Below are 56474 nucleotides of genomic sequence, written 5' to 3' on the forward strand. Positions count from 1 at the left end.
GGGCGGGCACCCGTCTGTCACAGGCGCGCCGCGACCCACTTCCAGCTCGCCGCGGCCGACGCCTCGGGGGCCATGGTCGCCCGGTCGACCTCGACGATGACCCACCCGTCCCATCCCTCGGGGAGCGCGGCGAGCGCGCCGTCGATGTCCATGTCGCCGAGGCCCGGCTCGCGGAAGACGCCGCGGGCGGTCGCTGTGCGGTACGGCGTCGGCGTGCGGCGCGTGTCGGCGGCGATCCCGAGGTCGAGGTCCTTCACGTGGAGGTCGAGCACACGGTCGGCGTGGCGCGCGATGAGCACCGCGGGGTCGATGCCCGCCCACGCCAGATGGCCGATGTCGAACGAGGCGCCGAGGAGCGATGGCGGGATGGCCGCCAGCGTGCGCTCGATCTCCTCCTCCGTCTCGATCCACGTCCCGACGTGGTTGTGCAGGCCCGCGCGCACGCCCTCGGCGGCGAGCACCTCGGCGGCGCGGCCCAGCCCGTCGATCACCCGGTCGAGGCGGCCGGCGTGGAAGCCCGCGCCGACCGCCGCGGCGTCGCGCGTGCGGAGCGCGGCGGGCGCCCACGACACCTCCGGCGCGAGGAAGACCGTGTCGAGGCCGAAGAAGAGCGACTCCTCGGCCTTGCGCCGCACGCCGTCGAACCAGCGCACGCCCTCGGCCGACGCCGGGTCGAAGAGCACGCCGTGGTCCTCGGGGAGCGCGACGCTCGCATAGCCCGGGGCGAGCGCGAGACCCGCGTCCTCGACCATCCGCCGGTAGTCGAAGAGGGTCTGCGTGTCGAGGACCTCCATCATGGTCGCGGTGAACCCCGACTCGCGGATGGCCCGCAGCACGCGCGGGTAGTCGGCGCGGAAGGCGGGGTCGGCGAACAGCCAGAGGTCCTCGCTGTCCGGGTCGTCCGGGTCGGCCTTGACGTTGATCCACGGGATGGGGTTGAGGGCGACGCGGTCGGCGCGCAGCAGGGGGCGGGAGGTCATGCGGGCTCCTTCTGATCGAGGCGGGTGGCGTGAGGGGCGGCGACGCGCGCGGCGATGGCCCGGGCGGCGCGGACGGCCGTGACGGCGCCCGTGAGCGTGGCGTTGGCGACGACGGGGGTCGGGACGACGCCGGTTCCGGCGAGGTAGAGGCCCTCGACCCCCCAGACGCCGCCGTCGGGTGCGCACACGCTCGTTCCGTCGTCGACGGGGCCGGAGCGGACGGTGCCGGTGAGGTGGAGCGACGAGCCGGGCACGAGGTGCGCGCGCTCCGTGGCGGGGTCGAAGTCGCCGAACGCGCGCGCGGTCTCCTCCGCGACGGCGAGCGCGCGCTCGATGAGGGCGAGGTCGGCGTCGGAGTACGAGAACTCGATGCGCATGCGCGGCATCCCCGCGAGATCGCGCTCGTCGTCCGAGAAGGCGACGCGGTTCTCCGGCCGCGACTCGACGGGCGTGTAGAGGGAGACGCCCACGGAGTGCGCGAGCGGCCGGCCGTCGTCGTCGAGGTAGGTGGAGTTCATCACCTGCCCGTGGAACGGCTGGGCGCGGCCGTTCTGCGGGATCCACAGCGAGTCGGTGCAGAACTCCCCCTCCCTCGCGCGCGGGAGGTCGTCGGGAGCGATCCCGAACCGGTCGAGGTCGAGGAGCGCCCGCGAGGCGATGAAGGCGTGCTCGTTGAGGTAGCGGCCGAGCGCATCGGGGCGGATGCCCGAGGCGAAGAGCAGCTGCGGGGTGCGGAGGGCGTCGGCGCACACGAGCACCGTGGCGGCGCGCACCTCGCTCTCCGAGCCGTCGCGCATGTCGCGCACGCGGGCTCCCGCGACGCGGCCGTCCTCGACGATGAGCGACGTCGCGAGCGCGCCCGTCGCGAGCGCGAACGCGGGATCGGAGCCGTCGGCGAGGGGAGGGAAGACCGTCGCGGGGCTCGTGCGCCGCAGCACGCCGTCGGGGCCGGGGCGGACCGCCATCGGCATGGGCTGCGGTCGGCGGTCGGCGGGTGCGCCGTCGCCGAAGCGCGCGTCGAGCACCTCGAGGACGCGGCGGCCGAGCGGGGTGGGGCCGATCGCGACGGGACGCACGTCGAGCGCGCGCCGCGCAGCCTCGAGGTCGTCGGCCCAACGCCCGTCGTCGGCGAACACCTCGGTGCCCGCCGGCCACGGCGTCGCCGCCGTCCAGTGCACGCCCATCCCGCCGGCGTTCCACGCGATCGCCGTCGCGGGCATCTGCTCCGCGTCCTCCCCGAAGGCGAGGGTGTGGAACATGCCGGGCGGCACATCGCGGATGTCGGCCGGCACGTCGCGCACGACCTCCGCGCCCGTGTACATGCCCTGGATGCCCGAGCTCACGCGGGCGTTGTACTGCGCCCACAGCGCGGGATCGGCGATGTCGTGGAGGTGGACGCCCGGAACGTCGCCGATGGGCGCCCCCGCGTCGAGCATCGCGATGCGCGCCGTCGGATCGGCCTCGCGCAGCAGCCGTGCGGCGACGGCGCCCATGAGCCCGCCCCCCACGATGAGGACGTCGGACGGCGGCAGATGGATCACGGCAGCTCCTTGGCGAGGGCGGGGAGGGGAGGGGAGGCGGCGCCGAGGGAGACGACGGGGCCGAAGAGGGCGACGTCCATGCGGTCGAGCACGAACCGGAGGGCGCCGATGAGCGGGGCGTCGGCTCCCACGGAGGTCGCCTCGACCGCGATGCCCGCCGGCGTGCGCGCGCGGTCGAGAGCCGCCCGCACGCGCGGGAGCAGCAGGTCGGCGGCGTCCTCGGCGCCCCCGCCCAGGACGAAGAGCGAGGGCGCGACGGTCCACGACAGGATCACGAGCACGGCCGCGATGTACTCGGCGTACTCGTCGACGAGGCGGAGGGCTTCGGCGTCGCCGAGCCGCGCTCGCGCGACGAGCTCGAGCGCCTGCTCGCGGTCGGCGGGCGAGGGCGAGGTGAGCGCGCCGACCGGGGTGCCGTGGAGGGCGTCGGAGGGCAGCGGTCCCGCTTCGATGAGCTCTCCGGCGCCGCCCTGGAACCCGCGGTGCACGGTCCCGCGGATGAGCGTCCCGATTCCGGTGCGAGCGCCCAGGATGGCCCACACGACGTCGTCGTGGTCGCGTGCGACGCCGCGCCAGCGCTCGGCGAGCGCGCCGAGGTTGGCGTCGTTGTCGGCGAACCACGGCACGTCGATGCGCGCACCGAGCTCCGCCGGCAGGTCGACGCCCTGCCAGCGGTCGGTGTTGACGAGGCGGCGGAGCACGCCGTCGTCGTCGATCGCGCCGCCCGAGGCGACCGCTCCCGCCCGCAGCCGGTCGAACGGCGCGCCCGCCGCGTCCGCCGCCTCGACGACGAGGTCCGCGACGATGTCGAGCGTGCGGGGCGGGTCGTCCGCGTCGGGCAGCTCGCGACGCGCGCGGCCGAGGATGCGCCCGCGCGCGTCGGCGACGACGGCCGACGCCTCGCGCGTGGTCACGCGCGCCGCCGCGAGCAGCGCGTGCTCGGCGCGCAGCTCGAACCGACGCGGCGGGCGTCCCGCCGATCCCGTCGTGGGGATGCGCTCGAGCTCGTCGACCCATCCCGCCTCGACGAGCTCGTCGAGGATGAGCTCGACCGTGCGCCGCGAGAGCCCCGCCGTCCCGGCGATCGCCGTCATGCTGACGGGCTCGGTGGCCACCGCGAGCGTGCGCAGCGTGACCGACGTGTTGACGCGCCGCAGCGCCCGCGGATCGAGACCGGCGATCATCCTGCTCCTCCTGTCATTTGAGCCCCGCCGCCGCGATGCCCTGGACGAAGTATCGCTGCAGCAGGAGGAACAGGATGAGCACGGGCAGCATGATGACGAGGGCGCCCGCGAGCACGAGCCCGTAGTCGAGCACGTGCGCCGAGGCCTGGCTCGTCGCGGCGAGAGCGACGGGCAGCGTGTAGGTCCCCGACGACTGCGCGACGACGAGCGGCCAGATGAAGTTGTTCCACGAGGTGAGGAACGACATGATCGTGACGGTCGCGACGGCGGGGCCGGCGAGGGGCAGGAAGATGCGGAAGAAGATGCGGAACTCGCCCGCTCCATCGAGGCGGGCCGCCTCGATCAGCTCGTCGGGGACGGAGGAGGCGTACTGCCGCATGATGAAGATCGAGATCGGCAGCGCGACGCTCGGCAGCGCGATGCCCGCGAGCGTGTCGACGAGCCCGAGGTTGACGGTGATGACGAACTGCGGGACGAAGACGGCCGTGTACGGGATCATGAGCGCGGCGAGCACGGCCCCGAACGCGAGCCGCTTGCCGGGGAAGTCGAACTTCGTCAGCGCGTAGCCTGCCGCGGTGGCGGCGATGACGTTGCCGACGACGACGATCGCCGCGACGACCACGCTGTTCACGAGGTATGTGCCGAAGCCGACCTCCGTGAACAGGCGCGCGAAGTTGTCGAGCGTCGGCGCTGCGGGGAACCACGCCCCCGGCTCCTGGCGGATCTCCTGGAGGCTTCGCAGCGATCCGGACACGACCCAGTAGAAGGGGAGGAGGGTGATGAGCGCCGTGGCGACGACGGCCGCGTAGAGGAGCGGGCGGCCGACGCGGGGCCGGCGGGCGACGGTGGATGCGGTCATGTGCGTGGCCTCAGGATGCGGAACTGGACGGCGCTCACGACGACGACGAGCGCGAGCATGACGAAGGACGCGGCCGACGACAGCCCGTATTCGCCGAACCCGAACTGACGGTAGGTGTAGAGCGCGACCGACTCGGTCGATCCGAGCGGTCCGCCGTCGGTGAGGAGGTACGGCTCGTCGAACACCTGGAGGTAGAAGGTGGAGAGCAGCACGGACACGAGGAGGACGGTGGGGAGGAGGAGGGGCAGCGTCACGTGCACCAGGCGGCTCCACGCCCCTGCTCCGTCGAGCGCTGCCGCTTCGTAGACCTCCTCGGGGATGGCCTGCAGCCCGGCGAGGAAGAGCACCATGGCCGTCCCGAAGTTGCGCCATACGCCCAGGAGGATGACCACGGGCATCGCGAGGTCGGTGTCGGTGAGCCAGTTCGGGCCGGCGAACCCGAACCATCCGAGCGCCTCGTTGACGGTGCCGTCGGCGTTGAACGCGTACTGCCAGATGAGGGCGATGGCGACGATGTTCGTCACGACGGGCGCGTAGAAGACGGTGCGGAAGACGCCGCGGAGGCGCCGGATGCCCGTGTTGAGGGCGACGGCGAGGGCGAAGCCCGTGAGCATCGTGAGCGGAACGCCGACGACGACGAAGACGGCCGTGTTGCCGAGGTCGGTGAGGAAGCGCGCGTCGCCGAACAGCCGGACGTAGTTCTCGACGCCGACGAAGTCGACGGCGAACGGGTTCCTCAGGTCGCTTCCGCGCAGGTCGGAGAGGCTCATCGCGAGCGCGGCGATCGCGGGGACGGCCGTGTAGACGACGAAGACGACGACGAAGGGGGCGAGGAAGAGCCACGCGACGAGCGAGCGCCGGGCCGCGGGGCGGGGACGCCGCGCGCGCGCACGCGGCGTCCCCGGGGTGAAGGCGGTCATGAGCGGGAGGTCACTCCGCACCCGTGCCGAGCCCGTCGGCGAACGACTGGATGTCGGCGGCCGCCTGCTCGGCGGTCTTCTGGCCCTTCGCGACCTGCTCGAGCTCGGTTCCGAGCTGGGCCGCGATCTGCGGCCACGTCGTCGACGCGGGGTAGGTCTGTGCCGTCTGGAGCTGGTCGTAGAAGGCGTCCAGCAGCGGCTGGTCGGCGATGGCCGGGTCGTCCCAGGCGGCGGCGACGGCGGGCATCGAGCCGTAGGCGGCGTACTGCGCGAGCTGCGTCTCGCTGTCCGCCATGTGGCGGATCAGCTTCCACGCGGCGTCGGCGGCGTCGCTGTCGGCGAGCACGCCCCAGTTGCCGCCCGCGAGCGCGCCGATGGAGCCGCCGTCGCCCGAGGGGAGCGGCGCCGTCGCGACGTGCTCCGCCGTCCAGCCGTCCTCGCCCGCCACCTCGTCGAGCTGGCCGATGACCCACGGGCCGGTGATGCTCGCGGCCGTCTTCGCGTCGACGAAGTAGGGCTGCGCGTCGAGGAACTGCGGGCCGTCGAGGTCGGCGACGTCGGAGGTGAAGAAGGAGGCGTTGTACTCGATCGCCGCGACCGTCTCCGGGGTGTCGAGCGTCCACGCCGTCCCGTCGTCGGAGAGCAGCGAGCCGCCCGCCTGCCAGATGAACTGCGCGAGGGTCTGACCCGTGTACTTGTCCCAGCCGATGTCGGCGCCGAGGCCGCGCTCGGCGCCGGCCGACTGGAGCGCTTCGAAGAACGGGACGGTCTCGTCCCACGTCGCGGGAGCGTCGACGCCCGCCGCCTCGGCGAGGTCGGCGCGGTAGACCAGGGTGTAGGTGTACGAGTACCACGGCACCGAGTACGCGGCGCCGTCGAGGACGCCGGAATCCCAGGCGCCGGCGAAGAACGACTCGGCGTCCACGAGTCCGTCGGGGACCGCGGCGAACGCGCCCGTCTCGAGGAACTGCGTCTCGGTCTCGGGGTAGAGCTGCGCGAGGTCGGGGCCGGTCCCCGCGGCGATGGCGGAGCGCAGCTTCGTCTCGTATTCGGCTTCCGGCACGAGGGTGATCTCGAGGTCGAGGTCGGGGTTGTCGGCGAGGAACGGCGCGAGCACCTCGTCGAGGACCTTGGCGTCGCCGTCGGGGGCCCAGAGCGACACGGTGCCCGTGGCGGCCGAGTCGTCGACGACGGTGTCGGCCGCGGCGGGGGCCGCTGCGTCGTCGGCGCGGCCGCAGCCGGCGAGGGCGAGGACGCCGACGAGGCCGAGGCCGGCGACGACGCGGAGCGTACGGGTGGAGGAGGGCATGCGGTGCTCGATTCTCGAGGAGGGGAGTGGAGCATTAGGTGCGGATGTAGCGAAATCGGGGGCGCCGCATCCGCCGACGACGTTAGGAAGGCCGTGTTTCGGTGCCGTGTCCCGACCGTCACGAATAATTTCGGCGGTTGTAGCGAAATTGCGGAGACCATCCGACCTCAGCGACACGCCCGGATGTGCTAGGATCGTTGTTTGTCTGCGCACGCTCCTGTGTGCAGTTCGTGCGCTCCCACCTGAACACAGCCCGTCCGCGGGCGGGTGACGGGCGTGCAGACAAGAGATCTTGGGTGGGGCCGTCGGTCCCACGGTAATGAAGGAGTGAACCATGGCTGCTGTGTGCCAGGTGACCGGTGCCGTTCCCGGCTTCGGTCACAACGTCTCGCACTCGCACCGCCGGACGAAGCGCCGCTTCGACCCGAACGTGCAGAAGAAGACGTACTACGTCCCGTCGCTCGGTCGGAAGATCACGCTGAACGTGTCCGCCAAGGGCATCAAGGTGATCGACGCGCGCGGCATCGAGTCGGTCGTGAAGGACCTCATCGCGAAGGGTGTGAAGCTCTAATGGCGAAGAAGGCACAGGACGTCCGTCCCATCATCAAGCTGCGTTCGACCGCGGGCACGGGGTACACCTACGTGACCAAGAAGAACCGCCGCAACAACCCCGACCGCCTCGTGCTCAAGAAGTACGACCCGGTCGTGCGCAAGCACGTCGACTTCCGCGAGGAGCGTTAATCATGGCCAAGAAGAGCAAGATCGCTCGCAACGAGCAGCGCAAGGTCGTCGTCGAGCGCTACGCGGCGAAGCGCGCCGAGCTGAAGAAGCAGCTCATCGACCCGAACGCGACCGACGAGCAGCGCGAGGCCGCTCGCGTGGGCCTGCAGAAGCTGCCCCGCAACGCGTCGCCCGTGCGCGTCCGCTCGCGCGACGTCATCGACGGTCGTCCCCGCGGCGTCCTGACGAAGTTCGGCATCTCGCGTGTCCGCTTCCGCGACATGGCGCACCGCGGCGAGCTGCCCGGCGTGACCAAGTCGAGCTGGTAAGCATCCGCTTCACGCGAAGGGCGGGACTCCTCACGGAGTCCCGCCCTTCGTCGTCTCCCCCGGGTCATCGGGCCGGCGCGCTCTCGTGCTCCTCCGCCCAGGTGAGCGCGAAGTCGGCGATCTCCTCCCACCCGTCCTGGCTCACGAGGCGGTGCGTGCGCCCCGCGTACTCGCGGTACTCGACCGTCGCGGGACCGGCCGACGTGTACTTCCGCACGATCGCACGACCGATGGCGGGCGGCACGACGTTGTCCTTCTCGCCCGTGATGACGAGGAACGGCGCGCGGTCGGCGCGCGCGTAGTCGACGCGCGTGACGCCGCCCTTCTCGTTCAGCACGGAGGTGACGCCCTCGAAGAAGACCCGGTTGTAGGAGGGGACGGCGTACTCCTCCCACAGGGCGTCGGATGCGGAGCGGTCGAGGTCGTTGCCGAACGTGAAGTGGAAGTGGCGCTTCGACAGCGGCTTCGCGCCGTTGCGGCCGAAGGGGTTGGAGAGGATGGGGGTGCCCGTCCACAGCGTCGACGGCGGCAGCGCCGTGACGCCGGCGGTCTGCCCGGGTGCCACGCCGACGTAGGCGACGCCCAGCCCACGGTCGGCGAGCATCTGCGTGATGACGCCTCCGAACGAGTGGCCCATGATGATCGGGGTGCGGGGGAGCGCCCGGATGATGCGCTCGTAGTGGTCGGCGATCTGCGCGAGGCCGATGCCCTTCAGCGCCTCGGGATCCGAGCGGATGTCGGCGACCTCGCGGTCGTCGATTCCGGGCCATCCGGGGACGATCACCTCGTGGCCGCGGGCGCGGAACCGCTCTGCCCACGTGTCCCAGCTCTTCGGGGTCATCCACAGTCCGTGGATGAGGACGATCGGCGCCTTCTCGGTCGTGCTCATGTTCCTTCTCCTTCGTCTCGGGCCGGGGATCCGGCGTATGCTCGATGGTAGACCGAACGTTCTATCTATACAAGTATTCCCTCGACGATGGCACGATGGGATCCGAGGAGGCCAACGCATGAGCACCACCGGCGCGTCAGCCCGCCCGTCGCCCGCTCGTGAGCGGCTGCTCGAGACGGCGAACCGCCTCTTCTACGAAGAGGGCATCCATGCCGTCGGGATCGACCGCGTGATCTCGGAGGCCGGCGTCACGCGCGCGACCATGTACAAGCAGTTCGGCGGCAAGGAGAACCTCGTGCTCGCCTATCTGCGACGCGAGGACGATGGCCTGCGCGCGCTCTTCGCCCGCGCGACGTCGGCGTCCGACGACCCCGACGTGCTGCTCGAGCTCGTCATCGAGGGCATCGCGGAGGACGTGCGCGAGCGGCATACGCGCGGCTGCCCGTTCATCAACGCCGCCGCCGAGTACCCGGACGGCGAGGGCCCCGTGCGCCTGCTCATCGCCGAGCACCGCGACTGGTTCCGGCAGACCCTCCGCGCCCTCGCCGAGGCGGCGGGCCTCTCCGCGCCCGACGAGGTCGCGGGGGTGCTCGTGCTGCTGCGCGACGCCGCTCTCGTGGGCGGCTACCTCGACGGCTCCGAGCGCATCGAGACCGCGTTCGCCCGCACGGCGCGCGCCGTCGTGGCCTCCCACCGGCCCTGATCAGACGTCGACATCCGCCCCATCCGTCACACGCGAACCGCGACACGCCGCCCCAATCCGACGCAAACCCGCCAGAATCCGCGGAATTCCGGGGGGCGTTGATACATTCGTCACGGTCGCTAGACCACCGGAGGCAAACGCCGCCGGTCCGAATGAACTTGCGGCGTCCTCACGCCGCTGGAGGATGACATGGCCGACAAGACCATCACCAAGACCGAGCTCGTCGCGAGCATCGCGAGCGCGACCGGTCAGAGCCAGGCCGCCGTCTCGGGCGTCCTCGACGCCCTCTTCACCTCGGTCTCCGAGTCCGTCGCGAAGGGCGCGAAGGTCTCGATCCCCGGTTGGATCGCCTTCGAGCAGGTCGACACCGCCGCCCGCACGGGCCGCAACCCCCAGACCGGCGAGGAGATCGCGATCCCTGCGGGCAAGCGCGTCAAGGTGACCGCCGGCTCGAAGCTCAAGGCCGCCGTCAAGTAAGACCGCTGCCGCACGGTTGTTGCGAAGGGTTCTCGTCCAACGGATATCCGTTGGACGAGAACCCTTCCGTTTGCGCGGAATCGGGTGTGCGCTCGACAAACGGATACCCGTTGGGCAAGAGAGGCGAGGGCACGAGCAGGGGCGGCGGGGCTGCGAGCGAGTGTCCAGGGGGCGCGAATAGGGTTGAGGGGTGAATCCGCGCGTCCTGCGGGCCGCAGGGCCCGCCATCCTCGTCGTGGTCGCGATCGCGGCGGTCGTCGCGGGGCTCCTCATCGGCGGCGGAGCGGCTCCCCGCTTCACGAGCGACCCCGGCGCGGTCGTCCGGTGGGGGCTCCCGGTCGCGAAGCTCCTCGTCAACCTCTCCGCCGCGACCATGGTGGGCTCGCTCGTCCTCGCCCTGTTCGCACTGAGGTCCGGCGAGCGCGAGTTCGACGTCGCGCTCGACACCGCGTCGGTGGGCGCCGCCGTGTTCACCGTGTCGGCGGGAGCCGTCGGGTTCCTCACCTTCCTCTCGGCCCTCGGGGCGCAGTTCAGCCTGGGATCGGAGTTCGGCGCCCAGCTCGGGCAGTTCCTCGTCGGCACCGAGCTCGGTCGGGCCTGGCTCCTCACGACCGTGCTCGCCGCGATCGTCACGGTGCTCGCGTTCGCCATCCGCTCGTGGACGCCGACGCTGCTCACCGCGGTGCTCGCGCTCGTCAGCCTCGTGCCGATGGCGACGCAGGGCCACTCCGGCGACCTCGCGAACCACACCGCCACGGTGATGGCGCTCACGCTGCACGTGATCGGCGCCGCCGTGTGGCTCGGCGGTCTCGTGCTGCTCGTCATCGTGCGCCCCGCCGTGGATGCCGCGCGCCTCGGGCCGCTGCTGCTGCGCTACTCGTCGCTCGCGCTCGTCGCGTTCGTCGTCGTCGCGGTGTCGGGGTACGCCCGCACGCTCACCTCGATCGGGCGATGGGACGAGCTGCTCACGCCCTACGGCGCCATCCTCATCGCGAAGATCGTCGCGCTGCTCGTCATGGGCGGTCTCGGCGCGCTCTACCGTCGTCGGCTCATCGCCAGGGCGTCGGATGGCCGCGGCCCGTTCTGGGGGCTCGTCGCGCTCGAGCTCGCCTTCATGGGCATCGCCTCGGGCGCTGCGGCGGCGCTCGCGCGCACGGCCCCGCCGTCGGGCGAGGCGACCGTGCCCCAGACGACGCCGGCCGAGATCCTCACGGAGGCGCCGCTGCCGCCCGAGCTCACGATCGAGCGCTGGTTCACGGCATGGGACGTCGACCTGCTCTGGGTCTTCGTCGCGGCCTTCGGCATCTTCTTCTACCTCGCCGGGGTCTGGCGCCTGCGCCGTCGCGGCGACCGCTGGCCCGTGTACCGGACGGTGCTCTGGGTCCTCGGCATGCTCCTGCTCGTCTGGGTGACGTGCGGGCCTCTCACGGCGTACGGCGACTACCTCTTCAGCATGCACATGCTGGGCCACATGCTGCTCAGCATGGCCATCCCGCTCCTCCTCGTGCCGGGGGCGCCCGTGACCCTCGCGGCCCGCGCCATCCGCAAGCGCGAGGACGGCACCCGCGGCGGCCGGGAGTGGATCCTCTGGGCCGTGCACACGCCGTTCGCCCGCGTCATCACGCATCCGATCGTCGCGGCGGGCATCTTCATCGGGTCGCTGTGGGCGTTCTACTACACCGACCTCTTCCGATGGTCGCTCTACGACCACCTGGGGCACGAGTGGATGATCGTCCACTTCCTGCTGTCGGGCTACCTCTTCGTCATGTCGCTCATCGGCATCGACCCCGTGCCCTACCGGCTGCCGTACGCCGGCCGCCTCGTGACGCTCATCGTGACGATGGCGATGCACGCCTTCTTCGGCATCTCGATCATGAGCCAGTCGGGCCTCATGGTCGCCGAGTGGTTCGGCGCGATGGGCCGCACCTGGGGTGCGACGCCCTTGGAGGACCAGTACGCGGGCGGCGGCGTGGCGTGGTCGATCGGCGAGATCCCCACGCTCATCACGGCCGTGGTGGTGGCCATCCAGTGGAGCCGCAGCGACGAGCGCCTCCAGCGACGCGCCGATCGGCAGGCCGACCGTACGGGCGACGCCGAGCTCGAGGAGTACAACGCGCGCCTCGCGAGGCTCGCCGAGCGCGACGCGAAGCGCGGACTCTGACGTCATAGCCGGGTCATAGGCGCACCATCGGGCGTGCCAGGATGCACCGGGCACAGTGGTCTCATCTTCGATCGAGAGGAAGAGAGGCCGATCATGGCACGCATCCCGGAACCCGAGCAGACCCCCGAGGGCCCCTCCTACGAGGGACGCCTTCTCGACAGGCCGGATGAGGAGGTCGTCGACCAGGGCGCCGGCTTCGACATCAAGACGCTCGTCAGCCGCCGCGGGGTGCTGAGCCTCGTCGGCGTCGGCGTCGGAGCGGCGACGCTCGCCGCGTGCGCCCCGGCGGCGACGTCGAGCACGTCGAGCACGTCGAGCACGTCGAGCACGTCGACCCCGACGGCGACGTCGACGCCCACGGAGTCCGCGACCGCCACCCCGACGCCGACCGAGACGGCCGAGTCGATCACGCTGCCGAGCGGCGAGATCCCCGATGAGACCGCAGGCCCGTATCCGGGCGACGGGTCGAACGGACCCGACGTGCTGGAGGAATCCGGCATCGTCCGCAGCGACATCACGACGAGCATCGACGGCTCCGCCACGGCGGAGGGAGTCCCCCTCACCTTCTCGATCACCGTGACCGACACAGCGGGCGGCGACGCGCCCTTCGAAGGGGTCGCGGTCTACGCCTGGCACTGCGACGCGCAGGGTCGGTACTCGATGTACTCGAGCGGCGTGGAGGACGTCACGTACCTGCGCGGTGTGCAGGTCGCCGACGCGGACGGCAGGGTGACCTTCACGTCGATCTTCCCCGCGTGCTACTCGGGACGCTGGCCGCACATCCACTTCGAGGTCTACCCGGATGAGTCCTCCATCAGCGACTCGGCGAACGCGATCGCGACCTCGCAGATCGCGATGCCCGAGGAGACGCTGGCGGACGTGTACGCGCTCGCCGCCTACGAGGGATCGACTGCGAACCTGTCGCAGGTCTCGCTCGCCTCCGACAACGTCTTCGGAGACGACAGCGGCGCGCTCCAGACGCCCACATGGTCGGGCGACGCGGAGAACGGCTACGTGATCTCGCTCGTCGCCCGAGTCGACACCACCACCGAGCCCACGGCCGGCGCCGCCCCTGAGGGCGGCGGCGGCCAGCCGCCGGCCTGAGCCGGGAAGAACAGGAGAACACCATGCTGCAGAACCTCACGGGATGGCACGCGCTCGTCATCCTCGCCGTCGTCGTCCTCGTCTTCGGGGCGACCAAGCTGCCGGCGCTCGCGAAGAGCGTCGGCCAGTCGGTGCGCATCCTCAAGAAGGAGGTCGCCGAGCCGTCCGCACAGGACGGGCCGTCGGCGGCGGCGCCGCAGACCACGGCCGTGCCCGTCGCGCTCGTGCCGGACGACTCCCCCCGGACGCGTCCGCTCGAGACGACGACGCTCGCGGACCGCTCGACGTCATGACCGCCGTCACCGCCGCGCGGGGGCGCATGCCGCTCTCCCAGCATCTGAGCGAGGCGCGCACGCGTGCCGTCCGCACGGCGGTGGCGCTCGTCGTGGGCGCCGTGATCGGCTACCTGCTGTCGGACCAGATCCTGGACGTCCTGCGGGAGCCGATCGACGCGCTCGCCGCGTCTCGCGACGCGAGTCTCAACTACGACAGCGTCACAGGGGCGTTCGACCTCCGGCTGAAGATCGCGCTCTTCGCGGGGGTCGTGCTGTCCAGCCCGGTATGGCTGTTCGAGCTGTTCGCGTTCCTCGCCCCGGGTCTCACCCGCAGGGAGAGGGCGTACACGTTCGGCTTCCTGGGGGCCGCCCTCCCGCTCTTCGCCGCGGGCTGCGTCATGGGGTTCTCGCTCTTCCCCCACATGGTCGAGCTGCTGGCGGGCTTCGCGTCGGAGGAGGACAGCACGATCCTCGTCGCGTCGTACTACGTCGACTTCGTGATGAAGATCATCGTCGCGACCGGGATCGCGTTCGTGCTGCCCGTCTTCATCGTCATGCTGAACCTCCTCGGCGTCCTCTCGGCGAGGACGATCGCGAGGTCCTGGCGCATCTGCGTCGTGGCGATCGTCGCGTTCAGCGCGATGGTCACGCCGTCGGCCGACGTGCTGTCGATGTTCCTCATCGCGATCCCGATGTGCGGGCTGTTCGCCGCCGCGTTCCTCATCGCGCACCTCCACGATCGCGCCGCCGCCCGCAGGGCGGAACGGCCGGAGGCCGCGCCCGCCGCTCTCCAGGAGGACCCGTCATGTTCGGCCTGACCTTCGAGAAGCTCCTCGTCCTCGCGCTCATCGCCGCCGTGATCGTCGGCCCGTCGCGTCTCCCGCAGTACGCGCATCGGCTGGCCGAGCTCATCCGCTCGGTGCGCTCGTTCCTCGACGCCGCGCGAGAGCGCACCGAGGCCGAGACCGGCGTCTCGCTCGAGGAGTGGAAGCAGATGGACCCCCGTCGGTACGATCCGCGGCGGATCGTCCGCGAGGCCCTCGTCGCTCCCACGGAGGCGCAGGGAGGGCAGGCGGCGTCCACGGATGTCGTGCGCACCGCCGATGCCGGCGTGCGCCCCGATGCCGCGGATGCAGCACCTGGGGCGGAGCCGCCGTCCGTGCGCACGATCCCTCCCGAGCGCGCGCGGGAGGCGGATGGCGCCGCCCCGGCGACGGAGATCGAGCAGGACGTCGCGGACCTCGCACCCGACGTCTCGGGGCACGACGACGTGACGGCTCCCGAGAGGCGCCGGAAGTGGGTCGTCGTGGGCGGCAGCTCCGGTCATCCCCGGCGGATGCTCGTGGACGTCCCGGAGGACCCCGCGCAGGACGGGGAGGAGAGCGCCGAGCCCGACAGGGCGGCCGTCGAGGCCGCGTAGGCGGCCCGTCCACCGTTCAGAGGTCGGGGGATCCGATGCTGATGGCGGCCGAGCCGTCGGCGAGGATGTCGATGGAGCCGTCGAGCGTGAACGTCACGTCCTGGCTGATGTGGAAGTAGGAGCCGTCGTAGATCGACTGCACGTCCATCTCGATGTGCGCGATGCCGCCCGCGGGCGCGATCGCCCAGTACGCCCCGTCGGGGACGACCGCGATGGTCGGCTGCGTGACGATCGACCACTCCGGCGTCGACACGACCCGCTCGAAGGTCTCGTAGCCGAACGGGCAGCCGGTCGGCTTGAGCACGCCCTGCGTCGTGCACTGATCGAGGAAGTCGTGCACCTGCTCCGACACGATGCCCGTGAACTCCTCGGTCGGCTGGGCCTGCACGGCGATGTCGACCTCGCTCAGCGGATCTTCCGCGAGTGCGGCCACGGGCGCCGACTCCGCCGCAGCGGTGTCGACCGAGACGGCGTACGAGCCCGGCGTGAAGACGAGCATCGAGACGGGCTCGAGGGGCTCGGCGTCGACCCCGTCGGGCGACACCTGCCGCTTGTCGAGCTCGAACCCGTTCACGGCGAACCGCATCGATCCGCGCACGACGACGTCGACGACCGCGAGCGGGGTGGTCTCGAACCTCCAGGCGGGGACGAGCCCCGACCATCCGCTCTGCTCGACGCGGAACGTCGAGCGGCCGTCCTGCCCTCCCGCGCGGTACGCGATCGTGACCGACACGACTCCGTCGACCATCTCCGAGCCGATCACCTCGACGTCGTCGACGTCGGCGGCGAGGGCGGAGGAGCGCAGCAGGGCGTCGCTCACGGTCGGCGCGACGCCCGCGCCCTCGAGCACGGTCGAGTCCACAGCCACGCCGGGCACCGTCAGGGCGTCGGCCGCGCGGCCCTCGGCGATGAGCGACACGTAGCGCTCGACGAACGCCTCGGGCCCCCAGAACACGCGGTAGAGCGTCGCGAACCCCGCCGCGATCGCGCCGACGAGCAGGGCGCCGACCACGACCATCCCGACGATCTCGCCCGCCCGCGGCCGCGCGCGAGTCGGCGCGGGGTCGGCGGCGGCGGGTTCCATGCCGCCAGTCTAGGAACGCCCGGCCGCGCGGAGCCTGCGAACGGCGGCGCTTCCCTACGATGGACGGGTGACCGAGCCCGCCCTGTCGGCGGAGCAGGAGGCCCTGTTCCGTCTCATCGAGGACACGCGCGAGCATGTCTTCATCACGGGCCGCGCGGGCACCGGCAAGTCCACCCTGCTGCGCCATCTCACGTGGAACACGGACAAGCAGATCGCGATCTGCGCGCCCACGGGCGTCGCCGCGCTCAATGTCGAGGGTCAGACCATCCACTCGCTGTTCAAGCTGCCGATCGGGCTCATCGCCGATCAGGACATCGAGCAGACCGACGCCACGCGCAAGCTCCTCAACGCCATCGACACGCTCGTGATCGACGAGATCTCCATGGTCAACGCCGACCTCATGGACGCGATCGACAGGTCCCTGCGGCAGGCGCGTGGGCGCCGCAGGGAGCCGTTCGGAGGCGTGCAGGTCGTCATGTTCGGCGATCCGTACCAGCTCGCGCCCGTACCGCCGCGCGGCGACGAGGCCCACTACGTGCGAGACCACTACCGGTCGTTCTGGTTCTTCGACGCGCACGTGTGGGCGGGTGCCGAGCCGGGGGGCGACGGGCTCATCGACCTGGGCCGGCACGGCGCCGACCTCCACATCCGCGAGCTCACGCACATCCACCGGCAGTCGGACGACGGGTTCAAGGCGATGCTCAACGCCGTGCGGTACGGACGTGTGACCGCCGACATCGCGCAGCGCCTCAATGCGGCGGGAGCCCGGACGCCGCCGTCCGACCCGTCCGACCCCGTCATCACCCTCGCGACCCGCAACGACCGCGTCAACGCCATCAACGCGCGCCACCTGGCCGCCCTCGGAGGTCGGGAGCAGACCGCCGTCGCGGAGATCAGCGGCGATTTCGGCCGCGGCGACGTGTACCCCGCGGACGAGCAGCTGAAGCTCAAGGTCGGGGCTCAGGTGATGTTCCTCCGCAACGACGTCGCGGGGCCGGACGGGCCGCGCTGGGTGAACGGGACGATCGGCACCGTGCGGCGCATCCTCGGCGACTCCGTGCGCGTCGACGTCGACGGCGAGGAGGTCGACGTCGAGCCCGCCGTCTGGGAGAAGCACCGCTACTCGTACGACGCGGCCACGAAGAAGCTCAGTCGCGACGTCGTCGCGGAGTTCACGCAGTTCCCGCTGCGGCTCGCGTGGGCCGTGACCATCCACAAGTCGCAGGGCAAGACGTACGACAGGGCCGTCGTCGACCTCGGCTCCGGGGCCTTCGCGCCAGGGCAGACGTACGTCGCGCTCAGCCGCCTCACGTCGCTCGACGGGCTCTACCTCACGCGGCCCCTGCGCCCGTCGGACATCCGCGTGGACGAGGACGTGCGCCGCTTCATGCGCGCGGCGTGGGAGCGCGACGCGGCGGGGATGCGCTCGGCAGCGCGCTCCTGAACGTCACGGTTCGGCATCCTCCCGGTGAGCCGCCGATCCGCTCGCCTAGGATCGGAAGCGGAGCAACTGGGGGGTTGTGGAAATGCGTCAGTCCACGGTGCGTCTGTCGACGACGCGCGCGCGTCTGGGCCGAGCGTCGGCCGTCGTCGCGGGCGTCGTCGCGATGGCGGTCGCGATGTCCGGATGCACGGCGTCGACCGCGGCGAGTGCGTCGCAGTCGGAGGTGCCCATCCCGTCGGCGGAGCTCGCCGACGACACCGTCGCGCAGCTGCAGGACGCCGTCGACCACGCCATGCAGGCGTCGGGTTCGACCGGTGCGCTCGTCGCCGTGTGGATCCCGTGGGCGGGTGCATGGGTCGAGGGCGTCGGCACGACGGGGCCCGACAGCGACGACGCCGTGACCACCGACATGCACTTCCGCATCGGCGAGGTCACGCGCGCCCTGACGTGCAGCGCGCTGTACGCGGTCGCCGACGAGGGGACCGTCGCTCTCGACGACCCCGTGACCGACTGGGTGTCGAGCGTGCCGAACCTCGGCGACGTCACGCTGCAGCAGCTGTGCGACGGCACATCGGGGCTCGGAGACGGGCGGGAGCGTCTCGCGCCGCAGCTGCACTCCACTCCCGAGCGCACCTGGAGCCCGCGCGAGCTCGCGTCACCCGGCATCGCGGAGCGGACGGCCCCCGGCTCGCAGGTCGTCGACTCGGACGCCGCGTACATCCTCCTCGGGATGGCGCTCGAGAAGGCCACGGGGCTCAGCGCGAGCGGCGTCATCGCCGAGTACGTGACCGAGCCGCTCGACCTCGCCGGGACGCAGCTGCCGCGTGCCGCCGCGGCCGAGCCAGGTGATCCCGCGCTCCCCGGCTGGGTGTCGTGGAGCGCTGACCGCGAGAACGGCTGCGTCGCGCCGACCGACTACACGGTCGCGTCGTCGAGCAGCGGGTACACCGACTCCGGTGCCACGAGCACGATCACCGACCTCGCGCGCTTCGGGCAGGCGCTCGCGCTCGACGCCGTGGACGACGACGGGGCGCTGACCGGCCGCTGGGCGAAGGCGCTGCCGTTCGAGGGCGCCGACTACGCGGGCGGCGCGTTCATCGCCGGGTCGATGATCGGCCAGAAGGGCGAGGCTCTGGGGTACCTCACGAGCGTGTACGCCGACACCGAGACGGGGATGACCGTCGCGGTCGTGCTCAACAACTCGGCCGCAGGCTCATCGCTCGTGAGCGCACTCGCGAAGGAGCTCGCCGCGATCGCGTCGAAGGCGCCGGCCGCCGACGGACAGGAGCAGCCGGAGTTCGGCCTGCCCTGGACGGCGGAGGAGTACCGCGCCGTCGTCGCCGAGCGCGCCGTCTGCCCCATCGGCTGAGCCGCCGGCTGAGGTCGGCCGGCGTCAGTCGGCGTCGCCGCGCTGACGGCGCTCGCGTGTGACGAGGGTGATGCCGAGCGCGACCGCCACGCCGAGAACCGTCTCGAGCGCGCGGTCGCCGACGAGCTGCGCGACGGGCAGCGGATGGCCGAGCTGCACCATGCACAGCGCCAGCGGCGTGATGAACAGCATGGCGACGCCGTAGTTGCGGCCGACGAACAGCTCGGCGCCGATCTGCATGACGGTGACGATCGCGATGAGCGCGAGCGGCGACGGGTCGACGGCGAGCACGGCGCCCGTCACGAGCACGCCGAGCAGGGTGCCGACGACCCGCTGGACGCCGCGGATCGTGCGCCCGGCGGCGGTGGCCGCGGCCATCGGCACGACGGCCGACACGATCGCCCAGTACGGATGGCCGATGCCGCTGAGCGTGGCGAGGCCGCCGGCGAGCAGGACGCCGATGCCGTAGCGCACGAGGTAGTGCCGCAGCGGCCACTCCGGGCCCTCGCCCGGAAGCGTGCCCGGAGCGGCGGGCCGGCGCGGCCACGTGTGCGAGACGCGCGCGACATGGCGGCGCCAGAGGTGCCGGGCGAGCGAGGTGAGGTACGTCAGGGCGAGGCAGAACGCGAGGGTGCACGCGGAGACGAGCAGTGCCGGCACGAGATCGCCGGCGGCGTGCGGGGTCGACGCGCAGCCGCCGAGCGCGAACACCTGGAACACGACCCCCGGCGGATGCCAGTTGCGCCGATGCGCGAGCACGGCCATCCCGGTCGCGTACACGGCCGCCGCAGGGATGAGGATCCACGACCGCTCGGCGGGGATCGAGATCGCGACGCCGAGCAGGATCGCCGCGATGATGGACGCGCCCGCCTCCGTCTGCGCGCGCAGGCGCTGCGGAAGCGGGACGGTGCGCCCGAAGATCGAGGCGAGCGCGCCGAATGATGCGTACATGGCCCACTCGAGCCGTCCCGTGGCGAAGAGCACCAGCAGCGGGACGAGCACGGACAGCGCTGCCCTGACGGCGACCGTCCACTCCCCGCGCGAGGGCTGGATGCGGACGAGATCGCGGAGGAAGGGGGAGCGGGGCATCCCCTCCATTCTCCTCCTGCCCGGCGTTCCCCGCGAGGATCCGCCCGCTGAACGGGAGCGGGCGGATCGCGTCGAGCGGGTCAGGCGGGCGCGGTCGCCGCGGCCGGAGCGGGGCGTCGGGCGGCCGCCGCCGCGGCGACGAGCACGACGAGCGCGGCGGCCGTCATGATCGCGCCGACCCAGATCGGCGCGGTGTACCCGAGCCCGGCGGAGATGGCGACGCCGCCCGCCCAGGCGCCGAGGGCGTTCCCGACGTTGAAGGCGCCGATGTTCGCCCCCGAGGCGAGCGTGGGCGCGCCGCCCGCGTAGCCCATGATGCGGGTCTGTAGGCCGGGAACCGTGCCGAAGCCGAACCCGCCCATGAGGACGAGGGCCGCCATCGTCGCCGGCTGCGATGCGGCGGAGAGCGCGAACAGCACGAGCACGACGACGAGCGCACCCGTGAACCCGATGAGCGTGCGGTCGACGTCGCGGTCGGCGAGCCGTCCGCCGACCGCGTTGCCGACGACGAGCCCGCCGCCGAAGAGCACGAGCAGCCACGGCACGGCACCCGCCGCGAAGCCGCTCACCTCGGTGAGCGTGTAGGCGATGTAGGTGAAGGCGCCGAACATGCCCCCGAACGCGAGCACGGTCGCCAGGAGGGACAGCTGCACCTGGCCGGAGCGGAAGGCGCCGAGCTCGCGGCGCAGGCTCACGCGCTCCGCGGGTGCCGCCAGCCGCGGGACGAGCAGCACGACCCCCGCGAGAGCGATGACGCCGATCGCGGCGATGGCCCAGAACGTGGCGCGCCATCCGAGCTGCTGCCCGAGGAACGTCCCGAACGGGACGCCCAGCACGTTCGCGGCGGTGAGTCCCGTGAACATGACGGCGATCGCACCCGCCTTGCGCGCCGGGGCGACGAGGCTTGCGGCGACCACCGACCCGATGCCGAAGAAGGCGCCGTGGCAGAGCGCGGCGAGCACCCGGCCCAGCAGGGCGACGGCGTAGTCGTCGGCGAGCGCCGTGACCACGCTGCCCGCGATGAAGAGCACCATGAGCGCGACGAGCACGGTCTTGCGCGGCAGGCGGATGGTCGCGGCTGTCAGCCCCAGCGCGCCGACGACGACGCTGAGCGCGTATCCCGAGATGAGCCATCCTGCTGCGGCCTCGCTCACTCCGAAGTCGGCGGCGACCTCGGGCAGCAGGCCCATGATGACGAACTCGGTGAGCCCGATCCCGAAGGCGCCGACGGCGAGGGCGATCAATCCCAATGGCATGTGAGGGGTCTCCTGGTATGCTCGATTTACTTGCACGCGCGGGTTATTGCAACGGCGTCGAAAATACTGCCACACGCCGATAGCAAGCGCAAGCAACTATCTCGGAAGGGGACGACATGGGCATCGCCGACGACGCCGTCGAGGTGCGTGCACGGGGATGGCGCACGCTCGCGGCCCTGCACGCGCTGATCGAGACGGAGCTCGAACGCGCGCTCGGCGCCTCCGCCGATCTCTCCGTCGTGGAGTACACCGTGCTCGATGCGCTCAGTCGGCAGGACGGCTGGCACATGCGCATGCAGCAGCTCGCGGGCGCCGCCGCGCTCAGCCCGAGCGCCACCACGCGTCTCGTCAACCGGCTCGAGGACCGCGGACTGCTGACGCGCATCGTCTGCGTCGATGACCGCCGCGGCATCTATACCGAGCTCACGCCGCAGGGGCGTGCGCTCTTCGACGAGGTCCGGCCCGTGCACGACGCGGCACTCGAGCGCGTGCTCGCCGAGGCCGAGACGCGCCCGGAGCTCTCCTCCGTCGCGCACGCCGTGCAGGGGGCATCGGCGCGCGCCTAGCCGATCGACCGCGGCGCTGGCAACCTCCTGCGCAGGCGGGGCGCGGCGCCGCACACTCGGTGCATGCGGACTTTCGGTGTGGAGGAGGAGCTGCTCCTCCTGGACGCGACGACGGGGGAGCCGCGCCCGCTGGCTCCCGAGATCCTCGCTGGCTCGACGCAGGGCGACGGATTCGAGCTGACGTCGGAGATGGAGCAGGAGATGATCGAGGTCGTCTCCGCGCCGAGCGCCGACGTCGACGAGCTGCGCGCGCGGATCCTCGCCGGCCGCCGCGCGGCCGACGACCGCGCGCGCGACCTCGGCGCGCGCGCCGTCGCCCTCGCCACATCGCCCGTGCCGGCGCGGCCCCACCCCAGCGTGAGCCCGCGCTACGGCGCGATCCTCGAGCGCTTCCGGGTGCTCGCCGAGGCGACCCTCGAGTGCGGCCTGCACGTGCACGTCTCGATCGAGAGCGCAGACGAGGGCGTCGCCATCCTCAACCGCATCCGCTCCTGGGTCCCCGTCATCCTCGCTCTCAGCGCGAACTCCCCGTTCCGCGGCGGAGAGGACACCGGGTACGCGAGCTTCCGGCACATCCTGTGGCACCAGTGGCCGACCGCCGGCCCGCTCGAGCTCTTCGACACGGCGGCAGACTACGAGGCGGTCATCGACGGGCTGCTCGGCGCGGGCGGCATCCTCGACGACGCGCAGATCTACTTCGACGCGCGGCTCTCGCGCCACCATCCGACGGTCGAGGTGCGCGTCGCCGACGTCTGCCTCGACCCGGAGGACACCGTCACGATCGCGGCGCTCATCCGCGGTCTCGTCGACTCCGCCGCCGCCGACTGGCGTGCCGGCGAGCCGCCGAGCCGGCTGCCATCACCCGTCATCCGGCTCGGCTCGTGGATGGCCGCCCGCTGGGGCGTGCGCGGCGACCTGTCGCACCCCGAGACGGGGCGTGCCGTGCCGGCGGCGGACGCCGTGAACGCGCTCGTCGAGCGCTCCCGGCCTGGCCTGCGCCGTCACGGAGACCTCGAGACGGTGCGCGACGGGGTGCGGGCCATCCTCGAGCGGGGAACGGGCGCGGAGCGCCAGCGCGCCCGCTACGAGCTCACGGGCGCGCTCGCCGGCGCGGCGCTCGGCGCGAGCACCGACTGACGTGCCCCAGGTCACGCCGATCTGTCAACCCCGTTCAGATCGCGACGTGGGTCGCCTTGACTGATATCGCGCGAAGAGGACCGCGTCGGGGCAGACGGCGGAGACCCTCGCGGACGCACGACTCGCACCATCGAGGAGGAGCATCATGACCGGCACCGCGAACCAGGGCGGGGAGCCCCGCAGACCGGATGGCGGGGCGTCCTCGAAGGGGACGGCACGCCACCCCTCGCAGCGGCCCGTCCCCATCCCGCACTTCCCGCCGCTCGACGCCGGCGTGCGCCGCACCGGGCGGTGACGGGCCGTGCTCAGGCAGATCGGGGGGCGCCGCGGCTACGCGGGGCGGACGATCCTCGAGGGATGCTGCGGTGAGGGCGACGCATGGGCTCTCGTGGCCTGGGATGGCTGGGCCGACGACCGCTGGTGGGAGCTCCCCGACGGCCGAGCCGTCGACGAGGTGCTCGCGGCGGGCGACCTCGACGCGCTCCCCGCACTGCGCCTCGCGCTCGAGCAGACGGGGAGGATGGGCGACATCCTGTGGTCGAGCACTCCCGTCGGGCCCATCGTGTCGGGGCGGTTCGCCGAGGTGCTGGAGCGCTCGGGGGCGACGGGCTACGTGCTCGTCCCCCTCTCCACCCCGGACGGCGTGGGGCCCTATGCGCTGCTCGTCCTCGACGACAACGACTTCGACGACGTCCGCGCCTTCCCCCAGGGCGCGCTGCCGGTGGAACGGCTGGACGTGTCGGCCCGCCTGCTCGCGGAGCTGCGCGCGGCCGGCGTCGACGGCTTCTGCGCCGAGCACGGCGAGGCCGCATCTCAGCGCGAGCGTGCGCGTCAGCTCGCGCGCGCCATCCCGTCCTGAGGCGCGAGCGGCTTCGCGAACAGGGCCGCGGGGTAGCGGCCGTCGCCGGGCGGGAACTCCCGGACGCCCTGCAGCACATAGCCGCGCGCCTCGTAGTAGGCGCGCAGCCCCGCATTCGCGGCCATGCAGTCGAGGCGGGCCGTCGACCATCCGCGTCGGGCGATGAGGTCCTCGGCGAACGCGAGCACGCGCGCGCCGAGACCCGCCCCCGCTACCTCGCGCGCCACCATGAGGCCGTGGACATAGCCGGCATCGGCGGTGTCGGAGTCGACCCAGAACGCGGGGTCGTCGTCGAGCACGCGCACGGCGGCCGCGAGGCCGTCCGAGCCGTCCTGCACATGCCACTCGCCGTCGGCGATCTGCCGCCCGAACACCGCGAGCGGGATCTGCCCCGCGCGCCACTGGGATATTCCCCGAGCGGCATGCCAGCGGGCGAGCGAATCCCGGAGGGAGAGGATGGCCGGGGCGTCGGCCGGCGCAGCGGGACGGAGCATCCGGCCATCCTCTCCCATCAGACGATCTCGGGGACGATGCGCACGGCGCCCTTGTCGGCCGACTGGGCGAACGCGGCGTAGGCGCGGAGCGCGGGAGACACCTCGCGCACGCGGTCCTTCGGGCGGTAGCCGCCCGCGGCCTCCAACGCTGCGCGGCGGCGCTCGAGCTCCTCCGGAGCGACGTCGAGGGAGATCGCGCGCGTCGGGATGTCGATCGAGACGATGTCGCCGTCCTCGACGAGCGCGATGAGCCCGCCGGCGGCGGCCTCGGGCGAGACGTGGCCGATGGAGAGCCCCGAGGTGCCGCCGGAGAAGCGGCCGTCGGTGATGAGCGCGCACTTCTTGCCGAGCCCGCGTCCCTTGAGGAAGGACGTCGGGTAGAGCATCTCCTGCATGCCGGGGCCGCCCTTGGGGCCCTCGTAGCGGATGACGACCACGTCGCCCTCGCCGACGCGCTTGTTGAGGATCTTCTCGACGGCCTCGTCCTGCGACTCGCACACGACGGCGGGACCCGAGAACGTCCAGATCGACGGGTCGACCCCCGCCGTCTTCACGACGGCGCCGTCCACGGCGATGTTGCCGCGGAGCACCGCGAGGCCGCCGTCCTTCGAGTACGCGTTCGCCACATCGCGGATGCATCCGCCCGCGGCGTCGAGGTCGAGCTCGGTCCACTCCGCCGACTGCGAGAACGCCGTCGACGACCGCACGCCCCCCGGGGCGGCGTGCCACAGCGCGAACGCCTCATCGGACGCCTTGCCGCCGCGGACATCCCACTCGTCGAGCCACTCGCCGAGCGTCGCGGCGTGGACGGTGTGCACGGCGTCGTCGAGGAGGCCGCCGCGGCGCAGCTCGCCGAGGAGCGCGGGGATGCCGCCCGCGCGGTGCACGTCCTCCATGTAGTACGTGCGGTCCTTCGCGACGTTGGGGGCGACCTTGGCCAGGCACGGCACGCGGCGCGAGACGGCGTCGATCTCGTCGAGGCCGAAGGGCACGCCGGCCTCGTGGGCCGCGGCGAGCAGATGGAGGATGGTGTTCGTCGACCCGCCCATGGCGATGTCGAGGGCCATGGCGTTGCCGAACGCGGCGGGCGTCGCGATGCTGCGCGGCAGCACGGAGGCGTCGTCCTCGTCGTAGTAGCGTCGCGTGATGTCGACGACGAGCGAGCCGGCCTTCTCGTAGAGCGCGCGGCGGGCGGTGTGCGTGGCGAGCACCGAGCCGTTGCCGGGGAGTGAGAGGCCGATGGCCTCCGTGAGGCAGTTCATCGAGTTCGCCGTGAACATACCGGAGCACGAGCCGCACGTCGGGCACGCGGCCTCTTCGATGCGCTGGATGTCGGCGTCCGAGACGTTCTCGTTGACGGCCTCCGAGATCGCGTCGACGAGGTCGAGCGTGCGGATGGAGCCGTCGACGAGCGTGGCGCGCCCCGACTCCATGGGTCCGCCCGAGACGAAGACGGTCGGGATGTTCAGGCGGAGGGCCGCCAGGAGCATGCCGGGGGTGATCTTGTCGCAGTTGGAGATGCAGACGAGCGCGTCGGCGCAGTGCGCGTTGACCATGTACTCCACGGAGTCGGCGATGAGGTCGCGCGATGGCAGCGAGTAGAGCATGCCGCCGTGGCCCATCGCGATGCCGTCGTCGACGGCGATCGTGTTGAACTCGCGCGGCGTGCCGCCCGCGGCGGTGATCGCGTCGGACACGATGCGGCCCACGGGGGCGAGGTGGGTGTGGCCGGGCACGAACTCCGTGAACGAGTTCGCGACGGCGATGATCGGCTTCCGCCCGATGTCGCCGCCCGGGACGCCGGCGGCGCGCAGCAGTGCGCGGGCGCCGGCCATGTTGCGGCCGTGGGTGATGGTGCGTGAGCGGAGAGCGGGCATGGAACCATTCAGGCCCTTCGCGCGCGGGCGCGGGGAGATGCGGTCGGTACGGGTACTGGCAGTACCATCGGAGGATGATCCGGCCCCGCACCCCCCGTCGCGAGCAGCTGGGGGAGTTCCTCGCGGCACGACGGCGGACGACGAGCCGGTCGGCGCTGGGGCTGCCTCCGACGGGCCGGCGCAGCGACACGGGGCTCAGCCGCGAGGAGATCGCGACGCTGTCCGGCGTGAGCGGCAGCTGGTACACGTGGCTCGAGCAGGGGCGCGACATCAACGTCTCGCGGCAGGTGCTGGCCGCCGTCGCGCGGGTGCTGGGCCTGTCGGCGGCGGAGACGGAGTACGTCTACGCCCTTGCCGAGCGCGAGGAGGGGTCCGCTCCGACCGAGCGGGAGAGCGTGCCGCCGCACCTGCAGCACCTCGTCGACGCGCTCGGGTTCCCTGCCTTCATCGTCGCGACCGACTGGGCCATCGCGGGATGGAACGCGCGCTACGCCTGGCTCTACCCGCGCATCGAGACGCTCGACGCCGCCGACCGGAACCTTCTCTGGCTCGTCTACACCGACCCGGAGCTGCGCGACATGCTGCCCGACTGGGAGCGCGACAGCCGGGCGTTCCTCGCGGAGTTCCGCGCCGAGTCGGGCGTGCGCCTGACCTCGCCCCGGCACCGCGAGCTGCTCGAGCGGCTGCGCGAGGCGAGCGGAGACTTCCGTGCGCAGTGGGCAGAGCTCGCCGTCGAGCGGTTCGCGTCGCGCCGCCGGGCGTTCCGGCACCGGGACGACGGCATCGTGACGTTCGAGCACCACCGGCTCGTGCCATCCGACGCCGCCGACCTGCACGTCGTGATGTACGTGCCGGTGTGAGGCGGCCCTCATTCGGCCGGATCGGAGTCGACCGAGCTGGAGTGGGCCGACCCGGGTGAACGATGCGCTGGTCGCCGGGCACGCGGTCGCGGTTCTCCGCGAAACGGGGCAGCTGCCGACCCGTGGACGCGGGTCAGATCTTGAAGCCCTCGGCCTCGGCGAACGCGCGGCGCATGTTGCCGAGCGCATCGGACTCCACGCCGGAGCCGACCGCGAATTCCCGCCAGCGGCTCACGGTCGCCGCGAGCGCGCCGAGGATGCCGGTGGCCCGTTCGCGTGTGATCCGGAAGCTCTCGGCATGGTCGAGCAGTTCTCGCACGTCTCGCGCGTAGGGGTCGCCGCCCGGGACCAGCGGCGTCCCCTCGCCGGGGCGGTTCGAGGGATTGACGTCGAAGGCCGGAGCGAGCCGCCACCCGCTCGCCTCTCGGAGGAATCCGTGATTGCGCATGTGATCGTCGTGTCCGTTCACGAACGCGGAGAACGCAGCGCGGCGGAACAGCTCGGCCGCATCGTCGGCCGGCGACGAGGAGATCCGCGCGACGGCGCTGGCGAGGGTCGCGTAGTCGGACCGATCGCCATCCGCCATCCCGAATATCGAGCGGAAGCTGATGTAAGCGATGCGCCGCGAGCCTTCCCGGTCGAACCGCGGGGCGAGCAGGACGCGCTGGCCCGGCTCGAGGAGCAGCGTCGACGTGTCGAGGGCGCGGATCCCCGCCGCGCGCATCATCCGCGCCGTCGCGTCCTCCCACGCGGACACGTCGAACGGATCGCCCGCGCGGGGGAACTTGGCGAGCACGAGCCGTGTGCCGTTGCGGACCCATGCCTTCGGCCGCGCACCGCCTGGAGAAGAGCCGACGCCGATGAGGTGCTCGACCGCGCGATCGATCTCGCCGGTCTCCTCGAACCGTCGCGCGGCGTCGACGAGCGCACGCAGTTCCTGGACGGCGGCACGATCGCCGCCTGTGCCGAGAAAGACGCCGTCTCGGCGGAAGCGGACGGCGCCGTGCCGCGTCGCATCGTCAACGCGGAGCAGCAGGTCAATCTCGGTCGGCGGCTGAAAGCGCCGACCGGCACGCCGTGCGTCGGCGAGGGCTGCGGCCCGGAGCAGCCCTCGCCCCCACGCATCGGGCGCTGCATCGTCGAAGGCGAGGAACGTCGACCGATGATGCGCGGGGACCTGCGGTCCGCGTTGCAACGGGAGGTCGGGACTGATCGCGAACGCGTCGACGCGCGACAGCCACCCGTCCCGGTAGCCGAAGGTCATCGACTCCGTCGTGCGCCCCGCGCGGCGTTCGATCTGCACGTCGCCCACGGGCGCATCGTCGATCCAGACCTCGATCGCGTCGGTCACGAGCGCGGCGCCCTCTCCCGGCCCAGGAGATGCGCGCGCAGTCGGCCGACGTCGGTGGAGAGCGGGTCTGTCGCCTCGACGACGCGATCCGCCAGCTGCAGCGCGTGAAGCACGGCGACGACGTTGCCGAACCGCACGCCCGGGTCCCCCGCCTCGACACGGCGCAGGGCCGGCACCGAGATGCCGGCTCGCTCGGCGAGGAGCCGCTGACTGACACCCGTGATGAGGCGCCACTGCCTGAGGTGCCGTCCCAAGGCTGCGAGGGAGGCGCCTTCGACATCGCCCAAGAGAACATGTGCGTTCATTTAAGGCACATATTAGTCGCTGTCACGTCACTTTATATAGGCGACCGCCTACGCCGCGTCGCGGAACGCCGTGATGAACGAGTACCCCGCCGCGTTCTTCGTGACCGAGAGGTTGAGCCCCATGTGCGGCTCGAGCGTGTTGACCTTGTCGAGCGGGGCGACGACGACGATCTGGAACCCGAGACCCAGCCACGCCTTGATGGCCCGTCCCGTGAACGCGCTGTCGGCCTTCACGAACCCCTCGTCGAGGAACACGGGCGCGAAGCGCGGCCACGACCGCGTCTGGTCGCCCAGCTGGTATCGCAGGGCGGCCCCCACGATGAACGCCACGAGCTCCTGCGACTCGCCGCCCGACTTGTCGCCGAGGGTCGAGTACGTCGACACCTCCTGGCCGTCCGGCGCGATGCGGCTCGCCGTGATCTCGATGTGCCGCCGCACGTCGAGGATCTCGTCGCGACGTGCGTTGACCCCGGACTCCGGCAGCTCGATGAGGTCGATGAACTCCTGCAGCTGCGCGAACCGCCGATCGGCCTCCTCGTCCGACCAGTCGCCCTCCACGGGGGCCGACAGCGCCTTCAGCTGCGCCTTGACGCCCTCGATGCGCTCGGGGTGGAGGTGCCGCATGTCGATGCGCAGACGGTCGGTGTCGGATGCGAAGTCGAGGTGGCGCAGGATGTCGTTGACGGGCTCGAGGCGCTCCTCGATGCTCAGCAGCGCGTGGCCGAACGAATCGCTCAGCATCTTGAGATCCATGGTCGACACCTCCTGCAGGTGCCGGCGGAACTCCAGCCGGTGCTGCGAGAGCCCGTCGCGTGTGATCTCGGCGTAGATCGCGGCGAACTCGTCGTACGCCTCGACGGTCGTCCCCCGGTTGGGATCCGGCCACTTCTCGTTGTACGCCGCGAAGATGCGCTCGAGGGAGGCTGCGACGGAGTCGAGCGTGGCGGCCGCGCGCTTGACGTCGAGCTGCAGCTCGTCGGCGAGGCGCGCGCACACCTTCTCGAAGCTCTCGTGGTCGACCTCGGGGTCCATCCGGACGAGCTCGCGGTCGAGGTGCCGCGCGTCGTCCTCCGACAGCTCCGCGCCCTGGGCGAGGGCGTCTCGCAGCGTCGCGACGGCGTCCTGCCGGTCGACGATGGCGCCCCAGGCCCGCTCGAGCGCGTCGAGCGCCCCCGCATGGCCGAAGCGCTCGCCGCGTGCCTCCTCGAGGCGGGTCTCGGCATCGGAGAGCCGCTCGGCGAGCTCGCCGAGCAGATCGGACTTCTCCAGGATGGCCGCGCGCTGCGCCTCGAGCTCGGCGACCTCGGCCGTGACGGCGTCGACGTCGATCGACGCCCACTCGGCGTCCTGGATGCGGCGGTACGCCTCGGCCACGCGCTGCACGTCGTCCGTCGCGCGCTCGTGCTCGGCGCGCGTGGTCTCGTGCTCGGCGATGCGGGCGGCCGTCGCCTCGATCTCGGTCTCGATCTCGCGGCGGCGCGCGTCGTTCGAGAACCCGAGGATGTGCCGCTCGCGGGCGTCGCGCCCGGCGGCGCCGCGACGCCCCTGCGACACCTGCCCGTTGACGGTCACCTTGGGAGCGTCGCCGCCGAGCTCCGCGGCCGAGCCGACGCACAGGTGGTCGGACGCGGCGACGCGGCGCTTCACCCACGCGGTGAAGGGCGAGTCGCGGAAGACGAGGCGGCCCGAGATGTAGCGGTCGTCGGAGGGCGGCTCCGCATCGTCCTGCAGGTCGACGCCGTCGAAGCGGATGCGGCGGCCGAGCCGCAGCGTCTCGATCGCCTCGCGCACGTGCTGCTGTCGGCGCGCGTCCATGAGCAGGGTCATCCCGATGCCGGACAGCGTGACCTCGGCGGCCGTCCGCCACGGCTCGAAGTCGGGGTGGACATCCATGAGCTCGGCGGCGAAGGGCAGCTCGGACGGGTCGAGGCCGGCCGCCTGCGCGATGTCGCGGCGCGCGCGGTCGAAGGCATCGGGGATGAGGCTCTCGCGCCCCGAGAGCGAGTCGAGCTCGGCCGCGTCGGCCCGCCGCTTGCGGACGAGGTCGCCGACGGCGAGCACCTCCTCGTCGCGCAGGCGCTTGAGCTCGGCCAGCCGGGGACCGGCCGTCTCGAGGTAGTCGGCCGCGGCCTCCTTCACGGCGCGGAACGCGTCGCGCGTCGGGAAGGTCGCGCCGAGCACCTCGACGCGGCCCTGGAGCGTGCGGCGGGCGTCGGCGACACGCTCGGCGCGCGCCCTGCCCTCCGCGATGCGGGCGTCGAGGCGCGCGAGCAGGTCGCCGCCGTTCTGCGCGCGCTGCTCCTTGAGCTCTTCGACCTCGACGGCGAGCGCGGTCTCCGCCGCCCGGGCCGCCGTGACGGCTTCGCGCGCGGCCTCGCGCGCGGCCTTGTTCGCCTCCTCGGCCTCGCCCAGCAGCCGGTACTCGGCCTGCGCCTTCCAGAGGCGGAAGGGCGTCGGCTCGTCGGGACGGGCGAGCCCGTAGCGGTCGAGGCGGGCCACGCGCGTGCGCGCGGCCTCCCAATCGCCGTGGAGGTGGGCGATCTCGCCCAGCATGCGCTCCTTGGCGGCGTTGACGGAGAGGCTCTCGTGGCTCTGGGCGAGCGCCTGGAACTGCGCGAGGACGGCGTCGGCCGCGGCGTAGGTCGGCGGCTCTTCGAGCACCATCTCCTTGTACAGCCGGTCGACCGTGCGCACCTGGTGCCCGGCCTGGATGCGCGCGAGCAGCCGCAGCGCGTTGTCGCTGTTGCCTCCCTCGCCGATGCCGAGGCGCGCGGCGACGGCGTAGAGGAAGTCCTGCGTCGTCTCGTGGTACCGCATGCCGGCGTAGCGCGCGCGGAGCGCCCGCGGGTCGAAGCGGCCGTCGGCGAACGCCGCGAGCTCGGACAGGTCGATGTCGCCCTCGTAGGTGAGGTGGCGCGAGCGCACCTCGGTGCTGCGCTGGGCGCCCGCGGGCGCCCAGTAGGTGCGCAGCGCTGTGTAGTGCCGGCCGGAGCCGTCGACGAACGTCATCGAGATCGCGCCCCACGCGCTCGTCCCGTCTCCCCGCAGCACCCGCTCGACGTCGCGCACGGTGTCGCGCTTGCCGCGCAGGTACGTGAGGATGTTCCGCTGATCGGCTCCGCGCGCGCGTCCCACGGTGGCGTCGTTGGATGCGCCGTTGAAGGGGATGGTCGAGGGCATCATGAGCGCGATGTACGCATCGAGCAGCGTGCTCTTGCCCGTGCCGGAGCCCCCGGAGATGAGGGTCGCGTCGCGGTCGAAGTCGACGCGGTGGTGTCCGTGGAACCCGCCCCAGTTGACGACCTGCAGGTGGCGCGCGCGCCACTGCGCCGTCTCGTCGTCGTAGCCCGCGATGAGCAGGTCGCTCATGCCGTGCACTCCTCTCGAACGGCCATCCGAATGCCGGGCGCACACCTGATTCCCGACTTCCCGGTGTGCTTTCGTCCAACGGATATCCGTTGGACGAAAGCACACCGGATTGCGCGGAAACGGATGCCCGTTCGGCAATCGGATGTGCTCATGCCGCGTCCTCCTCGTCGGTGCCGTCGGCGTCGTCCTCGTCGGCGTCGTCCTCGTCGGCCTCGGGCTCCGGGGCATCCGGCTCGGCCTCGCCCTCGTCGAGCCGGCGCTGCGCGTTCTCCGGCCGGTTCTGGTCGGCGAGCCACTGCTGGATGAGGCGCAGCTTCTCGAGCGGCAGCAGCGTCTCGATGACGTCGGAGATCGCGAAGCGGTCGTCGGAATCGGCCTTCACGAGGATGCCGGTCTTCACGAGCGAGTCGACCGCGGCCGCGGCCTTCTTGGCGTCGCCCGCGCGGTCGGTCGCGCGCGCCGGCCGGAACGGCACGACGGCGGAGAGGCAGTCGTCGCGGTCGACGTGAGCCTGCGGCAGGCCGCTGCCGCGCTCGGCGAGGTGCCGCTGGCGCAGGAATGCGAGCAGGATGGTCTCCTCGCGCGTGTAGGTCGCGTCGCGCAGGAGCGGAGGCACGTATCCGGACGCCTCGGAGCGGATCTGCACCTTGTATGCGACGCCGCGGTCGCGATCGATCACGAGGTCGAGGAACAGGTCGTTGAGGCGGCTCTTGATGAGCCGGTGATCGCGCACGAGGGTCGCCCACTCGTCGCGGTCGTCGGTGACGATGGGGTGCTTGATGAGCACGACGAGGCAGCGCCGCTGCTCGAGCGTGAGCGCGCCGTCGTCGCCGTCGAAGAGCGACAGGCGCGAGTCGTCCGGTGCGTCCTCGACCGCGGTCGCGGCGACGAAGGGATCGTCGTCAGGCGTCGTCATCGCCGTCTCCTGTGTGATGTGCGGGCGGATGGATGCGCGGCAGCGCGAACGAGCGGCGGGAGCCGTCCGCCCGGATCGTCTCGACCATGCCGCCGCCGTCGAGGTCGAGCTCGCCGCGCGAGGCGAGGTACGCCAGGCCGTACAGCTCGACGGGGCGGCGCAGATCGGCGGGAAGCGCGTTGAACGCCTCCGCGAGCCCCTCCGCGCCGTCGGCGACGGCACGGTCGAGCCCACGGCGCACCTCCTCGAGGAGCGGCCCGCCCTGGCGGCGCACGTCGTCGAGGGTGGGCGCGTCGGGAGCCTGGTCGGACACGTCCTCGAGGGGAGGGGCGGGACGGTGCGCCTCGGGGTCGTGGAAGCGCGTGCGCACATGATCGATGTCGAGACGCGCGGGCATCCCGGGGATGGGCACGGTGTCGCGGGCGCGCGCCGTCTCCATCCACACCGCGAGCTCCTGCTCGAGCGAGCGCAGGGTGCGGGTGAGCTCGCGCTCCTGCAGCGAGTTGTAGCCCGACAGGTACTCGGCGAGCGACTGCGAGGCGCGGTGCTGGCGCAGCTGCACGTCGCGCAGGCCGCGGCGGAGGACGGCGTCGGCGTTGACGAAGCCGTAGCGCTCGTCCTGCGTGAGGTCGCGGGCGAACGGGTGGGTCATGATGGCGCGCAGGTCGTCGCGGAACGCGGCGAGCAGCTCCTCGTCGCCGAGCACGGTGAGGGCGCCCTGGAAGGCGCGGCCCTCCCGCGTCTGCGAGGCGAGGCGCGTGCTGGCGGCGAGGTACTCGCCGAGGACCTCGCCCTTGGGGCGGTCGTCGGCGCGGAAATCGCGCACCATCTGGTCGTGGATGGCGTCGAGCGCCTCCTCGACGCGGCGGAAGTCGCCGGGGAGCTGGTCGAGCAGGTCGATGAGGTCGGCGTAGCCGCCGCGCATCCGCTCGTCGTCGGCGACCTCGACCTCGCCGCCGCCCGCGAGGCGATCGCGCTCGGCCGTGAGGCGCGCGATCTCGGCGTCGAGCGCCGCGACGCGGGTGGTCTCGTCGGGGTCGGCCTCCACGGCCCAGCGGTGCACGGCGTCGAGGATGGTCGTGAGGCGCGATTCGCTCAGCAGCGCGCGCTCGCGCGACAGCCCGTCGTGCATCTGCATGGCCGCGAGGGCGTGGGAGGTGAGCTCGTACGCCTCGCCTCCGTCGTCGAGGGGCACGCGGCGGAGCCACTGGCTGCGCATCCACGAGAGGCAGAGGGCCCGCCCCTCCTCCTGCGCCGGCACATCGTGCCCGTGCTCGCGCAGCTCGGCGAGGTAGGTGTCGACCTGCACGTGCAGGCGCTCGGCCTTGACCTGCTTCGTCTCCTGCGAGAAGGAGGCGCGGAACACCGCGAGGACGAGGGGCGCCCAGCGGCTGCGGACGAGGCTGAGGGCCGCGCCCTCGCGCGCCTCCGTCAGGCGCGCGACGTCCCGGGGGACTCCGCTCACTCCGGCCGCTCCTCTCGATGGCTGCGCGTTCGCGCGACAACCCTCGATTCTCGCATGCTCGCGCTGTGCGCCCCATTCCCCGTCCCTCTTCGTCCGGTGCTCCGGGAGGGCGGCGCCCGCGTCTCGAGGTCCTCGTGCGGCGTCTCGTCGCGCTCGTTCCTCGCTCGCTCGGCGGCCGGGGACGTCATCCCGTCGGCGCCGCCGTCGTCGCGCGCACGATGAGCCGCGTCGACAGGTGCAGGTCGCCGCGCGGTGCGGGACGGCCCGCGGCGAGCGCGAGCACGGTCTCGACGGCCGTGCGCCCCAGCGCCTCGAGCGGCGCATGCACCGTCGTGAGGTCGAGCCCGGGCACGACGGGCGCGTAGGTGTCGTCGTATCCGACCACGCTGAGATCGTCCGGCACGCGAAGCCCGAGCCCGCGCGCGACGGCGATCGTCCCCACGGCCGCGGCGTCCGTCGCCGCGAACACCGCCGTCGGCCGATCGTCCCGCCGCAGAAGTACGCCCAGTGCGGTCGCATCGGCGTGCAGGCCCGTCACGACGAACCGATCGTCGAGCGGGGCGCCGGCCTCGGCGAGCACATCGCGGAATCCCGCGAGCCGCTCGCGGATGCCGGGGTTGGCGGGCTCTGCCCCGACGAACGCGAGGCGCCGGTGTCCCCGCTCGAGCAGATGCGCCGCCGCCTGCTGCCCGCCCCGCCAGTGCGTCGAGCTCACATCGGGAACGTCGGCCCGCAGAGCCGCCGACGCGTCGATCGAGACGAGCGGCAGCCCGTAGGCGCGGAGCAGATCCACGAGGTCCGCCGGGATGCGGCTCGTCACCATGATCACTCCGGCATGCCCGCGGTCGGCCATCGACCGGACACGGCGCTCGTCGAGCGAGAGCGTCGGGGCGCCCACGTGTCCCGGGTCGCTCACCTGCGTCACGAGCTCCACTCCCGCGACCTGCGCCCCCTCGGCGATGCCCTCGATCACCCGCAGCGAGTACAGCGTGTAGAGCGTGTCGAACACGGCGACGATCGATCCCGTCGCGCGGGGCGTGCGCTCCCGCGTGATCGGCAGATAGCCGAGCTCGGACATGGCCGCCTCCACGGCAGCCGCCGTCTCGGCAGAGAACCCCGTCCGCCGGTTGAGCACCTTCGACGCCGTCGCCGTGGACACTCCCGCGCGGCGCGCGACATCAGCTAGGGTCGGTCGACGAGTCATCGCACGCTCCCATCTGCGAAAGTGTTTCTCTCATCCTGGCAGGAGAACAGGGGAGATCGAGCGCTACATTCTGAAAAGTTGCGAAAGGCAGCAAAACAGTTTCTCAAAGGGGAGCAGGATGGCGACGGAGCGCGGACTCTTCAACGCGGTGGGGGAGGACCCCGAGCTGACCACGAGCAACGTGGTCGTCGGGCGGACGTCGCTCTCCCGACTCAACTGGCGCCTCGTGATCGCCCTCCTCCTCGGTGCCGTCCTCTGGATCGGCCCCTACATCGGCAGCATCGGCATCCTCCTCCCCGCGCTCCTGCAGGAGATCGCGCCCGACGACAAGGTCGCCCTCGTCGGAGCGGTCGGCGTCATCGGCGCCGTGCTGGCGCTCGTCGCGAACATCGTCTTCGGCGCGCTCTCCGACGTCACGCGCTCGCGGATGGGGCGACGCGGCCCGTGGATCCTCGGCGGCGCGGTCGTCGGAGCGGGCGCCCTGCTCGGCATGAGCACGACGACGTCGATCCCCCTCGTGTTCGCCTGGTGGTGCCTCTACATCCTCGGACTCAACGCGATCGTCGCCTCCATGGTCGCCGTCATCTCCGATCGCGTGAGCGTCAAGTACCGCGGCACCGTGTCGGCCGTGTACGGCGTCGGATTCATCGTCGGCAGCGCGCTGTCGCAGATCGTCGGGGCGTCGTTCCTCGAGAACGCGAGCGCCGGGCTCATCCTCTTCGCGCTGTGCACACTCGCCTCCGGCGTGCAGTTCGTCCTCATCGCGCCGGAGGGCTCCAACCGCGGTGCGGCGGGCGAGCGGCTCACCGCCCGCCGCGTACTCGCGAGCTTCGCCCTCCCGCGGCGCGGAGCGCGCGACTTCTACCTCGCGCTCGCCGGCAAGTTCCTGCTCCAGGCGGGCGGCTACGCCATCACGAACTACCAGCTCTACATCCTCACCGACTACATCGGGCTCGACGCCTCGGCGGCGGGCGGCGTCATCTCGATCGCGGCCGTCATCACGCTCGTCACGGGCCTCGCCTTCGGCATCGGCTCCGGTCCGCTCTCCGATCGCATCGGCCGCCGCAAGCCGTTCGTCATCGTCTCCGCGCTCCTCATCGCCGTCGGCGCCGTCTTCCCCGCCGTCGCCCCCTTCGCGTGGGGCTACATCCTGTTCGCCGTGTTCTCGGGCGTCGGCAACGGGGTGTTCTCCTCCGTCGACCAGGCGCTCAACATCGAGGTCCTCCCCGACAAGGAGAACGCGGCGAAGGACCTCGGGCTCTTGAACGTCGCGAACACGGGCGGCCAGATCATCGGGCCCGTCGTCACGTCGTTCCTCGTCGTCGCGACGGGCGGATACCAGGCGTCCTTCGTGGCCGCCGTGATCCTGCTCGTCGGCGCCGCCCTCTGCTTCGTCCCCATCCGGAAGGTCCGCTGATGTCCGCACCCGCCGCCCCTCTCACCTGGGTCGTCACGACCCAGGACGCCGCCTGGCAGACTCGCGAGGCGCCGCAGCCGGCGCCGCTCGCGGGCATGCCCGACGTCATGCTGCGCCCCGATCGCGCCCGGCAGACGATGGAGGGCTTCGGCGTCTGCTTCAACGAGCTCGGATGGCGCGCCCTCTCGCGCCTGTCCGCGGATGACCGAGACGGCATCCTCCGGGAGCTGTTCGCACCCGGTGTCGGAACGGGTTTCACCCTGTGCCGCATGCCGATCGGCGCGAACGACTTCTCCACCGACTGGTACTCGTACGACGAGGAGCCCGGCGACCTCGCGCTCGAGCACTTCTCGATCGAGCACGACCGCGACACCCTCGTGCCGTTCATCCGCGCCGCGCGGAAGGAGCAGCCGGCCCTGCGGCTGTGGGCCTCACCGTGGAGCCCGCCGTCGTGGATGAAGACGAACGGGCACTACGCGGCGGCGCTGCCGTGGCCGGGCAGCGGCGTCGAGAACGGCCTGCGGCCCGATCAGGTCGGGCGCGAGGGCACCGACATGATGATCCAGACGCCCGAGAACCTCGCCGCCTACGCCCGCTACTTCGCGAGGTTCATCGACGCCTACCGGGCCGAGGGCATCGAGATCGGCATGGTCATGCCGCAGAACGAGTTCAACTCGGCACAGGTCTTCCCGAGCTGCACGTGGACACCCGAAGGGCTCGCCCGCTTCATCGCCCACCTCGGACCCGTCATGGCCGAGCGCGGGGTGGAGGTCTTCTTCGGCACCCAGGAGCGGCCGGCTCCCTCGCATCTCGCGACCGTCCTCGCCGATCCCGATGCGGGGCCGTGGATCCGCGGCGCGGGATTCCAGTGGGCGGGCAAGGGCGCCATCGCCGACGCGCGCCGCATCGCGCCCGAGCTGGCGCTCTACCAGACCGAGCAGGAGTGCGGCGACGGTCGGAACGACTGGCGGTTCTGCCGCTATGCCTGGTCGCTCATGCGACGATTCATCGACGACGGCGCGACGGCGTACACGTACTGGAACCTCGCGCTGGACGAGGGCGGCGTGAGCCGATGGGGATGGGCGCAGAACTCGCTCGTCGTCGTCGACCCCGACACGGGGCGGTTCCGGTACACGCACGAGTACCACCTCATGAAGCACCTCACGCACTTCCTGCAACCGGGGGCGCAGAGCATCGAGGCGTTCAGCTGGACGGGCTACGAGAACCAGCTCGCGTTCCGGAACCCCGACGGGTCGGTCGTCGTGGTGATGCAGAACGACCTGGCCGAGGAGACGACCGCGACCCTCGCGCTCGGCGACACGGCGGTCGCGGTGACGCTGCCCGCCGACTCGTTCAGCACCTTCGTGTTCGCGGCCTGAGCGCCCTCACCCCGCCGTGATCGGGGCGGACGCGCGGGGATCGTCCAGGTTCTCCGCCGCATCGTCCTGCCGGCGTCGTCGCGCGGGTGCCTACGGTCGGAGGAACCGCCCCCACGGAGGACCGACGATGACGTTCGACACCGCCCCTGCACCCCTCGACCTCGCCGGCGGATGGAGCTGCCTGCTCGATCGGGAGGGCGTCGGCGAACGAGACGGCTGGCACGTCGCCCTGCCGGGCGACGCCGTCGGCATCCGCCTCCCCGGCTCCATCCAGCACCAGGGGCTCGGCGATCCCGTGGCGGTCGACGCGCCCTGGACGGGCGGAATCGTCGACCGGGCCTTCTTCGACGACGACCGTTACGCGCCCTACCGCGAGGACGGCGCGGTCTCGGTGCCGTTCTGGCTGCAGCCCCGCGTCGTCTACCGCGGCGCGGCGTGGTTCGCGCGTGACGTCGTGATCCCGGACGACTGGGCCGGCCATCCGCTCGCCCTCGTGTTCGAGCGCGTGCACTGGGAGTTGACCGTCTGGATCGACGGGCTGCCGGTCGGATCGGAGCGCAGCCTCACGACCCCGCACCGGTTCGAGGTGGCCGCGCTCGCCGCAGGGGCGCACCGCATCGTCGTGCGCGTCGACAACCGCACGGTCGTCGACGTCGGCCCGAACGCGCACAGCGTCTCCGATCACACGCAGGGCAACTGGAACGGCATCGTCGGCGCCATGACGCTCGCACCGCTCCCCGCCGTGCGCATCGCGCGCGTGCGCGTCTTCCCCGACGTCGCGCGGCGCGCGGTCACGGCGCGCATCGACATCGCGTCGGGCTCGGCCGGAGCGGGGGCGGGCGAGGTGACGGTCGTCGCCCGCCGTGCCGCCGACGATCGGGAGGTCTCCAGGGTCGTCGCGCGATACGACGCCGGCGACGACCGCGACCTCGCCGAGCGCGGCGTGACGGCGGGCGGGGCGCGCGTCGACGTCGAGCTCGCGCTCGGCGACGACGCGCCCCTGTGGGACGAGTTCCATCCCGCCCTGCACACCCTCGACATCCGCCTCGACGCCGTGGTCGGCGGTGATGCCGTGCACGACGAGACCCGCGCCGTCTTCGGCCTGCGCGAGGTGTCCGTCGACGGAACGCGGATCGCGGTCAACGGCCGCCCGACGTTCCTCCGCGGCACGCTGGAGTGCGCCGTGTTCCCGCTCACGGGGTATCCGCCCGTCGACGTCGCCGCCTGGCGTCGCATCTTCGACACGTGCCGGGCGCACGGCCTCAACCTCGTGCGCTTCCACTCCTGGTGCCCGCCCGAGGCCGCGTTCCGGGCGGCCGACGAGATCGGCATCTACCTGCAGGTCGAGGGGCCGCTGTGGGCGAACCAGGGATCGTCGATCGGCGAGGGGCGCCCCGTCGACGCGTTCCTCTATGAAGAGACCGAGCGCATCCTGCGGGCGTACGGCGACCATCCGTCGTTCGTCTTCATGGCGCACGGCAACGAGCCCGCAGGCCGCGATGCCGAGTTCCTCGGGGGATGGGTGCGGCACTTCCGCACTGTCGACCCGCGTCGGCTCTACACGTCGGCTGCGGGATGGCCCGCGATCGCCGAGAACGACTTCGACAACGTGCCGGAGCCGCGGGCGCACCAGTGGGGCGACGGGCTCGGATCGCGCATGAACGCCCATCCGCCCGAGACCGAGACCGACTACGCGGGATGGGTCGCCACCCGCGACCGGCCGATCGTCAGCCACGAGATCGGCCAGTGGTGCGCCTACCCCGACCTGTCGGAGATCGACGCGTACACGGGCCTCATGGAGGCGCGGAACTACGGCGTCTTCGCCGACTTCCTCGAGGCGTCGGGCATGCGCGACCAGGCCAGGGACTTCCTCACCGCATCGGGCCGGCTGCAGGTGCTCTGCTACAAGGAGGAGATCGAGTCTGCGCTGCGCACCGAGGGGTTCGGCGGGTTCCACCTCCTGGGACTCAGCGACTTCCCCGGCCAGGGCACGGCCACGGTCGGCGTGCTCAACGCGTTCTGGCAGTCGAAGAGCTACTGCACGCCCGCGGAGTTCGCCCGGTTCTGCGGACCGACCGTGCCGCTCGCGCGCCTGCCGCGCCGGGTCTGGGCGGCCGGCACGGCCATCCGGTTCGAGACGCAGATCGCGCACTTCGGGGCGGAGCCGCTCCGTGCCGACGTGCTCTGGCGGCTCGAGAGCGCCACAGGGGAGACGCTGCGCGAGGGCGTGCTCGCGCGCGACGCGCTCCTGCCGATCGGCAACGGCACGCGCTTCGCGGTCGTCTCGGTCGCACCGTGGGCCGTCGCGGAGGCCCAGCGCGTGCGCCTCGTGCTCACGATCGAGGGCGCCGAACGCTTCGAGAACGACTGGGATCTGTGGGTGTACCCGCCGGCATCCGCTGACGCGGGCGAGATCGTGCAGACGCGCGATGTCGCCGAGGCGATCGCCCGCGCCGAGCAGGGGGCCGACGTGCTGCTCGAGGTGTCGCCGGCCGAGGTCGCGAACGAGGTCGCGCTCGGCTTCACGACGGTGTTCTGGAACACGGCGTGGACCTCGGGGCAGGCGCCGCACACGCTCGGCCTGCTGCACGACCCCGGCCATCCGGTGTTCGACGGGTTCCCCACCGACGGCACGACCGACTGGCAGTGGTGGGAGCTCGTGCACGGCGCGCGGGCGCTCGTGCTCGACGGGCTGCCCGACGGCGTGCGCCCGCTCGTGCAGCCCATCGACACGTGGTTCGAGGCGCGGCGGCTCGGCGCGCTCGTCGAGGCGCGCATGGGCCGGGGCCGCATCGTGGTGAGCTCGCTCAACCTCGACGCGGATGGCGATCGGCCGGCCGCGCGCGCCTTCCGCGCGTCGCTGCTCGCCTACATGGCGGGCGCGCGCTTCGCGCCGTCGACCGTGCTCGAGGGCGACGACATCCGGGGGATGCTCGGCTGAGGCGGGGCCCGGAGTCGCCGGGCCCCGCCTCTCCGCCCGCTACAGCGTCGCGGTGTCGATGACGAAGCGGTACCGCACGTCGCTCGAGAGCACGCGCTCGTAGGCGTCGTTGATCTGCGCGGCGTCGATCAGCTCGGTCTCCGGCGCGATGCCGTGGGCGGCGCAGAAGTCGAGCATCTCCTGCGTCTCGGCGATCGAGCCGATGCCGGATCCGGCGAACGACCGGCGGTTGCCGAACAGCGTGAACACGTGCAGCGGCATGGGCTCCGGCGGCGCGCCGACGTTCACCATGGTGCCGTCGAGGCGGAGCAGGCGCAGATAGCGGTCGAGGGGGAGCGGGGCGCTCACGGTGTTCACGATGAGGTCGAAGCGGTTGGCGAGCGTCTCGAACGTCGCCTCGTCGGCCGTCGCGAAGTGGTCGGTCGCGCCGAAGGCGATGGCGTCGTCGTGCTTGTCGAGCGTGCGCGAGAGCACCGTCACCTCGGCGCCCATCGCCGCGGCGATCTTCACGGCCAGGTGGCCGAGACCGCCGAGTCCCACGACGGCGACCCGCGTACCGGGGCCCGCCTTCCAGTGCGCGAGCGGCGAGTAGGTCGTGATGCCCGCGCACAGCAGCGGCGCGACGGCCTCGTACGGAATGGCCTCCGGAACGCTCAGCACGAAGTCCTCGTCGACGACGACGTGCGTGGAGTAGCCGCCCTGCGTGATCGTGCCGTCGCGGTCGACCGACGCGTAGGTCTGCGTGTTGCCCTTCAGGCAGTAGTTCTCCATGCCGGCGAGGCAGTTCTCGCACTCGCGGCACGAGTTCACCATGCAGCCGACGCCCACGCGGTCGCCGACCGCGTGCTTCGTGACGGCCGAGCCGACCTCGACGACCTCGCCGACGATCTCGTGGCCGACGACCTGGGGGTAGGCGATGGGGCCCCAGTCGCCGCGGACGGTGTGGATATCGGAGTGGCAGATGCCGGCGTAGCGGATGGCGATGAGCACGTCGGACGGGCCGACGTCGCGTCGTTCGATGGTGGCGGGGACGAGGGGCTCCGTCGCGGACGGCGCCGCGTAGGCCTTCACGGTGAGCACAGGGGGTCTCCTGTCGTCGTTCGTTCGACGCCCGACGGGGCGCCGCCATCCATCATCGACCCGGATCGGGGGCGGCGGGGCGGGCGAGGGGTGCCCTGTCAGGGTCTCCCGCAGCAGGCCGACCGGCTTCTAGCGTGACGGCATCCCCTCCCGTCCACCCTGAGGAAGACATGACCGAGGCCCGCACCGCCGACATCCCCGCCGCCCGACCGCCGGCCGCGCCCGACGCCGCGAACTGGAGCGGCGTCTTCGCGATGACGCTGTGCGTGTTCGCGCTCATCGCGTCGGAGTTCCTCCCCGTGAGCCTGCTCACCCCGCTCGCCGCCGACCTCGGCGTGACGGAGGGGATGGCGGGGCAGGGGATCGCGATCTCCGGCCTCTTCGCCGTGGCGACGAGCCTGTCGCTGCCGCTTCTCGCGGGGCGCCGCGACCGGCGCACGCTCCTGCTCGCGCTCACCGCCGCCATGGCGGTGTCGGGCGTGGTCATCGCGCTCGCGCCGAGCTACGCGGTGTACCTCGTCGGCCGGGCGCTCATCGGCGTCGTCATCGGCGGGTTCTGGTCGCTCTCCGCGGCGACCGCGATGCGGCTCGTCCCGGCCGAGAGCGTGCCGCGCGCTCTCGCGATCTTCAACGGCGGCAACGCGCTCGCCTCCGTGCTCGCCGCCCCGCTCGGCAGCTTCCTCGGCTCGATCGTGGGATGGCGCGGCGCGTTCGCTCTTCTCGTGCCGATCGCGGCCATCGCGTTCGCGTGGCAGTGGATCTCGCTGCCGCGGATGGCGGCGCCTTCGATGGCAGGCGGCAGCGTCTTCGTGCCGCTCCGGCGCCCCGCCGTCTCGATCGGGATGGCGGCGTGCGGGGCGTTCTTCCTCGGCCAGTTCGTGCTGTTCACGTACGTGCGCCCGTTCCTCGAGGGCGTCACGGGGGTGGACGTGGCGACGCTCTCGGTCGTGCTCCTCGTCATCGGCGCAGCGGGGGTCGTCGGCACCTCGCTCGTCGGCGGCGTGCTCCGTCGCAGCCTGTTCGGCGTGCTCGTCGTCATCCCGGTTCTCATGGCGGCGATCGCTGGGGCGCTCGTGGCGCTGGGCGGCTCGGTCGCCGTCGTCGTCGCGCTGCTCGCGGCGTGGGGCCTGCTCGCAACAGCGGCGCCGGTCGGCTGGTGGAGCTGGCTGACGCGCGCCATGCCCGCCGACGCCGAGGCGGGAGGCGGGCTCATGGTCGCGGTCATCCAGCTCTGCATCGCGCTCGGGTCGACCGTCGGCGGCGTGCTCTTCGACGCGGCCGGCCACGCCGGCACGTTCGCGGCGAGCGCGGGGATCCTTCTCGCTGCCGCCGCGCTCGCCGCGGGCGCCCGCCGCGCGCTCAACCGGGAGATGTGAGAACCGCACCGGTTGCGGGTTGCGGGTTGCCGCGCCGGTCGCCGCGAAACGGGGCGACCGGCGCGGGAATCGCCGCGAAACGGGGCGACCGGCGCGGGAATCGACGCGAAACGGGGCGACCGTCGCGGAGAGTTGCCGCGAATCGCGGCGACCGGCGCGGGAATCGCCGCGTTTCGCGGCGACCGGCCTCGCGGCGACCGGCCTCGCGGCGACCGGCCTCGCGGCGACCGGACGTCAGAGCGCCGCGCGCAGCCCGTCTACGAGCGGCGTCGTTGGGCGCCCGATGAGGCGGGCGAGCGTTCCGTCGGTCTCGGCGAGCGCACCGTCGCGGATGTTCGCGTCGAGCGCCGTGACGAAGCCGATCGTGCCCTCATCGAGGCCGGCGGCCGCGAGGGCCGCGGCGTGCTCCTCGGTGGTGAGCGGGGTGTAGCGCACCTCGCGTCCCACGACCTCCGAGGCCGCGGCGGCGAGCTCGTCGAAGTTCCACGTCACGTCGCCGCCGAGCTCGTACACCTCGCCGATGTGGCCGTCCTCGGTGAGCACGACCGCTGCGGCCTCGGCGTAGTCGGCACGGCTCGCCGACGCGACGCGGCCGTCGCCGACGCTCGCCGCGATGACGCCGGTGTCCTTCGCGCGAGCCACGTCGGCGACGTAGTTCTCGGTGTACCAGTTGTTGCGGAGGATCACGGCGGGGATGCCCGCGGCCGCGATCGCCTCCTCCGTCGCCTTGTGCTCCGGGGCGAGCACGAGGTCGCTCGTCGTGGCCTTCGACGCGCTCGTGTAGACGAGCTTCGCGACGCCCGCAGCGTGCGCGGCGTCGACGACGACCTGGTGCTGCGCCGCGCGCTTGCCGACCTCGCTGCTCGAGATCAGGAGGACCGCGTCGGCGCCGTCGACAGCGGCGGCGACGGTCTCGGGCGCGTTGTAGTCGAGCGGGATGACCTGCACGCCGCGGGCGGCGAGGTCGGCGCCCTTCGCCGTGTCGCGCGCGCCCGCGCGGACGGCGGAGGGGTCGACGCCGCGGGCGAGCAGGCTGTCGACGACGAGGCGGCCGAGGTGGCCGGTGGCACCGGTGACGAGGATGGTCATGGCGAGTCCTTTCTCAGGGGGTTCGACGGCGACAACGCCGCGGCCACCTGACGCCTTCCCGGCTAGCGGTACCCACTTTCCGGTAAGGTACCCACATGGCGGTGAGTTTCGCGCAGATCCGGGCTTCTCAGGAGCGCATCTTCGATGAAGGATGCGGCACGCGCGTCGTGCTCGACCACATCATGAGCAAGTGGGGCGTGCTCGTGCTCTCCGCCCTCTCCGACGGCACCCTGCGGTGGGGCGAGCTGCGCCGGCAGGTCGACGGCATCAGCGAGAAGATGCTCGCCTCGACGCTGCGCACCCTCGCGGCAGACGGGCTCGTGCACCGCGAGTCGTTCCCCAGCGTGCCGCCGCACGTCGAGTACAGCCTGACCCCGCTCGGGCGCGACCTCATGGAGCGCATGCTGCCGCTCGTCGCCTGGGTCGCCGACCATGCCGAGGGGATGGTCGGGCGGCCGTAGTCGTCCGCGACGTCTCGTCTCGCTTCGCTCGCTCCGGGGGCCGCGAGACGAACGTGTCAGTGCCCGCGCGCGTAAAGCCGCAGACGCGCGAAGAGGTCCTCGATGATGAGGCGCTCGTCGAGGTCGACGCACACGCTCTCGCCGTCGCGGCGCTCGAATCGCGCACGCGCGTGGGTCAACGCGGTCGCGGCGAGCGGAGCGCTGTCGCCGAGCGGCCACACCGGGTCGATCGCGACGTCGGCCGGGAGTGGCAGCCGGACGTAGCGCTCCCACAGCCACCGGCCGACGGCGCCTGACCCCGTGAGCCGCTCCTCGAGCTCGGCGACGGAGATCGCGAGGAGGCGGCAGGTCTCCGCGGGGAACCGGACGATTTCGAGGCCCGCTGCCGCGCGGACGATCGCCGCCGCGTGCGGATCGGTGTCGCGGTTGTACTCGAACGCGTCGTCGAGCGTGCCGCCGACCCAGAGCAGCCGGATGCGCGAGGCGACGCGCTCGTCGAGGCGGATGGCGTCGGCCACGTTGGTGAGCGGTCCGCCGCACACGACGGTGAGCGGCTTGTCGTCAGCCAGAGCCGCGTCGACGATGAGCCGCGCCGCCGGCGTCTCGCGAGCGGTATCCGCGACGGGATCGTCTGCGCCCGCCCGCGCCACGACATCCTGCTGATCGAGCATCGCGAGCAGGTCGCGCGCGAGCACGGCCCCGCGCTCGGCGGTGCCGACCTCGGGGCCGAACATCGGGTTCAGGAGCGAGCTCGTCACCCCGATCACGTGATCGGATGGCGACAGGATGTGGTGTGCGAGGGCGACGAGCCCGTCGGGGTCGCCGGCCCAGTCGTTGTCGACGATCATCCGGCTCGTCTGTGCGATCGCGAGTGCCATGGCGCTCCTCCTCGAGTCTGATGACGAAAACATTACACCTGACATGTTTTGGATGCGGGGCGGGGTGCGAGTCGGCCTGCCTAGACTCGGCGCATGACGACACCGGCACGCACCATCGGACGCATCCTGCTCGGCTCGGCGCTCGCCTTCGCGGGCACATCGCACCTCACGTTCGCGCGCGAGGAATTCCAGGCGCAGGTGCCCGACTTCGTCCCGCTCGAGCCCGACACCACCGTCGTGGCGTCCGGTGTCGTCGAGATCGGGCTCGGCGCCGCGCTGCTCTTCGCCCGCAAGCGCCGTCGTGCCGTCGGGGTGATCGCCGCGCTCTTCTTCACGGCGATCTTCCCGGGGAACATCGCCCAGTGGCTCGAGCGCCGCAGCGCGTTCGGACTCGACACCGACGGCAAGCGCTTCGGGCGGCTGTTCTTCCAGCCTGTGCTCGTCGCGCTCGCCCTCTGGTCGACGCGGTCGCCGCGGCGCCGCTGACGGTCGTCCCCACCCTCGGCGCTCGTCGCGATCTCCGTGCGATCGATTCGCCGTTCGTGCGAAGGGCGCACGGTCACCTTCCGCCTGGCCTTGAAATCGATCAACCGGTTTGCCAATATGAGGGTGAATCGAGAGGACGACGATGCTGTCACCCCTGACCGGACCTGTGCACGGTCGAGCCCATGATCGGCTCAGCCCCCTGATCGAGCGCTTCGAGAAGCACCTCGCAGCCGACCCCGACTACTCCTTCCAGATGGCGGCGTACGCCGGCGGGAGGCTCGTGCTCGACGTGCACGGCGGCCCGCACCTGGCCGCCGACTCGCTCATGGTGCCGTACTCCGTCTCGAAGAACACGATCGGCGTCGCCCTCGCCCTCCTGGTGCAGCGCGGCGTCCTCGATCTCGACGCGCCCGTCGCGGACTGGTGGCCCGAGTTCGCCGTCGCGGGCAAGGCTCACGTCACCGGTCGGCAGCTCTTCTCGCATCAGGCGGGCATCCCCGAGGCCGACCCGCGCCTCACCTGGGAGGAGCTGCTCGATCATACGAAGGCGGCCGACCGGCTCGCGGCGACGCGTCCGTTCTGGCGGCCGGGATCGGCGTTCGGGTACCACGCGATCACGATCGGCAACCTCGCCGACGCGGCCGTGCAGCGCCTCGACGGCCGCACCCTGCACGCGTTCTACGAGGAGGAGGTGCGCGCACCATCCGGAGCCGACGTCTTCCTCGGCCTTCCCCGTGAGCTGGACGGCCGTCGCGTCGCCACGCTGCCCATGGTGCCTCCGCTCGGGGACGCGCCCGCGCCATCCGGTCATCACCCGCTTCGCGACGTGGTCTTCGCCCCGGCGCCGGGGGAGCACGTCGACCTCGCGAACGACGAGCGCTCGTACCGGTTCGGCCATCCCGCCGGATCGGCGACCGCGAGCGCCCACGGCATCGCCACTCTGCTCGCGGCCGCCGTCACGGGGGTCGACGGCGCGGTGCCGCTGCTCGCCGCCGACACGGTGGCGGTCGTCGGCGAGCAGCAGGTGCGCGGGTTCGACGAGGTGCTCGGCCAGGAGGACCGCGCCCACTCGATCGTGTTCCAGAAGCCCAGCCAGCAGCTCGCCTTCGGCGGGCCGCGGAGCTTCGGGCACGACGGTGCGATGGGAGCACTCGGCACCGTCGATCCCGACTCGGGTGTGGCCTTCGGCTACACGGTGGCCCGGGGGCCGTGGCCGGGCGGGGCCGATCCTCGCGCCGTCCGCGCCGCACGCGAGATCGGAGGGATGTCGTGGTGAACGACGCGCGCATCATCGTCACGACGGACCCCGAGCTCGACGACCTGAACTCGATGCTCCGGCTGCTCCTCTACAGCAACGAGATCGACATCGCGGCGCTCGTCTACTCGTCGAGCCGCTTCCACTACACGGGCGACCCGGCGCGCGGCATCGCTCCCCACCGGTGGCCCGCACCCGGTGCGCGCCTCCACATCGACGAGGCCGTCGACGCGTACGCGGAGGCGTATGAGAGCCTGCGGCGGCACGACGCGCGGTATCCGGACCCGGAGCGCCTCCGCGCGATCACCGCGATGGGCAACGTCGCGACGGAGGGCGATATGGCGGCGCCCACGCCGGGGTCCGACCTCGTGCGCGACGTGCTGCTCGCGGATGCCCCCGGTCGGGTGTTCGCGCAGGCCTGGGGCGGGACGAACACGATCGCCCGCGCGCTCCTGTCGATCGAGGAGGAGTACGCGGGCGCCCCGGAATGGGATGAGATCCGCGCCCGCATCGTCGGCCGAACCGTCATCACGAGCTTCGCCGAACAGGATGGGACGTTCGCGGAGTACATCCGGCCGCACTGGCCCGACCTCGAGTTCCGCGACGTCGCGACGACCGCGTGGGGGTACTTCGCGTGGGACGTCGTCGCGCCCGAGGCGCAGAAGTACCTCACGGCCGAGTGGATGCGCGAGAACGTCTCGTCGGTCGGCCCGATCGGTGCTGCGTACCGCGTGTGGGGCGACGGCCGGCAGATGGCGGACGGCTTCGACGACGAGGACTACTTCGGCATCCCCGACGCCACGCGCGAGGGGCTCGAGGCGCAGGGCTACCGGGTGTGGGCGCCGCTGCGGGAGCGCGGCGCGTGGATCTCGGAGGGCGACACGTCGAACGTCGCGATGCACATCGACAACGGCCTGCGAAACGCAGAGGACCCCTCGTTCGGCGGATGGGGAGGGCGGCAGGTTCCGCACGCCGACGATCCCCAGCGCTGGACGAGCGTCGGGTTCGGCCCGTGGGACCCGTCCGCGCCCATGGTCGACGCGGGTGAGGTCGCGCAGTGGTTCGGCGCGTTCCAGCGCGACCTCGCCGCCCGGCTGCGCTGGACCGTCGCCGCCCCGGAGGACGCCAACCACGCGCCGCGCGTCGTCGCCGAGGGCCCGCTCGATCGCGGGGTCCGGGCCGGCGAGCGCGTGGAGCTCGCGTTCTCGACGGCCGATCCGGATGGCGATGCCGTCGCGGTGAGCGCGCGCATCGTCGCGGGGGATGGCACGGTGTCGGTCTCCGCGTCTGGATGCGTCGTCGACGTCGCCGCCGACGCGCGGCCGGGCACGGCCATCCACGTGATCGTCGAGGCTGTCGACGACGGGACGCCCGCGCTCACGGGCTACGCACGGTTCGTCCTGACGGTGGGGTGAGAGTCAGCCGTCCAGCTCGGCTCGGGTGGGCGGGTCTGCGCCGGGGCGCGAGACCGTCACGGCCGCCGCATCCGCGCTGCGGCGCAGGATGGCCGTGAGGTCCGACGCCGAGAGGGCTTCGATGGCCTCGCGTGCGGAGGTGCCGACCGCGCCCGCCGAGACGAGGCCGTCGACGAGCGCGCCCATGAACGTGTCGCCCGCGCCGACGGTGTCGACGACGTCGACGCGAGGCGCGGGGATGCGGGTGATCTGATCTCCCCAGGCGGCGACCGCCCCATCCGATCCCGCCGTGATCACGACGAGCGCGGGGCCCGCCGCCGCCCATCGCCGCGCGACCTCGTCGACGGGCTCTGCGGGGTGCAGCCATGCGGCATCCTCGTCGCTCGCCTTCACGACGTCGGCGCGCGCGATGAGCGAGGCGACTCGCCGGCGCACGTCGTCCGCGTCTTCGACGAGAGAGGGACGGATGTTCGGATCGAACGTCACGAGCGCCCTGGCGCTCAGCCGCTCCACGAGCGCGAAGACGGCGTCGGCTCCCGGTGCGAGCACGGTCGCGATCGACCCCACGTGCAGCGCGTCGGGCTCGCCGGCATCCGTCGTGTCGACGCTCCAGTCGATGGCGAACTGGTACTGCGCGGCGCCCGTCGCATCGAGCACGGCCGCCGCGGTCGAGGTGCGGGCGGCGACGGCGCCCTCGACGGCGACCCCCGACGCCTCGAGCCAGACGCGCACGGCGCGACCTCGCGCGTCGTCGCCGAGGTGCGTGAGCAGCCGAGGCGACCGGCCCAGGCGCCCGAGCGCGATCGCGACGTTGGCGGGGCTGCCGCCCGGCTTCTCATCCACCGATCCGTCGGAGCGATGGACGATGTCGACGAGTGCCTCGCCGACGACGAGGATGTCCGGTGCGGGGGTCATGCGTTCATTGTGGCGCGCTCCGAGGCGGGCCGACGGCTCGGCAGGTCGGGAGCTCGGCGGCTCGGCGGCTCGACGGGGCGGTCGGCGGGGCCGGCGCGCCCCGCGATATATCCTGGAGGCGGGGGCCTGAGAGGACGATCCGCCATGCCCACCCGCACCACCGCCCCTCCGCCGGGAGGCTGGCGAATCGCGGTGGTCGAGGATCACGTGCTGCAGCGGACGCTCACCGAGCGCCTCGTCGACGAGCAGGCGGACATGCGGGTGGTCTTCAGCGGCGAGGCGCTCCCCGACCTTGTCGACTGGCTCGGACCCGCCCCGCGCGGGATGCGGCCGCATCTCGTCCTCCTCGACCTCATGGTCGACCGCCGCGCGCCCGCCGACCCCGAGACGGTGCGGAGGCTTTCGGAATCGGGCATCAGGGTCCTCGTCTTCTCCGCACTGGGGTCGCCGTCGCTCGTGCAGGCCATGATCCGCGCCGGTGCCGACGGGGTTCTCGGAAAGCGAGACGCCGTGCAGGATGTCGTGATCGCCCTGCGCAGCGTGCTGGCCGGTGAAGAGTGGATGACGGCCGAGCTCGCCGCCGTGATCGCCCAGGACGCGAAGCGTCCGAGGTTCAGCGTCCAGGAGGAGCGCGCCCTCGTGCTGTACGCATCCGGTCTCACGATCGAGGCCGTCGCCGAGGAGATCGGCGTGCGCCGCGACACGGCGAAGAAGTACCTGCAGCGGGTGAAAGCCAAGTACGCGGCGGTCGGCAGGCCGGTGCGCTCGAAGCTTGAGCTGAGCAGGGCCGCGGGTCGCGACGGCCTGCTCGCGCTGCGCCGGGCGCATTCGGGCGGCTGACCCCCAAAGGGGGTCAAAGCCGCCCCGTGACTGGCCGCGAGGTCGCCGGCCTCGTATCGTCGAAGCGCGCGGGGTACGGGATGGCGGATCGTGGCGAGCTGACGGTCCACCAGGGTACCCAGGCATGGTCGCCGGTATGGTCCGCGGACCAAATCGCACGCCAAAAAACATCGAGCTGGTGCATCCGTGCGCAGGCGATTCCCTAGGTTCTGGGAGAGTGCAGTGCTCCCGCGACGACTTCTGGGGAGCCGTCGGAGGGGGATGAACCCGCAGCTCGGCGCCTGTGGACGGACCTCCGTCGCACCCGGGACCGGGGTCCGTCCGCAGCGAGCCGTCCGCCGACTCGCCGACATCGGCGGCGGACGCATCGCATCGCTAACGGCAGGGAATCCGGGAGGTTGAGGAGGACACGTGGGAGACCGTCGCAGCATGAGGGGCCTCAGCACGAGCCGCGTGCGGCGAGCTGCTGCGTGATCACGCGATCGTCCGCGCGCTACGGCATCCCCCGGGTGTCCCGCGCCCACGTCCGGCGCGGCCCCCTCCTCGCCCGCCTCGACGCTCTCGAGCCGATCGCCATCGTGCGCGCCGCAGGCGGAACCGGGCGGACGAGCCTCGTGGCGGCCTGGGCGCGCGAGCGGAGGGCGGGCGGCGACGCCGTCGTCTGGACACGGGGGCCGTTCTCCGAGCCGGATGGCGATGCGCTCGTACAGGAGGTGCACTCCCGCACCGCGGAGCACGAGACGGTCGTGCTGGTTCTCGACGACGTCGATGTGCCGTCTCCCGTCGCCTTGCGTCTCATCGAGCTGCTGCATGAGACGGACGCACTCCACCTCGTCGTCATCTCGCGTGGTCCTTCGCCGTTCGAGACGATCGCCCGAGCCCAGTCGATGCCGATCACGGTCATCACGGGTCGTGAGCTCTCGCTCGCCCGCGACGATATCGAGGCCTTCGCGCGCTCCTGGGGCTACGAGGTCCCGATGCGCGAGGCGGAGGAGCTGCACGCGTCGGTGGGTGGATGGGTGGGCGGTCTCCGGGCCGCGCTCGAGTCGGCCTCGCCGGGTGACGGCGAGCGCAGGGACCGCGCGGTCACGGAGTACATGCGTCCGCGCGTCGTCGAGTACCTGGATGCGTACGGGCGTCTCCGTGACGCCGTCCTGCTCGCCTACGGGGGAGGCGATGCCATCGGCATCGTCGAAGAGTTCGCCGCCGGCCCCCGCGAATGGCCGCTCGACCGCGTGCTCGACGATAGCGGCCTGCTCGACAGAGCAGCGCGCGGCGGCCATCCCATGATGCCGCGTCTGCTGGAGCGGACCCTCCAGCGGACCACGGGCGTCGTCGATGCCGCCGAGCTGCAGGAGGTGCACCAGTACATCGCACGCACTCTCGCCGCCTCTCCGTCTCGCGGACAGCTCGGTCGCCTCGTGCGGCATGCGCGCGCCGCGAACATGTGGTCGCTGCTCGAGAGAGTGTGGCATGAGCACGCCGTCGACCTCGTGACCGAGCATCTCGACGACGCCGCCGCCGCATACCGCGCCCTCCCTGGAGTCGAACGTCGGCGTCGGCGTGCACTGGAGCAGGCCGAGACGTTGACGACGCGGCTCGCGGCTCCTCGACCCGGGCCGGTGCGCGGGTACGCGGCAGCCGGATGGGGTGCGGTCGATCTCGAGACCGGCGATGCCGCCGACATCGTGTCTCTCAGCGCACGGCTGGTGTCCGGCCGTTCCGATCAGCGTGCCGTGACGGGCGTCATCCGCACCGACACGGCGCCTTCCGCCGCCCATCGAGCATGGACGGGCACGCTGCGCGGGCTGGCCGCGTGGCGCGCCGCCTCGCCGTCCGCCGCAGAGCTGTTCGAGCGAGCCATCCTCGACGCGCGCGCCGCGGGCAACCGCGCTGTCGAGGGGCTCGCGGCCGCCCACCTCGCGCTGCTCCGGGCGATCGAAGGCAATCTGGGCGACGCCCGGCGGTGCCTCGGCATCGCGCGAGGAGGCCCTCACGAGGCGCCCTGGGTGCGCGACCTGCGAGAGCTGTCCTCGGCGCTCACCCGGGCCATCCTGCGTCTCGACCGTCTCGATCCCGATGCCCTCGCCGAGCTCGGCGAGCTGTCAGGGGACGAGCCCGGCCTCGACAAGTGGATGATCGTGCGCTGGATCCGATCGCAGCACGCGCTGCTCTTCGGCGACCGGGTCCGGCAGCTCGGGCGCCTCGCCGAGCTGGCGAGGCGCCGGGAGGACGACATCGTCCTGTCGGAACGCGACCGGCATCTGCTCGATCGCGCCTACGTGGAGCTGCTGATCGCGGCAGGCGGGCATACGCGCGCTGCGGCCTTTCTCAAACGCCGTCCGCAGGACTCGTTCGCCGTGCCGCGCGCGCGGATCGCGCTCGCGTCATCGGATCGCGCCCGATCTCGTCAGATCGCCGCCGACGCGACGTGGCGTGCGGGGACGACCACCCGCGATCGGGCGCAGTTGCTGGCGATCGAGGCAGCCGCCGCTCTGGAGTCCGGAGACGCCGAGGCCGCCTCCGCGAGCTTCGGTCGCGTCCTCGAGATGTACCGCGGCGAGGAGACTCTGTTCGCGCTCGCGACGCTATCGGGCACGATCCGCGACCGTCTGCTCGCGCTCGTCGGGATCGCCCTGCGCCCTGACGAGCGGTCTGCTCTCGACGGGGTCGACGAGGTGTATCCCGCTACGGGCGAGGTGATTCGGCTCACCCAGCGGGAGGAGATCGTTCTGCGCGCGCTCGCCCAGTACCCGAGGCTCGCCGACGTCGCGGCGGTGCTCAACGTCTCGATCAACACCGTCAAGAAGCAGACATCCGCCGTCTACGCCAAGCTCGGCGTCCACGATCGTGCGCACGCCCTGCAGAAGGCATCGCAGCTCGGCATGCTCGGCCCGAGCTCGAAGCGCGACTGAGAGGCGCAGGTGCATGACCGTCATCGCAGCGGGTGACATCGCGGACCAAGTCGCCGGGTACACCACGCGAACCGTCGGCATCCACCGTGGGCGCGGCCGGGGTGCTCCCGGCGGATTCCCGGCTCTCCCACGGGTGATGAAGAAGTGAGACGGTCCCCGGGAGCTGTCGCGTCCGATATCCCGCAATGAGGCGTCACCGCCGACCGGATAACGTCCCCGCGGGCGGAGTCCCGACTCCGACCGAGACACAGCCGCGTCCACGACCATCGAGGGGATTGTCCGTGAAGAGACTCATCGCAGGAGGGGCGGCGTGCGCGACCACCGTCGCGCTCCTGTCCATCGGGGGGTGGAGCCCCGCGCTCGCCGCGCCAGGGGACGGCGTCATCTCCGTGACCGTGGTCCAGGACCGCAACGTCAACCAGACGCGCGACGGCGAAGACCTCGCCCTCGAGAACGTGCAGGTGCGCATCTACGACGCCGACGGCACGTCCGTCACCGTGACGACCGATGCTGCCGGCGTGGCGACGCTGCCGGCGGGAGACGACACGCTCACAGGAGGCCAGTACCGCGTCGAGGTCGTCAACCCGAACACGGGGCGCTACACGGAGTCGCGCATCCTCGACGAGCACGCGGAGCCCGACTTCTCGCCGGCGGTGTCGTTCGTCGATGTGCGAGACGGTGCAGACGCGGCGATCTCGGTCGGCTACGTCGACTACACGACGCTCGGACCGGAGAACGCGACGGTCTACTCGGCTGTGCAGCCGGACGACATCTGGCCTGGCAGCGAGACGACCGAGGTCTACTCGATCGCCTATGACCTGTCGCCCTCGACGGTCACCGACCTCACCTCGCGCGGTTCCATCGGCGCGGTGTACGGAATCGGCGTCGACACGGCGGAGCACGACATCTACGCCGGCGCCTATGCGAAGCGGGGGTCGACCTACGGCCCCGCCGGACAGGGCGGGATTTACCGCATCAACGCGCTCACCGGCGAGTGGGAGGTCTACGCCACGGTCGCGGACGCGGGCACCACCGCGCACTCGGCGACGATGAGCGATACCGGTGACCAGCTCCAGGACTTCGACTTCCGCACAGCCGTGGGCCGCGAGGCGCTCGGCGATGTCGAGGTCAACGAGGCGAACACGTTCCTGACCGCCGTCAACATGCACACCGACTCGCTCGTCGTGTACCCCGTGCAGATCGACGCGAACCCCGCACCGGTCCAGACGCTCGCGGTCCCTGCGATCGACGACTGCGCCGCCGACTGGGCGCCGTCGGCGCTCGCCGAGGAGGGCGACCGTCTCTACGTGGGCGCGGTCTGCGGTGCGACCCTCGACACGTACGTGATCACCTACGAGCGCGCTGCAGACGGCACGCTCGCCGCGACGGGCGAGGTGCTTCACACCAACGTCGACCTGGTCGCCGACCGCGACGGCAAGACGAACACGGTGTTCTCGCTCGCCGGTGCCCAGTGCTCGCGCGTCGACTGGCGTCCGTGGTCGGATGATGTCGATCAGAGCTGCATCGACGCATCGTCGTACACCACGCCGGTCGACCAGGGCAACGTCGGCAACCAGTGGACGTTCCCGCAGCCGATCCTCGCCGACATCGAGTTCACGGAGGGCGGGCAGCTGCTCCTCAGCTTCCGCGATCGCGGTGCCGATCAGTACGGCTCGCCGCTCTACTTCGGACAGCGGACCGACGGGCGCAGCTCCTACGGCAGCTATATCGCCACGGGCGACATCTACGCGGTGACGGTTGCGGGCGGCGAGCTGACCCTCGACGACCCCTACGAGTTCGCGACGGTCGGCGCATTCCACGCCGAGGCCGCTTCCGCGGGCATCGTGCACGTCCCCGGAACGGACACCGTGCTGTCGAACCAGATGGACGCCACCGGCGCCATCCTCACGAACGGCGTCCGACTCTTCAACCTCTCGAACGGCTCGGCCCGCGCGAACGCGACGATCACCGACGACTTCGGCAAGAGCCAGGGTCTGGCCGACCTCGAGGCGATCGTCTTCGATCAGACGCAGCAGATCGGCAACCGCATCTGGATCGACTCCGACGAGGACGGCATCCAGGATCCGGGTGAGCCCGCGGTGGCGGGCGTGACCGTGTCGTTGTACGACGAGGCCGGCGTTCTCGTGGCGACGACCGTCACGGACGAGAACGGCGAGTACTGGTTCGACACGGCGGATGGTCTGCTTCCGCAGACGGACTACACCGTGCGTCTGGACAACCCGGACGACTTCGCGACGGGCGGTCCTCTCGCCGGCCTGTCGCTGACCGTCGACGACGCGGGCTCGAACCAGGGCATCGACAGCAACGGCGTCGACGTCGAAGGCGTGATCCTGGCCGAGGTGCGCACCCCGGCGGCGGGTCGCAACGACCACTCGATCGACTTCGGCTTCGTTCCGACGCTCGTGTCCGTGGGCGATTACGTATGGCTCGACCTGGACGGCGACGGCGTGCAGGACGAGGACGAGGCGCCGATCCCCGGCGTCGTCGTGA

Annotated in this window: 50 protein-coding genes (1 of these 50 running past the window's edge); 28 read left to right on the top strand and 22 right to left on the bottom strand. The window is 72.0% G+C overall.

All coding sequences use genetic code 11. The annotated features are described in order from the left end of the window. Positions 1–17 precede the first annotated feature (17 nt). Genes ACWGPF_RS10535 through ACWGPF_RS10560 form a run of 6 tightly spaced genes read right to left on the bottom strand, consistent with a single transcriptional unit; the run spans position 18 to position 6793 of the window. Positions 18–980: a sugar phosphate isomerase/epimerase family protein gene (locus ACWGPF_RS10535; RefSeq protein WP_452332784.1), complete on the bottom strand. Its 963-nt coding sequence runs from the start codon at positions 978–980 to the stop codon at positions 18–20. Beyond that, positions 977–2521 (bottom strand): GMC oxidoreductase, encoded by a 1545-nt coding sequence (locus tag ACWGPF_RS10540; RefSeq protein ID WP_452332785.1) that lies wholly within the window; start codon positions 2519–2521, stop codon positions 977–979. Before ACWGPF_RS10540 ends, ACWGPF_RS10535 begins: the two co-directional genes overlap by 4 nt. Further along, positions 2518–3705 carry an ROK family protein gene (locus tag ACWGPF_RS10545; RefSeq protein ID WP_452332786.1) on the bottom strand — a complete coding sequence of 396 codons (1188 nt, stop codon included), beginning with the start codon at positions 3703–3705 and terminating at the stop codon, positions 2518–2520. The genes ACWGPF_RS10540 and ACWGPF_RS10545 overlap by 4 nt, the downstream gene beginning before the upstream one ends. Before the next feature lie 13 nt (positions 3706–3718). After that, positions 3719–4564: a carbohydrate ABC transporter permease gene (locus ACWGPF_RS10550; protein ID WP_452332787.1), complete on the bottom strand. Its 846-nt coding sequence runs from the start codon at positions 4562–4564 to the stop codon at positions 3719–3721. Then, positions 4561–5484, bottom strand: a complete 924-nt coding sequence (locus tag ACWGPF_RS10555; RefSeq protein ID WP_452332788.1) for a carbohydrate ABC transporter permease — start codon at positions 5482–5484, stop codon at positions 4561–4563. Before ACWGPF_RS10555 ends, ACWGPF_RS10550 begins: the two co-directional genes overlap by 4 nt. A gap of 10 nt (positions 5485–5494) precedes the next feature. Further along, entirely contained in the window at positions 5495–6793 is a 1299-nt protein-coding gene (locus tag ACWGPF_RS10560) for an extracellular solute-binding protein (protein WP_452332789.1), read from the bottom strand. Positions 6794–7127: 334 nt separating this feature from the next. Here ACWGPF_RS10560 and rpmB point away from each other — a divergent pair, with 334 nt between their 5' ends. Genes rpmB through rpsN form a run of 3 tightly spaced genes read left to right on the top strand, consistent with a single transcriptional unit; the run spans position 7128 to position 7842 of the window. After that, on the top strand, positions 7128–7364 hold the full coding sequence (rpmB, locus tag ACWGPF_RS10565; RefSeq protein ID WP_317139406.1) for a 50S ribosomal protein L28: 237 nt from the start codon (positions 7128–7130) through the stop codon (positions 7362–7364). Beyond that, the gene (gene rpmG / locus ACWGPF_RS10570; protein WP_155049151.1) at positions 7364–7534 is read left to right on the top strand and encodes a 50S ribosomal protein L33; all 171 of its coding nucleotides are present in this window, start codon (positions 7364–7366) and stop codon (positions 7532–7534) included. Before rpmB ends, rpmG begins: the two co-directional genes overlap by 1 nt. A 2-nt stretch (positions 7535–7536) precedes the next feature. After that, on the top strand, positions 7537–7842 hold the full coding sequence (rpsN, locus tag ACWGPF_RS10575; protein ID WP_345437448.1) for a 30S ribosomal protein S14: 306 nt from the start codon (positions 7537–7539) through the stop codon (positions 7840–7842). A 64-nt stretch (positions 7843–7906) separates the two neighbouring features. On the opposite strand, the gene ACWGPF_RS10580 is transcribed toward rpsN, so the two are convergent. After that, positions 7907–8731, bottom strand: coding sequence for an alpha/beta hydrolase (locus tag ACWGPF_RS10580; RefSeq protein ID WP_452332790.1), 825 nt, complete (start codon positions 8729–8731; stop codon positions 7907–7909). Positions 8732–8849: 118 nt separating this feature from the next. Here ACWGPF_RS10580 and ACWGPF_RS10585 point away from each other — a divergent pair, with 118 nt between their 5' ends. The 7 genes from ACWGPF_RS10585 (at position 8850) to ACWGPF_RS10615 (ending at position 14871) form a co-directional block, all read left to right on the top strand. Next, a complete protein-coding gene (locus tag ACWGPF_RS10585) occupies positions 8850–9434 on the top strand; it encodes a TetR/AcrR family transcriptional regulator (protein WP_452332791.1) in 585 nt (194 codons plus the stop codon). Between the two features lie 189 nt (positions 9435–9623). Next, a complete protein-coding gene (locus ACWGPF_RS10590) occupies positions 9624–9911 on the top strand; it encodes an HU family DNA-binding protein (RefSeq protein ID WP_271172653.1) in 288 nt (95 codons plus the stop codon). A 190-nt stretch (positions 9912–10101) separates the two neighbouring features. Further along, positions 10102–12072 carry a cytochrome c oxidase assembly protein gene (locus tag ACWGPF_RS10595; RefSeq protein ID WP_452332792.1) on the top strand — a complete coding sequence of 657 codons (1971 nt, stop codon included), beginning with the start codon at positions 10102–10104 and terminating at the stop codon, positions 12070–12072. 93 nt (positions 12073–12165) lie between these two features. Continuing rightward, entirely contained in the window at positions 12166–13176 is a 1011-nt protein-coding gene (locus tag ACWGPF_RS10600) for an intradiol ring-cleavage dioxygenase (protein ID WP_452332793.1), read from the top strand. Positions 13177–13199: 23 nt separating this feature from the next. Continuing rightward, positions 13200–13469, top strand: a complete 270-nt coding sequence (gene tatA, locus ACWGPF_RS10605) for a twin-arginine translocase TatA/TatE family subunit (RefSeq protein ID WP_452332794.1) — start codon at positions 13200–13202, stop codon at positions 13467–13469. After that, positions 13466–14269 carry a twin-arginine translocase subunit TatC gene (tatC, locus tag ACWGPF_RS10610; RefSeq protein ID WP_452332795.1) on the top strand — a complete coding sequence of 268 codons (804 nt, stop codon included), beginning with the start codon at positions 13466–13468 and terminating at the stop codon, positions 14267–14269. The genes tatA and tatC overlap by 4 nt, the downstream gene beginning before the upstream one ends. Continuing rightward, a complete protein-coding gene (locus tag ACWGPF_RS10615) occupies positions 14257–14871 on the top strand; it encodes a hypothetical protein (RefSeq protein WP_452332796.1) in 615 nt (204 codons plus the stop codon). Before tatC ends, ACWGPF_RS10615 begins: the two co-directional genes overlap by 13 nt. Positions 14872–14887: 16 nt before the next feature. On the opposite strand, the gene ACWGPF_RS10620 is transcribed toward ACWGPF_RS10615, so the two are convergent. After that, positions 14888–15955, bottom strand: coding sequence for a hypothetical protein (locus ACWGPF_RS10620; protein ID WP_452332797.1), 1068 nt, complete (start codon positions 15953–15955; stop codon positions 14888–14890). Positions 15956–16022: 67 nt separating this feature from the next. Between ACWGPF_RS10620 and ACWGPF_RS10625 the strand changes: the two genes are divergently transcribed. Next, positions 16023–17399, top strand: a complete 1377-nt coding sequence (locus ACWGPF_RS10625) for an ATP-dependent DNA helicase (RefSeq protein WP_452332798.1) — start codon at positions 16023–16025, stop codon at positions 17397–17399. An 82-nt stretch (positions 17400–17481) separates the two neighbouring features. Then, positions 17482–18768 carry a serine hydrolase domain-containing protein gene (locus ACWGPF_RS10630; RefSeq protein ID WP_452332799.1) on the top strand — a complete coding sequence of 429 codons (1287 nt, stop codon included), beginning with the start codon at positions 17482–17484 and terminating at the stop codon, positions 18766–18768. A 24-nt stretch (positions 18769–18792) separates the two neighbouring features. Here ACWGPF_RS10630 and ACWGPF_RS10635 read toward each other — a convergent pair whose 3' ends face one another. Together ACWGPF_RS10635 and ACWGPF_RS10640 are read right to left on the bottom strand one after the other, a co-directional pair. Then, a complete protein-coding gene (locus ACWGPF_RS10635) occupies positions 18793–19857 on the bottom strand; it encodes an FUSC family protein (RefSeq protein ID WP_452332800.1) in 1065 nt (354 codons plus the stop codon). A gap of 80 nt (positions 19858–19937) precedes the next feature. Further along, complete coding sequence (locus ACWGPF_RS10640) at positions 19938–21113, bottom strand: MFS transporter (protein ID WP_452332801.1); 1176 nt, start codon at positions 21111–21113, stop codon at positions 19938–19940. A 116-nt stretch (positions 21114–21229) separates the two neighbouring features. Here ACWGPF_RS10640 and ACWGPF_RS10645 point away from each other — a divergent pair, with 116 nt between their 5' ends. The 4 genes from ACWGPF_RS10645 (at position 21230) to ACWGPF_RS10660 (ending at position 23675) form a co-directional block, all read left to right on the top strand. Continuing rightward, complete coding sequence (locus tag ACWGPF_RS10645) at positions 21230–21679, top strand: MarR family winged helix-turn-helix transcriptional regulator (protein WP_452332802.1); 450 nt, start codon at positions 21230–21232, stop codon at positions 21677–21679. Positions 21680–21742: 63 nt separating this feature from the next. Beyond that, positions 21743–22816, top strand: a complete 1074-nt coding sequence (locus ACWGPF_RS10650; protein ID WP_452332803.1) for a carboxylate-amine ligase — start codon at positions 21743–21745, stop codon at positions 22814–22816. A 145-nt stretch (positions 22817–22961) separates the two neighbouring features. Beyond that, complete coding sequence (locus tag ACWGPF_RS10655; protein WP_345437411.1) at positions 22962–23111, top strand: hypothetical protein; 150 nt, start codon at positions 22962–22964, stop codon at positions 23109–23111. A gap of 6 nt (positions 23112–23117) precedes the next feature. Beyond that, entirely contained in the window at positions 23118–23675 is a 558-nt protein-coding gene (locus tag ACWGPF_RS10660; RefSeq protein ID WP_452332804.1) for a hypothetical protein, read from the top strand. Here ACWGPF_RS10660 and ACWGPF_RS10665 read toward each other — a convergent pair. Both ACWGPF_RS10665 and ilvD read right to left on the bottom strand, forming a co-directional pair. Beyond that, the gene (locus tag ACWGPF_RS10665) at positions 23648–24169 is read right to left on the bottom strand and encodes a GNAT family N-acetyltransferase (RefSeq protein ID WP_452332805.1); all 522 of its coding nucleotides are present in this window, start codon (positions 24167–24169) and stop codon (positions 23648–23650) included. The genes ACWGPF_RS10660 and ACWGPF_RS10665 overlap by 28 nt on opposite strands. A gap of 17 nt (positions 24170–24186) precedes the next feature. After that, a complete protein-coding gene (ilvD, locus tag ACWGPF_RS10670) occupies positions 24187–26046 on the bottom strand; it encodes a dihydroxy-acid dehydratase (protein WP_452332806.1) in 1860 nt (619 codons plus the stop codon). A 74-nt stretch (positions 26047–26120) separates the two neighbouring features. On the opposite strand from ilvD, the gene ACWGPF_RS10675 reads away from it, so the two are divergent. Continuing rightward, the gene (locus tag ACWGPF_RS10675; protein WP_452332807.1) at positions 26121–26906 is read left to right on the top strand and encodes a helix-turn-helix transcriptional regulator; all 786 of its coding nucleotides are present in this window, start codon (positions 26121–26123) and stop codon (positions 26904–26906) included. Between the two features lie 133 nt (positions 26907–27039). Here ACWGPF_RS10675 and ACWGPF_RS10680 read toward each other — a convergent pair whose 3' ends face one another. The 6 genes from ACWGPF_RS10680 to ACWGPF_RS10705 form a co-directional block, all read right to left on the bottom strand. Continuing rightward, positions 27040–28257 (bottom strand): type II toxin-antitoxin system HipA family toxin, encoded by a 1218-nt coding sequence (locus tag ACWGPF_RS10680; RefSeq protein ID WP_452332808.1) that lies wholly within the window; start codon positions 28255–28257, stop codon positions 27040–27042. After that, positions 28254–28511: a helix-turn-helix domain-containing protein gene (locus ACWGPF_RS10685; RefSeq protein WP_452332809.1), complete on the bottom strand. Its 258-nt coding sequence runs from the start codon at positions 28509–28511 to the stop codon at positions 28254–28256. Before ACWGPF_RS10685 ends, ACWGPF_RS10680 begins: the two co-directional genes overlap by 4 nt. A 99-nt stretch (positions 28512–28610) precedes the next feature. Then, entirely contained in the window at positions 28611–31931 is a 3321-nt protein-coding gene (locus ACWGPF_RS10690) for an ATP-binding protein (RefSeq protein WP_452332810.1), read from the bottom strand. Between the two features lie 148 nt (positions 31932–32079). Then, positions 32080–32847, bottom strand: a complete 768-nt coding sequence (locus tag ACWGPF_RS10695) for a DUF4194 domain-containing protein (protein WP_452332811.1) — start codon at positions 32845–32847, stop codon at positions 32080–32082. Continuing rightward, complete coding sequence (locus ACWGPF_RS10700; protein ID WP_452332812.1) at positions 32834–34312, bottom strand: DUF3375 domain-containing protein; 1479 nt, start codon at positions 34310–34312, stop codon at positions 32834–32836. The genes ACWGPF_RS10695 and ACWGPF_RS10700 overlap by 14 nt, the downstream gene beginning before the upstream one ends. 184 nt (positions 34313–34496) lie before the next feature. Further along, positions 34497–35516, bottom strand: coding sequence for a LacI family DNA-binding transcriptional regulator (locus ACWGPF_RS10705; RefSeq protein WP_452332813.1), 1020 nt, complete (start codon positions 35514–35516; stop codon positions 34497–34499). Positions 35517–35634: 118 nt separating this feature from the next. On the opposite strand from ACWGPF_RS10705, the gene ACWGPF_RS10710 reads away from it, so the two are divergent. The 3 genes from ACWGPF_RS10710 to ACWGPF_RS10720 all read left to right on the top strand — a co-directional run bounded on the left by ACWGPF_RS10710 (position 35635) and on the right by ACWGPF_RS10720 (position 41253). Beyond that, positions 35635–36933, top strand: coding sequence for an MFS transporter (locus ACWGPF_RS10710; RefSeq protein WP_452332814.1), 1299 nt, complete (start codon positions 35635–35637; stop codon positions 36931–36933). Further along, entirely contained in the window at positions 36933–38312 is a 1380-nt protein-coding gene (locus ACWGPF_RS10715) for a glycoside hydrolase family 30 protein (protein WP_452332815.1), read from the top strand. The genes ACWGPF_RS10710 and ACWGPF_RS10715 overlap by 1 nt, the downstream gene beginning before the upstream one ends. A gap of 127 nt (positions 38313–38439) precedes the next feature. Then, entirely contained in the window at positions 38440–41253 is a 2814-nt protein-coding gene (locus ACWGPF_RS10720; protein ID WP_452332816.1) for a sugar-binding domain-containing protein, read from the top strand. Positions 41254–41292: 39 nt separating this feature from the next. On the opposite strand, the gene ACWGPF_RS10725 is transcribed toward ACWGPF_RS10720, so the two are convergent. After that, complete coding sequence (locus tag ACWGPF_RS10725; protein ID WP_452332817.1) at positions 41293–42333, bottom strand: NAD(P)-dependent alcohol dehydrogenase; 1041 nt, start codon at positions 42331–42333, stop codon at positions 41293–41295. A 170-nt stretch (positions 42334–42503) separates the two neighbouring features. Here ACWGPF_RS10725 and ACWGPF_RS10730 point away from each other — a divergent pair, with 170 nt between their 5' ends. Then, the gene (locus ACWGPF_RS10730; RefSeq protein ID WP_452332818.1) at positions 42504–43709 is read left to right on the top strand and encodes an MFS transporter; all 1206 of its coding nucleotides are present in this window, start codon (positions 42504–42506) and stop codon (positions 43707–43709) included. A 234-nt stretch (positions 43710–43943) separates the two neighbouring features. Here ACWGPF_RS10730 and ACWGPF_RS10735 read toward each other — a convergent pair whose 3' ends face one another. Then, the gene (locus ACWGPF_RS10735; RefSeq protein WP_452332819.1) at positions 43944–44798 is read right to left on the bottom strand and encodes an SDR family oxidoreductase; all 855 of its coding nucleotides are present in this window, start codon (positions 44796–44798) and stop codon (positions 43944–43946) included. Positions 44799–44893: 95 nt separating this feature from the next. On the opposite strand from ACWGPF_RS10735, the gene ACWGPF_RS10740 reads away from it, so the two are divergent. Next, positions 44894–45259: a winged helix-turn-helix transcriptional regulator gene (locus ACWGPF_RS10740; RefSeq protein WP_345437377.1), complete on the top strand. Its 366-nt coding sequence runs from the start codon at positions 44894–44896 to the stop codon at positions 45257–45259. Positions 45260–45315: 56 nt separating this feature from the next. Here ACWGPF_RS10740 and ACWGPF_RS10745 read toward each other — a convergent pair whose 3' ends face one another. Next, the gene (locus ACWGPF_RS10745; protein ID WP_452332820.1) at positions 45316–46137 is read right to left on the bottom strand and encodes a nucleoside hydrolase; all 822 of its coding nucleotides are present in this window, start codon (positions 46135–46137) and stop codon (positions 45316–45318) included. A gap of 93 nt (positions 46138–46230) precedes the next feature. Here ACWGPF_RS10745 and ACWGPF_RS10750 point away from each other — a divergent pair, with 93 nt between their 5' ends. The 3 genes from ACWGPF_RS10750 to ACWGPF_RS10760 all read left to right on the top strand — a co-directional run bounded on the left by ACWGPF_RS10750 (position 46231) and on the right by ACWGPF_RS10760 (position 49293). Next, positions 46231–46623, top strand: a complete 393-nt coding sequence (locus ACWGPF_RS10750) for a DoxX family protein (RefSeq protein WP_452332821.1) — start codon at positions 46231–46233, stop codon at positions 46621–46623. Between the two features lie 142 nt (positions 46624–46765). Beyond that, a complete protein-coding gene (locus ACWGPF_RS10755) occupies positions 46766–47899 on the top strand; it encodes a serine hydrolase domain-containing protein (protein ID WP_452332822.1) in 1134 nt (377 codons plus the stop codon). Further along, a complete protein-coding gene (locus ACWGPF_RS10760; protein WP_452332823.1) occupies positions 47896–49293 on the top strand; it encodes a DUF1593 domain-containing protein in 1398 nt (465 codons plus the stop codon). The genes ACWGPF_RS10755 and ACWGPF_RS10760 overlap by 4 nt, the downstream gene beginning before the upstream one ends. A gap of 3 nt (positions 49294–49296) precedes the next feature. Here the strand turns inward: ACWGPF_RS10760 and ACWGPF_RS10765 are convergent, their stop codons facing one another. Further along, a complete protein-coding gene (locus tag ACWGPF_RS10765; protein WP_452332824.1) occupies positions 49297–50208 on the bottom strand; it encodes a carbohydrate kinase family protein in 912 nt (303 codons plus the stop codon). Between the two features lie 144 nt (positions 50209–50352). Between ACWGPF_RS10765 and ACWGPF_RS10770 the strand changes: the two genes are divergently transcribed. The 3 genes from ACWGPF_RS10770 to ACWGPF_RS10780 form a co-directional block, all read left to right on the top strand. Next, positions 50353–51048: a response regulator gene (locus ACWGPF_RS10770; RefSeq protein WP_452332825.1), complete on the top strand. Its 696-nt coding sequence runs from the start codon at positions 50353–50355 to the stop codon at positions 51046–51048. Positions 51049–51518: 470 nt separating this feature from the next. Further along, complete coding sequence (locus ACWGPF_RS10775; RefSeq protein WP_452332826.1) at positions 51519–53963, top strand: LuxR C-terminal-related transcriptional regulator; 2445 nt, start codon at positions 51519–51521, stop codon at positions 53961–53963. A 281-nt stretch (positions 53964–54244) separates the two neighbouring features. Then, positions 54245–56474, top strand: the 5' portion of a protein-coding gene (locus ACWGPF_RS10780; protein WP_452332827.1) for an SdrD B-like domain-containing protein. The gene runs 2966 nt beyond the window's last position; only the first 2230 of its 5196 coding nucleotides appear in the window; the start codon lies at positions 54245–54247; the stop codon falls past the right edge of the window.

It is taken from the genome of Microbacterium sp. NPDC055683 (assembly GCF_053617895.1).

Excerpts from the sequence above, each read along its gene's own strand:
- ACWGPF_RS10535 (WP_452332784.1), bottom strand. The coding sequence starts at position 980 with ATGACCTCCCGCCCCCTGCTGCGCGCCGACCGCGTCGCCCTCAACCCC.
- ACWGPF_RS10545 (WP_452332786.1), bottom strand. The coding sequence starts at position 3,705 with ATGATCGCCGGTCTCGATCCGCGGGCGCTGCGGCGCGTCAACACGTCG.
- ACWGPF_RS10550 (WP_452332787.1), bottom strand. The coding sequence starts at position 4,564 with ATGACCGCATCCACCGTCGCCCGCCGGCCCCGCGTCGGCCGCCCGCTC.
- ACWGPF_RS10555 (WP_452332788.1), bottom strand. The coding sequence starts at position 5,484 with ATGACCGCCTTCACCCCGGGGACGCCGCGTGCGCGCGCGCGGCGTCCC.
- ACWGPF_RS10560 (WP_452332789.1), bottom strand. The coding sequence starts at position 6,793 with ATGCCCTCCTCCACCCGTACGCTCCGCGTCGTCGCCGGCCTCGGCCTC.
- rpmB (WP_317139406.1), top strand. The coding sequence starts at position 7,128 with ATGGCTGCTGTGTGCCAGGTGACCGGTGCCGTTCCCGGCTTCGGTCAC.
- rpmG (WP_155049151.1), top strand. The coding sequence starts at position 7,364 with ATGGCGAAGAAGGCACAGGACGTCCGTCCCATCATCAAGCTGCGTTCG.
- rpsN (WP_345437448.1), top strand. The coding sequence starts at position 7,537 with ATGGCCAAGAAGAGCAAGATCGCTCGCAACGAGCAGCGCAAGGTCGTC.
- ACWGPF_RS10580 (WP_452332790.1), bottom strand. The coding sequence starts at position 8,731 with ATGAGCACGACCGAGAAGGCGCCGATCGTCCTCATCCACGGACTGTGG.
- ACWGPF_RS10585 (WP_452332791.1), top strand. The coding sequence starts at position 8,850 with ATGAGCACCACCGGCGCGTCAGCCCGCCCGTCGCCCGCTCGTGAGCGG.
- ACWGPF_RS10590 (WP_271172653.1), top strand. The coding sequence starts at position 9,624 with ATGGCCGACAAGACCATCACCAAGACCGAGCTCGTCGCGAGCATCGCG.
- ACWGPF_RS10600 (WP_452332793.1), top strand. The coding sequence starts at position 12,166 with ATGGCACGCATCCCGGAACCCGAGCAGACCCCCGAGGGCCCCTCCTAC.
- tatA (WP_452332794.1), top strand. The coding sequence starts at position 13,200 with ATGCTGCAGAACCTCACGGGATGGCACGCGCTCGTCATCCTCGCCGTC.
- tatC (WP_452332795.1), top strand. The coding sequence starts at position 13,466 with ATGACCGCCGTCACCGCCGCGCGGGGGCGCATGCCGCTCTCCCAGCAT.
- ACWGPF_RS10615 (WP_452332796.1), top strand. The coding sequence starts at position 14,257 with ATGTTCGGCCTGACCTTCGAGAAGCTCCTCGTCCTCGCGCTCATCGCC.
- ACWGPF_RS10620 (WP_452332797.1), bottom strand. The coding sequence starts at position 15,955 with ATGGAACCCGCCGCCGCCGACCCCGCGCCGACTCGCGCGCGGCCGCGG.
- ACWGPF_RS10630 (WP_452332799.1), top strand. The coding sequence starts at position 17,482 with ATGCGTCAGTCCACGGTGCGTCTGTCGACGACGCGCGCGCGTCTGGGC.
- ACWGPF_RS10635 (WP_452332800.1), bottom strand. The coding sequence starts at position 19,857 with ATGCCCCGCTCCCCCTTCCTCCGCGATCTCGTCCGCATCCAGCCCTCG.
- ACWGPF_RS10640 (WP_452332801.1), bottom strand. The coding sequence starts at position 21,113 with ATGCCATTGGGATTGATCGCCCTCGCCGTCGGCGCCTTCGGGATCGGG.
- ACWGPF_RS10645 (WP_452332802.1), top strand. The coding sequence starts at position 21,230 with ATGGGCATCGCCGACGACGCCGTCGAGGTGCGTGCACGGGGATGGCGC.
- ACWGPF_RS10650 (WP_452332803.1), top strand. The coding sequence starts at position 21,743 with ATGCGGACTTTCGGTGTGGAGGAGGAGCTGCTCCTCCTGGACGCGACG.
- ACWGPF_RS10655 (WP_345437411.1), top strand. The coding sequence starts at position 22,962 with ATGACCGGCACCGCGAACCAGGGCGGGGAGCCCCGCAGACCGGATGGC.
- ACWGPF_RS10665 (WP_452332805.1), bottom strand. The coding sequence starts at position 24,169 with ATGCTCCGTCCCGCTGCGCCGGCCGACGCCCCGGCCATCCTCTCCCTC.
- ilvD (WP_452332806.1), bottom strand. The coding sequence starts at position 26,046 with ATGCCCGCTCTCCGCTCACGCACCATCACCCACGGCCGCAACATGGCC.
- ACWGPF_RS10675 (WP_452332807.1), top strand. The coding sequence starts at position 26,121 with ATGATCCGGCCCCGCACCCCCCGTCGCGAGCAGCTGGGGGAGTTCCTC.
- ACWGPF_RS10690 (WP_452332810.1), bottom strand. The coding sequence starts at position 31,931 with ATGAGCGACCTGCTCATCGCGGGCTACGACGACGAGACGGCGCAGTGG.
- ACWGPF_RS10695 (WP_452332811.1), bottom strand. The coding sequence starts at position 32,847 with ATGACGACGCCTGACGACGATCCCTTCGTCGCCGCGACCGCGGTCGAG.
- ACWGPF_RS10705 (WP_452332813.1), bottom strand. The coding sequence starts at position 35,516 with ATGACTCGTCGACCGACCCTAGCTGATGTCGCGCGCCGCGCGGGAGTG.
- ACWGPF_RS10710 (WP_452332814.1), top strand. The coding sequence starts at position 35,635 with ATGGCGACGGAGCGCGGACTCTTCAACGCGGTGGGGGAGGACCCCGAG.
- ACWGPF_RS10715 (WP_452332815.1), top strand. The coding sequence starts at position 36,933 with ATGTCCGCACCCGCCGCCCCTCTCACCTGGGTCGTCACGACCCAGGAC.
- ACWGPF_RS10720 (WP_452332816.1), top strand. The coding sequence starts at position 38,440 with ATGACGTTCGACACCGCCCCTGCACCCCTCGACCTCGCCGGCGGATGG.
- ACWGPF_RS10730 (WP_452332818.1), top strand. The coding sequence starts at position 42,504 with ATGACCGAGGCCCGCACCGCCGACATCCCCGCCGCCCGACCGCCGGCC.
- ACWGPF_RS10735 (WP_452332819.1), bottom strand. The coding sequence starts at position 44,798 with ATGACCATCCTCGTCACCGGTGCCACCGGCCACCTCGGCCGCCTCGTC.
- ACWGPF_RS10740 (WP_345437377.1), top strand. The coding sequence starts at position 44,894 with ATGGCGGTGAGTTTCGCGCAGATCCGGGCTTCTCAGGAGCGCATCTTC.
- ACWGPF_RS10745 (WP_452332820.1), bottom strand. The coding sequence starts at position 46,137 with ATGGCACTCGCGATCGCACAGACGAGCCGGATGATCGTCGACAACGAC.
- ACWGPF_RS10750 (WP_452332821.1), top strand. The coding sequence starts at position 46,231 with ATGACGACACCGGCACGCACCATCGGACGCATCCTGCTCGGCTCGGCG.
- ACWGPF_RS10755 (WP_452332822.1), top strand. The coding sequence starts at position 46,766 with ATGCTGTCACCCCTGACCGGACCTGTGCACGGTCGAGCCCATGATCGG.
- ACWGPF_RS10765 (WP_452332824.1), bottom strand. The coding sequence starts at position 50,208 with ATGACCCCCGCACCGGACATCCTCGTCGTCGGCGAGGCACTCGTCGAC.
- ACWGPF_RS10770 (WP_452332825.1), top strand. The coding sequence starts at position 50,353 with ATGCCCACCCGCACCACCGCCCCTCCGCCGGGAGGCTGGCGAATCGCG.